The organism is Flavobacterium chungangense LMG 26729, assembly GCF_000735715.2.
Taxonomy (GTDB): Bacteria; Bacteroidota; Bacteroidia; order Flavobacteriales; family Flavobacteriaceae; genus Flavobacterium; species Flavobacterium chungangense.
The window spans coordinates 1-49,808 of record NZ_JASY01000025.1 but is presented as its reverse complement, the minus strand read 5'-3'; the positions used below and the strand labels follow the sequence as shown (position 1 = coordinate 49,808).

General features: G+C 34.2%; 45 protein-coding genes and 1 other RNA gene. 21 read left to right on the top strand and 25 right to left on the bottom strand.

Going from position 1 to position 49,808, the window contains the following annotated elements:
- From JE46_RS22345 to JE46_RS22330, 4 genes are all read left to right on the top strand, one after another.
- A partial coding sequence (locus JE46_RS22345) for an Ig-like domain-containing protein (protein WP_031457514.1) occupies positions 1-1,053 on the top strand: 1,053 nt, incomplete at its 5' end.
- A complete protein-coding gene (locus tag JE46_RS22340) occupies positions 999-2,819 on the top strand; it encodes a gliding motility-associated C-terminal domain-containing protein (RefSeq protein WP_031457513.1) in 1,821 nt (606 codons plus the stop codon). The genes JE46_RS22345 and JE46_RS22340, both read left to right, overlap by 55 nt.
- Positions 2,820-2,969: 150 nt before the next feature.
- The gene (locus JE46_RS22335; RefSeq protein WP_031457512.1) at positions 2,970-3,887 is read left to right on the top strand and encodes a PorP/SprF family type IX secretion system membrane protein; all 918 of its coding nucleotides are present in this window, start codon (positions 2,970-2,972) and stop codon (positions 3,885-3,887) included.
- 11 nt (positions 3,888-3,898) lie between these two features.
- Entirely contained in the window at positions 3,899-5,824 is a 1,926-nt protein-coding gene (locus JE46_RS22330) for an OmpA family protein (protein WP_031457511.1), read from the top strand.
- Positions 5,825-5,946: 122 nt separating this feature from the next.
- Here the strand turns inward: JE46_RS22330 and JE46_RS22325 are convergent, their stop codons facing one another.
- From JE46_RS22325 to pyrR, 8 genes are all read right to left on the bottom strand, one after another.
- Complete coding sequence (locus JE46_RS22325) at positions 5,947-6,438, bottom strand: CAP domain-containing protein (protein WP_031457510.1); 492 nt, start codon at positions 6,436-6,438, stop codon at positions 5,947-5,949.
- A 161-nt stretch (positions 6,439-6,599) separates the two neighbouring features.
- Positions 6,600-7,244: a pyridoxamine 5'-phosphate oxidase gene (gene pdxH / locus JE46_RS22320; RefSeq protein WP_031457509.1), complete on the bottom strand. Its 645-nt coding sequence runs from the start codon at positions 7,242-7,244 to the stop codon at positions 6,600-6,602.
- A 106-nt stretch (positions 7,245-7,350) separates the two neighbouring features.
- Positions 7,351-8,256, bottom strand: a complete 906-nt coding sequence (locus tag JE46_RS22315; protein ID WP_031457508.1) for a ribonuclease Z — start codon at positions 8,254-8,256, stop codon at positions 7,351-7,353.
- Positions 8,257-8,351: 95 nt separating this feature from the next.
- Positions 8,352-8,684, bottom strand: coding sequence for a hypothetical protein (locus tag JE46_RS22310; protein WP_031457507.1), 333 nt, complete (start codon positions 8,682-8,684; stop codon positions 8,352-8,354).
- Positions 8,685-8,810: 126 nt separating this feature from the next.
- Positions 8,811-9,281 (bottom strand): hypothetical protein, encoded by a 471-nt coding sequence (locus tag JE46_RS22305; protein ID WP_031457506.1) that lies wholly within the window; start codon positions 9,279-9,281, stop codon positions 8,811-8,813.
- Between the two features lie 21 nt (positions 9,282-9,302).
- On the bottom strand, positions 9,303-10,229 hold the full coding sequence (locus JE46_RS22300) for an aspartate carbamoyltransferase catalytic subunit (protein ID WP_029273654.1): 927 nt from the start codon (positions 10,227-10,229) through the stop codon (positions 9,303-9,305).
- Positions 10,230-10,309: 80 nt separating this feature from the next.
- Entirely contained in the window at positions 10,310-10,951 is a 642-nt protein-coding gene (locus tag JE46_RS22295; RefSeq protein ID WP_031457505.1) for a DUF6891 domain-containing protein, read from the bottom strand.
- A gap of 58 nt (positions 10,952-11,009) precedes the next feature.
- Positions 11,010-11,549 (bottom strand): bifunctional pyr operon transcriptional regulator/uracil phosphoribosyltransferase PyrR, encoded by a 540-nt coding sequence (gene pyrR / locus JE46_RS22290; protein ID WP_031457504.1) that lies wholly within the window; start codon positions 11,547-11,549, stop codon positions 11,010-11,012.
- Positions 11,550-11,805: 256 nt separating this feature from the next.
- Here pyrR and JE46_RS22285 point away from each other — a divergent pair, with 256 nt between their 5' ends.
- The 7 genes from JE46_RS22285 to JE46_RS24335 all read left to right on the top strand — a co-directional run bounded on the left by JE46_RS22285 (position 11,806) and on the right by JE46_RS24335 (position 15,047).
- Positions 11,806-12,357: a PH domain-containing protein gene (locus JE46_RS22285; RefSeq protein WP_035137033.1), complete on the top strand. Its 552-nt coding sequence runs from the start codon at positions 11,806-11,808 to the stop codon at positions 12,355-12,357.
- Between the two features lie 134 nt (positions 12,358-12,491).
- The gene (locus JE46_RS22280) at positions 12,492-13,085 is read left to right on the top strand and encodes a dihydrofolate reductase family protein (RefSeq protein WP_031457502.1); all 594 of its coding nucleotides are present in this window, start codon (positions 12,492-12,494) and stop codon (positions 13,083-13,085) included.
- A gap of 152 nt (positions 13,086-13,237) precedes the next feature.
- Positions 13,238-13,738 carry a hypothetical protein gene (locus JE46_RS22275; protein ID WP_031457501.1) on the top strand — a complete coding sequence of 167 codons (501 nt, stop codon included), beginning with the start codon at positions 13,238-13,240 and terminating at the stop codon, positions 13,736-13,738.
- Positions 13,716-14,096 carry a hypothetical protein gene (locus tag JE46_RS22270; protein ID WP_031457500.1) on the top strand — a complete coding sequence of 127 codons (381 nt, stop codon included), beginning with the start codon at positions 13,716-13,718 and terminating at the stop codon, positions 14,094-14,096. The genes JE46_RS22275 and JE46_RS22270 overlap by 23 nt, the downstream gene beginning before the upstream one ends.
- A 40-nt stretch (positions 14,097-14,136) precedes the next feature.
- The gene (locus JE46_RS24600; protein ID WP_236010765.1) at positions 14,137-14,334 is read left to right on the top strand and encodes a hypothetical protein; all 198 of its coding nucleotides are present in this window, start codon (positions 14,137-14,139) and stop codon (positions 14,332-14,334) included.
- On the top strand, positions 14,241-14,798 hold the full coding sequence (locus tag JE46_RS22265) for a class I SAM-dependent methyltransferase (RefSeq protein ID WP_236010764.1): 558 nt from the start codon (positions 14,241-14,243) through the stop codon (positions 14,796-14,798). Before JE46_RS24600 ends, JE46_RS22265 begins: the two co-directional genes overlap by 94 nt.
- 78 nt (positions 14,799-14,876) lie before the next feature.
- On the top strand, positions 14,877-15,047 hold the full coding sequence (locus JE46_RS24335; RefSeq protein ID WP_167343461.1) for a hypothetical protein: 171 nt from the start codon (positions 14,877-14,879) through the stop codon (positions 15,045-15,047).
- Between the two features lie 130 nt (positions 15,048-15,177).
- Here the strand turns inward: JE46_RS24335 and JE46_RS22255 are convergent, their stop codons facing one another.
- Positions 15,178-16,797 (bottom strand): ABC-F family ATP-binding cassette domain-containing protein, encoded by a 1,620-nt coding sequence (locus JE46_RS22255; RefSeq protein ID WP_031457498.1) that lies wholly within the window; start codon positions 16,795-16,797, stop codon positions 15,178-15,180.
- Positions 16,798-17,098: 301 nt separating this feature from the next.
- Positions 17,099-17,872, bottom strand: a complete 774-nt coding sequence (locus JE46_RS22250) for a TlpA family protein disulfide reductase (protein WP_031457497.1) — start codon at positions 17,870-17,872, stop codon at positions 17,099-17,101.
- Between the two features lie 118 nt (positions 17,873-17,990).
- Here JE46_RS22250 and JE46_RS22245 point away from each other — a divergent pair, with 118 nt between their 5' ends.
- Entirely contained in the window at positions 17,991-18,920 is a 930-nt protein-coding gene (locus JE46_RS22245) for a WG repeat-containing protein (RefSeq protein WP_051872986.1), read from the top strand.
- A 477-nt stretch (positions 18,921-19,397) separates the two neighbouring features.
- Here JE46_RS22245 and JE46_RS22240 read toward each other — a convergent pair whose 3' ends face one another.
- The 5 genes from JE46_RS22240 to JE46_RS22220 form a co-directional block, all read right to left on the bottom strand.
- Complete coding sequence (locus JE46_RS22240) at positions 19,398-21,461, bottom strand: beta-N-acetylhexosaminidase (RefSeq protein WP_031457495.1); 2,064 nt, start codon at positions 21,459-21,461, stop codon at positions 19,398-19,400.
- 151 nt (positions 21,462-21,612) lie between these two features.
- On the bottom strand, positions 21,613-23,550 hold the full coding sequence (nagB, locus tag JE46_RS22235; RefSeq protein WP_031457494.1) for a glucosamine-6-phosphate deaminase: 1,938 nt from the start codon (positions 23,548-23,550) through the stop codon (positions 21,613-21,615).
- A gap of 249 nt (positions 23,551-23,799) precedes the next feature.
- Positions 23,800-24,825: a glycosyl hydrolase family 18 protein gene (locus tag JE46_RS22230; protein ID WP_031457493.1), complete on the bottom strand. Its 1,026-nt coding sequence runs from the start codon at positions 24,823-24,825 to the stop codon at positions 23,800-23,802.
- Positions 24,826-24,910: 85 nt separating this feature from the next.
- On the bottom strand, positions 24,911-26,443 hold the full coding sequence (locus tag JE46_RS22225; RefSeq protein WP_031457492.1) for a SusD/RagB family nutrient-binding outer membrane lipoprotein: 1,533 nt from the start codon (positions 26,441-26,443) through the stop codon (positions 24,911-24,913).
- Positions 26,444-26,455: 12 nt separating this feature from the next.
- Entirely contained in the window at positions 26,456-29,647 is a 3,192-nt protein-coding gene (locus JE46_RS22220) for a SusC/RagA family TonB-linked outer membrane protein (protein ID WP_031457491.1), read from the bottom strand.
- Between the two features lie 262 nt (positions 29,648-29,909).
- On the opposite strand from JE46_RS22220, the gene JE46_RS22215 reads away from it, so the two are divergent.
- The 3 genes from JE46_RS22215 to JE46_RS22205 all read left to right on the top strand — a co-directional run bounded on the left by JE46_RS22215 (position 29,910) and on the right by JE46_RS22205 (position 33,291).
- Entirely contained in the window at positions 29,910-30,959 is a 1,050-nt protein-coding gene (locus JE46_RS22215; RefSeq protein WP_031457490.1) for a sensor histidine kinase, read from the top strand.
- Entirely contained in the window at positions 30,949-31,650 is a 702-nt protein-coding gene (locus JE46_RS22210; RefSeq protein WP_031457489.1) for a LytR/AlgR family response regulator transcription factor, read from the top strand. The genes JE46_RS22215 and JE46_RS22210 overlap by 11 nt, the downstream gene beginning before the upstream one ends.
- Positions 31,651-31,821: 171 nt before the next feature.
- Entirely contained in the window at positions 31,822-33,291 is a 1,470-nt protein-coding gene (locus JE46_RS22205; protein ID WP_031457488.1) for an MFS transporter, read from the top strand.
- Positions 33,292-33,368: 77 nt separating this feature from the next.
- Here JE46_RS22205 and fsa read toward each other — a convergent pair whose 3' ends face one another.
- The 4 genes from fsa to ffs form a co-directional block, all read right to left on the bottom strand.
- Positions 33,369-34,025 carry a fructose-6-phosphate aldolase gene (fsa, locus tag JE46_RS22200; protein ID WP_031457487.1) on the bottom strand — a complete coding sequence of 219 codons (657 nt, stop codon included), beginning with the start codon at positions 34,023-34,025 and terminating at the stop codon, positions 33,369-33,371.
- Between the two features lie 145 nt (positions 34,026-34,170).
- Positions 34,171-34,365, bottom strand: a complete 195-nt coding sequence (locus JE46_RS22195; RefSeq protein WP_031457486.1) for a hypothetical protein — start codon at positions 34,363-34,365, stop codon at positions 34,171-34,173.
- A 4-nt stretch (positions 34,366-34,369) separates the two neighbouring features.
- Positions 34,370-35,173: an SDR family oxidoreductase gene (locus JE46_RS22190; RefSeq protein WP_031457485.1), complete on the bottom strand. Its 804-nt coding sequence runs from the start codon at positions 35,171-35,173 to the stop codon at positions 34,370-34,372.
- A 168-nt stretch (positions 35,174-35,341) separates the two neighbouring features.
- Positions 35,342-35,439: signal recognition particle sRNA small type (ffs, locus tag JE46_RS23925), an RNA gene on the bottom strand.
- A gap of 88 nt (positions 35,440-35,527) precedes the next feature.
- Between ffs and JE46_RS22185 the strand changes: the two genes are divergently transcribed.
- Both JE46_RS22185 and hutI read left to right on the top strand, forming a co-directional pair.
- On the top strand, positions 35,528-36,580 hold the full coding sequence (locus JE46_RS22185) for a glutaminyl-peptide cyclotransferase (RefSeq protein ID WP_031457484.1): 1,053 nt from the start codon (positions 35,528-35,530) through the stop codon (positions 36,578-36,580).
- 110 nt (positions 36,581-36,690) lie between these two features.
- Positions 36,691-37,929, top strand: a complete 1,239-nt coding sequence (gene hutI / locus JE46_RS22180; RefSeq protein ID WP_031457483.1) for an imidazolonepropionase — start codon at positions 36,691-36,693, stop codon at positions 37,927-37,929.
- A gap of 51 nt (positions 37,930-37,980) precedes the next feature.
- Here the strand turns inward: hutI and JE46_RS22175 are convergent, their stop codons facing one another.
- On the bottom strand, positions 37,981-38,859 hold the full coding sequence (locus JE46_RS22175; RefSeq protein ID WP_031457482.1) for a hypothetical protein: 879 nt from the start codon (positions 38,857-38,859) through the stop codon (positions 37,981-37,983).
- A 97-nt stretch (positions 38,860-38,956) separates the two neighbouring features.
- Between JE46_RS22175 and JE46_RS22170 the strand changes: the two genes are divergently transcribed.
- Both JE46_RS22170 and JE46_RS22165 read left to right on the top strand, forming a co-directional pair.
- A complete protein-coding gene (locus tag JE46_RS22170) occupies positions 38,957-39,994 on the top strand; it encodes a formimidoylglutamase (protein WP_031457481.1) in 1,038 nt (345 codons plus the stop codon).
- A 112-nt stretch (positions 39,995-40,106) separates the two neighbouring features.
- Entirely contained in the window at positions 40,107-41,357 is a 1,251-nt protein-coding gene (locus JE46_RS22165) for a DEAD/DEAH box helicase (protein ID WP_031457480.1), read from the top strand.
- On the opposite strand, the gene JE46_RS22160 is transcribed toward JE46_RS22165, so the two are convergent.
- The 3 genes from JE46_RS22160 to aroC all read right to left on the bottom strand — a co-directional run bounded on the left by JE46_RS22160 (position 41,354) and on the right by aroC (position 46,060).
- On the bottom strand, positions 41,354-43,525 hold the full coding sequence (locus tag JE46_RS22160; RefSeq protein ID WP_236010761.1) for a tetratricopeptide repeat-containing hybrid sensor histidine kinase/response regulator: 2,172 nt from the start codon (positions 43,523-43,525) through the stop codon (positions 41,354-41,356). The genes JE46_RS22165 and JE46_RS22160 overlap by 4 nt on opposite strands.
- Before the next feature lie 166 nt (positions 43,526-43,691).
- Complete coding sequence (locus JE46_RS22155; protein ID WP_031457478.1) at positions 43,692-44,951, bottom strand: dicarboxylate/amino acid:cation symporter; 1,260 nt, start codon at positions 44,949-44,951, stop codon at positions 43,692-43,694.
- Positions 44,952-45,001: 50 nt separating this feature from the next.
- Positions 45,002-46,060, bottom strand: a complete 1,059-nt coding sequence (gene aroC, locus JE46_RS22150) for a chorismate synthase (protein WP_031457477.1) — start codon at positions 46,058-46,060, stop codon at positions 45,002-45,004.
- Between the two features lie 185 nt (positions 46,061-46,245).
- Here aroC and JE46_RS22145 point away from each other — a divergent pair, with 185 nt between their 5' ends.
- Together JE46_RS22145 and JE46_RS22140 are read left to right on the top strand one after the other, a co-directional pair.
- Positions 46,246-47,073, top strand: coding sequence for a UDP-2,3-diacylglucosamine diphosphatase (locus JE46_RS22145; RefSeq protein WP_031457476.1), 828 nt, complete (start codon positions 46,246-46,248; stop codon positions 47,071-47,073).
- Positions 47,074-47,225: 152 nt separating this feature from the next.
- Positions 47,226-47,723 carry a hypothetical protein gene (locus tag JE46_RS22140; RefSeq protein WP_031457475.1) on the top strand — a complete coding sequence of 166 codons (498 nt, stop codon included), beginning with the start codon at positions 47,226-47,228 and terminating at the stop codon, positions 47,721-47,723.
- Positions 47,724-47,785: 62 nt separating this feature from the next.
- Here the strand turns inward: JE46_RS22140 and JE46_RS22135 are convergent, their stop codons facing one another.
- Positions 47,786-48,211 (bottom strand): protease complex subunit PrcB family protein, encoded by a 426-nt coding sequence (locus tag JE46_RS22135; RefSeq protein ID WP_031457474.1) that lies wholly within the window; start codon positions 48,209-48,211, stop codon positions 47,786-47,788.
- Between the two features lie 24 nt (positions 48,212-48,235).
- A complete protein-coding gene (bshA, locus tag JE46_RS22130; protein ID WP_031457473.1) occupies positions 48,236-49,372 on the bottom strand; it encodes an N-acetyl-alpha-D-glucosaminyl L-malate synthase BshA in 1,137 nt (378 codons plus the stop codon).
- Between the last annotated feature and the right edge of the window lie 436 nt (positions 49,373-49,808).

Here is a 49,808-nt window from a genome sequence, read left to right as displayed (position 1 = left end):
CCAATAGCTACCGATAATTGTGGAGGAACTGTAACCTATACCAAAACAAGCGGAAGCTTTGTAGCAGGTTCCTGTATCAACTCCGGAACTTATACCAATACCTGGGAAGCAAAAGATATTTGTTTGAATACTTCAACCATATTTACACAAACAATTACTATTCAGGATACAACTGCGCCAATGTGGACAACAGCTGCAGCTTCCTTGAATGTTACTTTGCAATGTAGTGACACTGCAGGCTTAGCAACAGCTCAGGCTCAGGCTCCGGTAGCTACCGATAATTGCGGAGGAACTGTAACTTATATCAAAACAAGCGGAGAATTACAAAAAGGAAACTGTGGAAGTACAGGAACTTATACCAATACCTGGGAAGCAAAAGATATTTGCCAAAATACTTCTACTATTTTTACACAAGTAATCACCATTGAAGATAATGCAGCACCAACATGGATTACACAAGCAGGTACTTTAAATGTTACTTTACAATGCAGCGACACCTCTGGATTACTAGCCGCTCAAAATCAGGCTCCAACTGCCACTGCAAATTGTACTATAGTTACTTATATTAAAACCAGCGGCAAATTCACAGCTTCTCAAAACTGTGCCAATGCAGGAACTTATACCAATAGCTGGATTGCAAAAGATGATTGTGGAAATGTTACGGATAGTTTTATTCAAGTGATCACTATCGAAGACACCACTGCTCCAACATGGGCTACTGAAATGGCTTTCTTAAATGTGACTCTACAATGCAGCGACCTTTCAGGATTAGCAAATGCTCAGGCAATGTTCCCTGTCGCTTCTGATTTGTGTGATGCCGATGTATCCAATATCGTAAAAATAAGTGGTCAGTTTATGGCTTCTGAAGGTTGTGGAAATTCCGGAACTTATACCAACACATGGACTGTAAAAGACGATTGCGGAAACACTTCTGATACTTTCACTCAGGTGATAACAATCGAAGACACCACAGCGCCTACATGGGCTAAGGTCAGTTTATGGCTTCTGAAGGTTGTGGAAATGCCGGAACCTATACCAACACATGGACCGTAAAAGACGATTGTGGAAATACTTCCGAGACTTTCACGCAAGTAATCACCATCGAAGATACTACTGCTCCGACTTGGACTACTGAAACTGCTTCTTTGAATGTAACTTTGCAATGCAGCGACCTTTCAGGATTGGCAAATGCGCAGGCAATATTCCCTGTAGCTTCTGACCTTTGTGATGCCGATGTTTCTAATATTATAAAAGTAAGCGGGCAATTCATAGCTTCTGAAGGATGTGGAAACTCCGGAACTTATACCAATATCTGGACTGTAAAAGATGATTGTGGATGTGATGCCGATGTATCGAATATCGTAAAAGTAAGCGGTCAGTTTATGGCTTCTGAAGGTTGTGGAAATTCCGGAACTTATACCAATACCTGGACAATAAAAGACGATTGTGGTAATACTTCTGATACTTTCACACAAGTGATCACTATTGAAGATACTAGTGCACCAATATTTACAGGGACACTTCCAACAGATATTACAGTTTCTTGCGACGCAGTTCCTGAGCCCGCCGTTATGCAGGCTTCTGATAATTGTAACGGCAATTTACCAATCATATTCACAGAAATAAAAACTGGTATTGAAAATGAATGTGCAACCAACTACACCTTAACCCGCACATGGTCAACAAGTGATTGCAGTGGAAATTCAGCTACTCATTTTCAAATTATAACTGTAAGAGACACAACTCCACCAACAGGTACAGCACCTGCAGATGTAACAAATTTACAAAATGTAGCTGCTATTCCTGCCGGAAGCCCTCAAGACATAATAAATGCATCAGACAACTGCAGCGAAAGCGTAAACATCTCGATAAGTGATTCGAATAATGGAGGAAGCGGCTGCGAAGGGAATGCATTTATCTTAACCAGAACTTATACTTTGACAGATTGTGCCGGCAATAAAACTGTATTGGTACAGAAATTTACTGTCGAAAATAAAATTTCTGTCATGGGAACGGCTTCAAATGTTACCTGTTTTGATGGTAATAACGGCTCTATTCTGGTAACCAATAGTCCAGGCTCTGTAGTCGTTATCAGAAATGAAAACAATGAAGTTGTTGGAAACACAGGTTTACGTGCCGGAGTATATACTCTTACAGCAACATCGGCAGTAAACGATAACAATCAGGTTTGTTCTGCAACTGCTACTGTAACCATCACACAGCCTTCAAAAGTTATTATTAACCTTAACAGTGAGGCCTGTAATGCAGATTCAACGCTCCTTAACTTATCTGGTTTATTGCCGGAGAACATATCTGCAACCGGAATCTGGACGGATACAAATGGTACTAATGCGTTACAGGGAAATATCCTGAATGTTTTTGGTCTTGCATTGGGGAATTATACATTTGAATATCGAACAACTAATGAAGATTGTCCAAAAAGTGTTTCATTAAACTTACTTGTAAATGATGACTGCAGGGTATTAGCCTGTGAGAGTGTATTAGTTCATAATGCTTTCTCTCCTAATGGTGACGGTATCAATGATTTTTTCAAAATTGACAATATTGACCTAACAACCTGTTATCCAACAAATACTGTAGAAATCTATAACCGTTGGGGGATTTTGGTATTCGAAACTACAAATTACAATAATACCACCAACGCTTTTGACGGAACTTCCAGAGGCAGAACAACCATCAAACAATCCGAAGGACTGCCTACAGGAACATACTTTTACATCATCAATTACAAATCATTAGATGGTAATAACGCGCTTCAGTCTAATAAAAAAGATGGTTTTCTTTATTTATCGAAATAAATACAATTTGTAATTCGGTGCTTTCCCTGCACCGAATTACAACAAAATAATGAATACAAAATCCTTGTTTGGGTAAGTGAATATTAGGGCTTATTGTTAAGGATTTTATTGTAAAAATCGTTAGTAATAATTGCAAAAAAAATATCTACTATGAGAACAAAATTATTTTCCTTCGCTATTATGTTTGTATCCATGGTAAGTTTTGCACAGCAAGATGCTCAATTTACGCAATACATGTACAATACCATAAACATCAACCCAGCTTATGCAGGTTCCCGGGGAGCCTTAAGCGTATTCGGTTTGTACCGCACACAGTGGGTTGGACTGGATGGTGCTCCCGAAACAGGCTGTCTTTCTGTCAATACACCTATAAACAACAGCAATTTAGGCATTGGTGGTTCTTTGGTCAATGACAAAATTGGCCCTACAAATGAGACTAACTTCTCTGTTGACATTTCTTATACCGTACAGACATCTGCTGATTTTAAATTGTCTTTTGGTATTAAAGGAACAGCAAATATGTTCAATCTGGATGTCAATAAACTTAATCCGGATGTTGCAGGAGATCCACAATTTCAGGACTTTGATAATAAATTTTCTCCCAACGTAGGTGCCGGAATTTACTGGCATTCAGATAAAGCTTATATAGGTTTGTCTGTACCAAATTTTATCGAAACCAATCGTTATAATGACAATGACATTGTTATTTATAAAGATAAAATCAATTATTATTTTATGGCTGGTTATGTTTTCGATCTGGATAAATATGAATACATAAAATTCAAACCCGCTTTATTAACCAAAATGGTAGAAGGAGCCCCACTACAAGTAGATGCATCAGCCAATTTTATGTTTATCGACAAATTTGTAGTGGGTGTTGCTTACCGATGGAGTGCTTCATTAAGCGCTATGGTAGGATTTCAGATTAGTGACGGACTTTATCTGGGTTATGGCTATGATCGTGAAACTACGAACTTAAACAATTATAACTCAGGATCGCATGAAATATTCCTGCGCTATGAATTCGTCACTAAAAATGGTAAAATGACAACTCCTCGTTTCTTCTAAAAATAGTTATTATGAAAAAGTTTATACTCCTTTGCTTCACAATAGTAAGTGTTTTTTCATTCAGATGTTATTCCCAACAATCGAAAATAAACGCTGCTGATAAAAAATACGATGGCTATGCTTATATCGATGCCATAAAGACCTATGAGAGAGTAGCCCGGAAAGGATACAAGTCTGAAGATATGTTTAAAAAATTGGGAAATGCCTATTATTTTAATTCTGAGTTTGAAGGGGCTGCCAAATGGTATGGAGAATTATTTGCTATGAACCCAAGTCCGGAACCTGAGTTTTATTACCGATATGCACAGTCCTTAAAAGCAACAGGACAAACAGCCCAGGCTAATAAAATCCTTGACGAATTTAACTCCAAATATCAAAATGATAACCGTGGCAGACTTTATAAAGAAAATTTAAACTATCTGGATAAGATTAAAGCCAATTCAGGACGTTATAAAATTGAAGATGCCGGAATCAACTCTAAATATTCTGACTACAGCACTTTTGTGGCCAATAATAAAATCTATTTTGCTTCGGCAAGAGATACAGGCAATTTTTCAAACCGCAAACACAAATGGACAGGCGAATATTTTACTAATTTATATGTAACAGATGTAGATTCTGCCAAAGTAAAAAAATTCAGAACTGCATTAAACACTAAATTTCATGAATCATCTCCCGTACTTACCAAAGACGGAAAAACAATTTATTTTACACGTAATAATTATATCGATGGAAAAAAAGGAAAAAATGAAGACAAAATTACTTTTATCAAAATTTACAAAGCAACTCTCGAAAATGGTAAGTGGACTAATATTAGAGAGCTTCCCTTCAGCAGCAACAATTACAGTACTGCTCATCCTGCACTTAGTCCTGATGAAAAAACTTTATATTTTGCTTCTGATATGCCCGGAAGTATTGGGCAGTCTGATCTGTTTAAAGTCAGTATCAATGAAAAAGGTGAATATGGTACCCCTCAAAATTTAGGGAAATCGATTAATACTGAAGGCAAGGAAACGTTTCCGTATGTAAGCAATGAAAACGAAATATACTTTGCTTCTGATGGACATCCCGGACTTGGAGGACTGGATGTTTTTGTTGGCCAGATTGATACCGACGGAAATATTAGTGATATCCAAAACGTAGGAACCGATGTCAATTCTCCAAAAGATGATTTTGCTTATATAATAGACTCTGGCACAAGAGAAGGTTATTTTAGTTCCAACAAAGATGGAGGCCGTGGTTCAGACGACATTTATAAATTTCTGGAAACACGAAGATTAAAATGTATTCAGGAATTATATGGACTTATTACTGATGTCCAAACCGGGATGATTTTGCCCGAAGCAAAAGTAAGCCTGTATGACCGAAACTTAAATCTTAAAAATACGACTATTGCCGATGCAACAGGAAATTATACTTTTTCTGTTGAATGTGCAGAAAAATATTATGTAAGAGCTGAAAAACCGGATTATGCTACAAAAGAAGTAAGTATTGAAATTCCGGATGAGACTGGAAAAACCAATCTTCCAATTGCTTTGGAAAGCATTAAATGTAAAGTTACAATTGGAGATGATTTAGGAAAATGCTTTGGCATAAAAATGATTTATTTTGACCTTGACAAATCCAATATCCGAGAAGAAGCGGCCTTGGATTTAGAAAAAATATTGGATGTTTTAAATCAAAATCCGAAAATGAAACTCGACATCCGTTCTCATACAGACAGCAGAGCAAGCCATAAATACAATGAAGCTTTGTCAGACAGAAGAGCAAAATCTACCATCGAATGGCTTATTACAAATGGTGTTGACAAAAACCGTTTAACCGGCAAGGGCTACGGCGAAACACAACTTGTAAACGAATGTTCTGATAATGTAAAATGCAGCGAAGAAAAACATCAGGAAAACAGACGCAGCGAATTTATTATTACCGCATTATAAAAACAACCAAAAACCAACAACCACAGCTACCTTTCGGGGTAGCTTTTTTTACAAATAAATAAGTCGTTGCAAACATGACTTTACAACGACTTAATAACTAAACCTGAATACTAACTTTGTTTCTAAATTTTTGCAAAAATATTGGTATAGTATTTTTTACCGGTCTCTGCATCAATTTTAACGGCAATCCCAAAATGGGTATAATCACCTTCTATATTTTCTTTATGTGTTGGACTAGCTAACCATGCCTGTAGCACAGCTTCTGCAGAATTAAAATTGTAGGCAACATTCTCACCCACTTTCTTAGCACCTAAAACACTAATAATATTCTCTGATCGTACTACGAAATTATTATGGTTAACCACCTTATTGGCAATCATATAATAATCATGCTCTTCAGATTTAAAAGAAATATGATTTACCTTTTCCAAAGCATTTAAACCAATGCTCATTCGGTATTTGTTAACCAATTGCAGAACTTCTAATTCGGTATCATTATAAGTATAATCACTTACGAGCTCAGAATCATTAACTCCTTCAGCAGTATCTGATGAACAGGAATTTGAAATAAAAACAAGCGCAAGAAGCAACATTGTCCGAAGCCATTTTTTCATAAATTGGTTGAGTATGTGTAAATAAATTGTGGGGCAACTTATTTAAATCTTTAAACAAAATAATTAATCATCGTTTTAAAAATAATAAAATTTCCGTCTAAAAACCAAAATTAATCGATGAAAAGCGCTATAAAGGCATTTTAACAAATAAAAAACTTACATCATGGAGCTAATCTGTCAATTTTCCATGTAAAATCAGACTGGCTGAAATAACGAATTCTGTCATGAAGTCTGTTAGCTCTTCCCTGCCAAAACTCTACTTCTAAAGGAGTTACCAAAAACCCACCCCAATGTGCAGGTCTCAGAACAGGTTTCCCTTCAAACTTAAGTTCCAGCTCTTTTAAGTTCTCTTCCAGAAAAGATCTGGACGGAATCACTTCGCTCTGGTTTGAAACGACAGCTCCTAACTTGCTTCCGTCAGGTCGGGAATCAAAATAATTATCAGAAATAATTTCAGAAGTTTTTTGGGCAATTCCTTTTATGATAACCTGGCGCTCCATTTCGTGCCAGAAAAAAGAAAGACAAACATGAGGATTTTGAGCAATTGCCTTTCCTTTCTCAGAATTATAATTGGTATAAAAAATAAATCCTTCTTCAGAAAATTTCTTCAGCAAAACTACTCTTGATTTCGGAAAACCGTCTAAACCAATAGTAGAAACCGTCATGGCGTTTACTTCTCCACTACCTCCAAAATCTTCAACTTCATGAAACCATCTGTTAAAAAGATTAATAGGATCTTCCGGAATAGTACTTTCAAGCAGTTCGCTTTTCTCGTATGATCTTCTATAATTACTTAAATCATTCATTTTTTTTATTGTTACAAGTTAATTGTAAGATGTGAAATGTAAAATAATCCCCGTCAAACCATAACAAATATTAGATTTCACCTTTCACTTTTTACTTTTTACACCATCAAAATTCAAACGAAACTCCGTCATCCCCCAGAAGTACATTCGGAAAAATAGTTTCTGCCTCGTTTTTAAAAGGCTTAATTCCTTCGTATCGTGTCGAATAATGACCTAAAATCAATTGTTTAGCATTAGCTTTCAATGCAATTGCAGCAGCTTCTTTTGCTGTCGAATGCAGTGTTTTTTCAGCCAGAGCAGCTTCTGATTGCAAAAAAGTAGATTCGTGATACAAAACGTCAACGTTTTCAATAATCGGAATAATGGCTTCGTGATAAACCGTATCCGAACAAAAAGCATAACTCCTTGATGGAATCGGATCAAAAGATAATTTTTCGTTTTCTATAACTGTTCCATCGTCTAGTGTAACGTTTCCACCGTTTTTTATTTTTTGATAATAAGCGGTATGAATGTTATAGTTTTGAACAGCCTCTACATTTAGCTTTCTTTCTCCGGGTTTTTCCTGAAAAAGGAATCCGTTTGTGTAAACCCTGTGTTTTAGCGGAATTGTTTTCACTATAACTTTTTGATCTTCGAAGATAATTTCACTTTCCTTTGATTCCAGTTCGTGAAAAAACAGCTGATAAGTCGTCCAGGATTCTGTAAGCTTTAATTGAAGAAGAATAAGTTCCCTGATTCCTTTTGGTCCATAAACATGTAAATCTGTAGTTCTTCCCAACAATGAAAAAGTCGAAATCGTTCCAATCAATCCATAAAGATGATCTCCGTGAAGATGAGAAATAAAAATGTGGTTGATTTTAGAAAATTTTATCTTATTCTTTCGAAGCTGTACCTGAGTTCCTTCTCCACAATCAATCAAAAACAATCGGTTTTTAATTTCTAAAACCTGCGAAGTTGGATTAGTAAGCGTTCTGGGAGTTGCGGCATAACAGCCTAGTATTGTTAATTTCAATTTTATGTTTATTCGTTAATTTGGTAAATCGTTTAATTGTCTAAAATTAAATCAAATCGATTAAACAGTTAAACGAATAAACAATTAAATCAATTTTAGAATCCAAGATCTCTTTCAATTTCTTCCATTTCGATAATATCGTGCGCTTCCAAAAGAGAAGGTACAACAGTTAATTTATCAGAAATGGCATTAAAATCAAGATCTGAAACTACAATTACAAACGATTTTTTTGACTTTTTCTGCTGTTTTGAAATTGGTAAAAAAAGTTTCAAATCATTTTCTGTCAAAGCAGTATCGGCAGATAAATCGATAATAATATTGTGTTTTTCAAAGGTTTTAAACTGCTGCGTTACTTTTTCAAGGAAAGAATTAACGTCTCCCTGAGTATCCTTAATGGTAACGGTATGTCCTTTTTGATCTACTTTCATTTTATAATTTGTGGGGCTTATATAAAAATTGATATTTCTGAGAGCAAAGGTACGAAGTTTTTTTATTTATTGTTTCAGGTTTGTCAGGCTCCTATAAGTCAAAGCTTTTACTTACATCAACTTATATTATTTCAACAAGGAATTTGTCCTATTATTAAAAATTTTGATAAACTCATCTAATCTCCATCCATCAGTACAAGTAAAACAAAAATTCAAGATTGTTACCTTTTTTTCTTTTATAATTTCTGAATAAACATTATCATCTGGACAACCTTCATAACCACCAACTTTCCTAATCAAGATTGGATTTCCTTCTAAATAAAATGCTAAAGCTATTTGGTCAATTTGTTTATCTAACCAGTTAATTTCAGTTTCATTAAATTTTAATTCATTCTTAAACTGATAGACACTTTCTAACCCACCAATACTATTCAACTTTAATGTAAAAAATCTATTTTCTGGTTTCGAAGCTTCGTCTACTTTAAAATTTTTAGGTGTCCGATTCAATAAATTATTATAGACAGTATCTATTCTTATTTCACCCACATCCTGAGCTTTACATATAAAACCAATTAGCAGGAATACTATTTTAAGCATCTTTGTCAAAATACAGTATAACTATTGAATCTTAGAAGCCAGCAAATAAATAACCGCCATTCTAATCGCAACACCATTCTCCACCTGATTCAAAATCACCGAATGATCAGAATCGGCAACTTCAGAAGTGATTTCAACTCCCCTGTTGATGGGTCCCGGGTGCATGATTACGATTTCTTTTCCAAGCGAATCCAAAAGCGGTTTGTCAACTCCGTATTGCTGTGCGTATTCACGAGTTGACGGGAAGAAGTTTACATCCATACGTTCATTTTGTACACGAAGCATATTGGCTACGTCGCACCATTCTAAAGCTTTTCTCAAATTTGGTTCAACGGTAACACCTAGCGATTCAATATATCTCGGAATCAGCGTTTTTGGCCCACAGACTTTAACTTCTGCGCCCTGCATCTGCAAAGCGTATATATTGGATAAAGCAACTCTTGAATGCAGAATATCACCTACAATTACCACTTTTTTTCCGGCAACATCACCCAGTTTTTCTCTAATTGAATAACTGTCTAACAAAGCCTGAGTTGGATGTTCGTGTGCTCCGTCTCCGGCGTTTACGATACTGGCTTTGACATTTTTGGATAAAAAATAAGCCGCTCCGGGATTGGAGTGGCGCATGACAACCATATCCACTTTCATCGAAAGGATATTGTTTACAGTATCAATAAGTGTTTCCCCTTTTTTAACCGATGACTGAGCTGCAGAAAAACTGATTACATCAGCAGATAAACGTTTCTGCGCCAATTCAAAGGAAAGTTTGGTTCTGGTACTGTTTTCAAAGAAAATATTGGCAATGGTAATATCTCGTAATGAAGGAACTTTTTTAATTGGTCGGTTAATGACTTCTTTAAAATGATCTGCCGTTTCAAAAATCAGGTTTATATCATTTTCGTTGATATATTTAATTCCTAATAAATGATTTACGCTTAATTCTTTCATTTTTGTTTCTTTAATATTATTGGTCAATTTCTGAATGGCGAAATGTTCGGCATCCAATGCTTGTTTAAAGAGCAGCTACTCTATTGGATCATTCTGTCTACGACTTCACTGTAATCCTGTAAATCTCTGGCATCTTCATCAAAAATCTTCTGCCATCTGAAACCCGGAATTTCAATTTTCGTTTTGGCAGATTCATTCCAGTTTACTTCAAAGCCATTGTTCCTTAGTACTTCAACAACTTTTTTCCCAACACTAATTGTAGTTTCCTCATCTGAATTATCTACTTTTTGAAAAGCGATATACAAACAGGGATCTTCAATATCAATTGCTCTCGCTAAATCCTGTTCGTGGTAAAAGCAATATCCATCAGATTCCACTTCGTTTTCCTGAAGCTCTCTTTCAACCTCAACCACTTCATATTCGCCGTCGCTGGTTGTGTATCCTGCATTATGAAGTGCAATGATGTTTTCGTCTGCTAATTCATCAAACGCTTTTATAAGCTTTTCAGTATCTGTCGGAGTTTTCCATTGTTTACTTTCTGAAAGTAATTTTTGGTATTCCTGATCTATTTTTTCGAAAGCCCAATCTTCTGAAATTTCGTCTTCGAATTCGTTATCTTCAATTTCTTCTATGATGTTTTCTTTGATTTCATCAACAGAAAGAAATCCCATTCTTACCTGATTAAAAATTGACTCATAAATAAACGCTTCGTTTTCTGTCATGCTTTATTGTTTAATCGTTAATTTGCTTAATCGTTTAATTGTCGTTTTCCCGATTAAACTAATTTGTCACTAAATATACCACATCTTCGCCGTCATTTTCTTTCCAGCTCACTTTTACTTTTTCGCCATTAATCGCATCTACCTGACGGCCGCGATAATCGGGCTGAATAGGTAAATTACGGCTGAAACGTCTGTCGATTAACACCAGTAATTCGATTTCTGAAGGTCTCCCGAAAGACTGAATTGCGGTTAAGGCAGAACGAATGCTTCTTCCGGTAAACAATACATCATCGATAAAAATGACTTTTTTGTTTTCTACTATAAAATTAATCTGTGTTTTGTTGGCTTCAAGCGGTTTATCGGTTCTGCGGAAATCATCTCTAAAGAAGGTGATATCCAGATAACCCAGTGAAATTTCAGGTGTTTGGTATTCGCTCTCTAAAATTTGTTTTAAACGCTCCGCAAGAAAGACACCTCTCGGTTGAATCCCGATTAAAATAGTATCTGAAAAATCAAGGTGTTTTTCGATTAACTGACAAGCCAAACGATGGAGTATGATAGTAACTTCTTTTGAATTAAGTAATACTTTTTGGCTCATAATTAAGTGTGATGTTTGGTTGGGCAAATATACGGAATCTGATTTTATTTGTTAGTTAGTTTTAGGTGTAAATATTTTTTTGAATCGACATCAAATGTTGACTATAAAACACTTTCTATAATTAAAAATTTTATATTAGCAGAAAAACCCGATTCCCCGGATATATGCAACGAGTGTGAAAATTCTTTCCGTGCCCGCAAGTATATCACCAAAAATATTAGTAATAAATAAATAAGCTCCAAACATTAAAAAAAATATGGAATTTAAAACTTCAGATGAATTAAAGAGTCATTTAGATAATAACGAAAGTTTAATTTGGACAGGACATCCAAAAAAAGGAATTGTGTTTAGATCTTCAGATATTTTTTTAATTCCGTTTAGTCTTTTATGGTGCGGATTTGCTATTTTTTGGTTTACAACGGCACTAACTTCCGGAGCACCTTTTTTCTTTGCTTTATTTGGAATTCCATTTGTTTTAATAGGGCTTAATTTTGTCTTTGGAAGATTTATTATTGATGCGAAACAAAGAGCAAATACTATTTACGGTTTAACTGAACACAGAATTATTATAAAATCTGGAATTTTTACAAAATCAATCAAATCATTAAATATCAAGACAATTTCTGATATTGAATATGAAGAAAAAAGCGATGGAAGCGGAACAATTACTATTGGTCCTAAAAATCCAATTGCATCATGGGAAAGAGGATTCGATATGAACAACAGAAATAAAACATCACCATCAATTGACCTAATCCCAGAAGTTCGAAAAGTTTACAACAAAATAATAGAGATTCAAAAATCTTAATAAATAAAATAATCGATCACTCAGATATGCACAACAATAGTGCGGAAATTCTTTCCATGCCCGCAAAATATATCTTCTATTAGATCAATAAGTTTTTCCTTATATTTGAGTAAAACAAAAAAACACCAAACATCATGAGAAAACTAATCGTCCTATCCATGATCACAATCGATGGCGTTATGCAGGCACCAGGTGGCCCTGAAGAAGATACTTCAGGCGGTTTTGAATATGGAGGCTGGGTGGCACCTTTTGGAGATGAAGAGTACGGCAAAGTCATGCAGGAACAAATGAAACCGGCCGATATTCTTTTAGGCAGAAAAACATTTGATATTTTTGAAGACTATTGGCCCAAACATGCAGAGGGCTGGCCTGGAATTAATGAGGTTACTAAATACGTTTTGTCCTCCACCAGAAACAACTCAGACTGGGGAAATACCGAATTCCTTTCGACTCTGGAAGACATCAAAAAACTCAAAAATTCAGAAGGGGGAGACATTAAAGTATGGGGAAGCGCCACACTTGTTCAACTATTACTTCAGCAGGATTTAGTTGATGAGCTTGGTCTCTTGATTTATCCCATCATTCTGGGGAAAGGAAAAAAATTATTTGATGATGGTGCTGTTCCTTCTGCATTTACATTAATTGAGAGTACCATTACGCCAAGCGGTGTAATTGCTGTTAGCTATAAACGGGCCGGTGAAGTGACAACTGGAATTATTCATGATTAAAAATATTTACAAACTAATAAGTGAGTAAATAATCATACACAATGGCTATTTTGATAGTATCATTTGATACTATCAAAAATATAAAGTTTGACCCGATAGGCGGAAATTCTTTCCGTGTCCACAAAGTTTATCAACTTCATTTTTAAGCTTAAATGACCAACACAATTAAAGGATTAAAAAAACTAAAAATTACCGGAGGAATTATTTGGCTTTTAGAACTAATTTACGGAAAAAACTATCTGACATTTAAACTTGATCATTTAAGAACTTTACAACACGGAACTGTTGGACGTGAAGTTGTAAAAATGCTCGACAGTAAACAATATCGTTTAATACCAAAGTTTGAAAATCATGATTTAAAACACATCGTATTAGAATATGAAATGACAATGAAAGATGAGATAAGAATGCAGGCATATCTTATTGGAAATGGAAATTTCACATTTCCATGTTTGCTATTCTTCTCATTAGGTATTTTCTATCCAAGAATTTGGAAAGATTTATTTAAAGAATATCAAGAAGGCAAAACTACCAAATCAATTCATTATCTAACTTTGGACAACTGTATGGAATCACAATTAAAAGATATTAAAAGTGAATATGGAAGAATAAAAAATAATTCAAAACTTCATGAAATTTATAAAAAAACCTAAAAACATATTTCTATTGGATGGTTTTGGCGCTTTACTCACTACTTTATTGCTTTTTTTCGTTCTTCGGACTTTCAATGACTTCTTTGGTTTGTCAAAAAGCATTTTGGGATATCTTGCTGCATTGGCACTGGTATTTTCAATCTATTCTATTTTCTGTTATTTCTTAGTAAGCGATAATTGGAAGTCGTTTTTAAAAATAATCTGTGCTGCTAATATTTTTTATTGCTTTTTGACAATCGGAATCCTTGTTTTTAATTATCATAATATTTCGATATTTGGTATCGCTTACTTTTTAGGAGAAATAGCAGTAATAGTCGGAATTGTTTTTCTGGAAATAAAAATGATACGAGAAAAATAGAAAAAACTTTTAACCCCAAGCTCAAAATTTAGTCTAAAAAATGGACAGATACAAAGAAACTTTTGAAACCTGGAACAAAATTGCAAAACTCTACGAGGACAAATTTATGAATCTGAATATCTATGATGAAACTTATGATTTCTTTTGCAGCTTTTTAAACATAATCAAAAAGTATTTGAAATTGGCTGCGGACCGGGAAACATTACCAAATATTTGTTACAAAAAAGACCTGACTTAAAAGTCACAGGTATTGACATTGCGCCAAAAATGATCGAATTAGCGAAGATAAATAATCCTTCGGCAGATTTTAAAATAATGGACACCCGAAAACTGAATGAGTTAAATGAAAAGTTTGATGCCATCATGTGCGGGTTTTGTTTGCCCTATTTGTCCGAATCAGATTGTTCGAAACTAATAAAAGACTCTGCTCAAATACTTAATAATAATGGAGTTTTATACTTAAGCTTTGTACAAGGTGATGTTTCTAAATCAGGCTTTATTTCAGGAAGCTCTGGTGACCGTACTTATTTTTACTACCATACTTTGGAAGATTTGAAAAGCAGTCTTTTTGAAAATAATTTTGAAATTATAAAACTGTTCGAAATCCATTATCCAAAAGCAGAAGATGTCGAAATTCATACTATCTTAATTGCGAAGAGAAAAAACTTTGTAATATTTAAAAGTTCAAAATCAAAATCCTAAAACTTTTCGCAAAAATTGTATAACACATTTTCCTTATTGCTTAAGTAATTTTATTCCTGAACTTAAAAACTCAGAATCATGCAAAATAAAATTACACGATTGTTAATGGTATTGTTTATACTATTTTCATTTACAAGCTGCGAATTAGTTGGAGACATTTTTAAAGCCGGAATGGGAGTCGGGATCTTTATCGTGATTTTTATAATCGCAATCATTATCTGGATCTTTGCCAAGGTCTTCAAAAGGTAAAACATAAAAAATGCCCGTTATTTTCATAACGGGCACTTTATTTCTAAACACATTGAAACATAGTTTTTTTGAACTTAAAAAAGGCGTTTCACTTTTTACAAAAAAAACATAGTTGCTGTGTCTTTTAATATTAAAGATTATACATCCTTTTTCTTTGTTCCTGAATCTTTTCATCATCAAGATACTCATCAAATGTCATGTAGCGGTCTATTACTCCGTTTGGTGTAAGCTCTACTACTCTGTTACCTACAGTTTGTGCAAACTCGTGGTCATGTGTGGTAAAAATCACAGATCCTTTGAAGTTTTTCAGTGAGTTGTTGAAAGCCGTAATAGATTCCAAATCTAAGTGGTTTGTTGGCTCGTCAAGCATTAAGATATTCGCGCGTTCCATCATCATTCTGGATAACATACAACGAACTTTTTCTCCTCCAGATAATACACGGCTTGTTTTTAAAGCTTCTTCTCCGGAGAAAATCATTTTCCCCAGGAAACCTCTAATAAATACCTCATCACGCTCTTCTTCCGTTTTAGCGTATTGGCGTAACCAATCTACTAAGGTCAAATCATTTTCAAAGTATTTATGATTTTCAGCCGGTAAATACGCCTGATTTGTTGTAATTCCCCAATCGAAAGTTCCTGAATCAGCTTTTTGTTCGTTATTTAAGATTTCGTAGAAAGCAGTTGTTGCACGTGAATCTTTAGAGAACAGCACGATTTTATCGCCTTTTGCCATGTTCAAATTAATATCTTTAAATAGAAGTTCTCCATCTACAGAAGCAGATAAGTTTTCTACGTTTAAGATTTGATCTCCGGCTTCACGATCCTGATCGAAAATAATCGCAGGGTAACGACGGCTTGAAGGTTTGATTTCAGAAATATTCAGTTTCGAAATCATTTTTTTACGGGAAGTTGCTTGTTTAGATTTCGCCACGTTTGCACTAAAACGACGAATAAATTCTTCCAACTCTTGTTTCTTCTCTTCTGCTTTTTTGTTTTGCTGAGCACGTTGTTTTGCCGCTAATTGGCTGGACTCGTACCAGAACGTATAGTTTCCTGAGTAGTGATTGATTTTTCCGAAATCAATATCAGAAATATGTGTACAAACCGCATCTAAAAAGTGACGGTCGTGAGATACCACAATTACAGTATTTTCATAGTTTGCAAGGAAGTTTTCTAACCAGGCGATGGTCTCGAAATCCAAATCGTTGGTAGGCTCATCCATAATCAGTACATCAGGATTTCCGAAAAGTGCCTGCGCCAAAAGCACACGAACTTTCATTTTTCCTTCCATATCTGACATTAAAGTATAATGGTCTGCTTCTGTGATTCCTAAGTTAGACAACATCGCTGCAGCGTCAGAATCAGCGTTCCAGCCGTTCATTTCTTCGAACTGAACCTGAAGCTCCCCTATTCTGTCGGCATTTTTGTCGTTGTAGTCTAAATAAAGTTCATCCATTTCTTTTTTAACAGCGTACAAAACTTTATTCCCCATCAAAACAGTTTCTAAAACAGTATGCTCATCAAACAAATTGTGGTTTTGGGTTAAAACCGACATACGTTTTCCCGGTTCTAAATGAATATGACCCGAAGTTGGGTCCATATCACCTGAAATGATTTTAAGAAATGTAGATTTTCCAGCACCATTGGCTCCAATAACGCCGTAAATATTTCCGTGTGTGAATGTAGTATTTACTTCGTCAAACAAAATTCGTTTGCCAAATTGTACTGATAAATTATTGACTGTTAACATGAATGTCTTTTTTATTAATTTGGTGCAAAAGTACGGAAAAAGGTTCAGAGTTGCAAAGGGCATCAGTTACTAAGTTTTTTATATTGTAAAGAGTATTCTCTCGCAAAGGCGCAAGACGCAAAGGCTTAAACAAACTAGCCTCATTTTTGTCATTTCGACGAAGGAGAAATCTCCGCAAGTAGCTCCACAATCTACGTCGCCAATCTTTGTAGAGTTTCTTGCGGAGATTTCTCCTTCGTCGAAATGACAAGATTGGGTAATAATCTTCTTAATGAGACAAAACTTCGCGAGATTATTTCAACTATAATTTACTTTCTTTCTCCAACGCAACTTCCAAGCTTTCGAAATTAGAAACCCCTTTTTTGATTAATCCTGCTTTATCCAAAATAAAATGCGTTGGAAAAGCATTCAAATCAAGTTTTTCATTCATGTACACTTTCATGTTTGGAACAACGGAATACGAAAGTGGTTTTCTTGCTAAAAATGTTTTTAATTGTTCCGGTGTATCTTCGGCAAGACTTATAAAAACGATATCTTTTCTATCTTTGTATTTTGAAACTAATGCGTTGACTTGCGGAAATTCTTTGATACAGGCTGCACAATGAATGTACCAGCATTTGATTACGATGATTTTACCTTTCATGGATTCGTTTGAAACTACATTTCCGTTTAAATCTTCAAAGGTAAAATCAGGAAAAGGCTTTCCTTCCATCTCGTAATTTTTTAAAGCATCAAAAGCTTCCTGATTAATTGTTGCTTTTATACTGGTGTCTGATTTTGGGAGGATTTTAAACAGCTTGTAATAACAAACCGAATCCGCTAATTTTAATCGGATTGGTATAAAATTTTCGTTTGTCAGGGCATTAAAAAATGCTTTTTTTGAAATTTCTTTTGACTGAGAATCAAGAGCCGTAAAATCTCCGGATAACATTATCTTTTTGTTGTATGCTGACCAATCACTGAACGTTTTCTGAATTTGAATTGGATCAACTTCCGGATTTCCGAATTTATTATTTTGGGCGAAACTTAGAGAAAAAACAAAAAGAAGTGAAAGTAAGCTGATGAATTTCTTCATGGATTTAAAGACAAGAATTGAATTTCAAAAGTACTCAAAAATCTAAAGACTTTATTAGTATTTTTGATAACAATAATGCTAATCAAAATTCCGTTTTAACTTTCAAAAATCATTTAAAATGAGAAATCTATTTACTTTAATTGTATTTCAATTCTGTTTTATTAGTTTTTCTCAAAAAGAAAAACTTTATTATTTTGTTGAAAAAGATAGTTTACTGGGAGTTAAAAATCAAAATGGTAAAATCATTATTCCACCACAACCATCCATGAATGCGGATTCTTATAATAATGGACGTGAAATAAAAACCATGATTTTTATGATGGATTTTAATAAATATTATGACCGAAATGGAAATTTTTTGTTTGAACCTTTTCCAACCGGTGAAGGACCTGACGGTTTTCAAGAAGGTTTTATTCGCTACACCAAGAATAAAAAAGCTGGCTTATATAATGATTTTGGGGAAAAGGTTATTCCGGCAAAATACGACTGGCTTTCACCTATAAACTTTGGCTTCGCAGAATTTTGTAATGGTTGTTATTTTGATTACTCAAAAGATCCCGAACACGCTCCTTTAATTGGAGGAACCTGGGGTTTTGTTGGCAAAAACGGAATTGAAATACAGCCAACTAACAAACGAAATCATCCAAAAGATTTTGAAACAGAAAATCATCAGTTTATTCCGTATCAGTTTGAATACAATGATAAGGAAAAACAAATCTTAGCTTTTTTCGAAAAACGAAAAGAAGAAATCATTCAAATTAATGGTTTCGAATGTGATGCTAAAACAATCTATTTCGAGATTACAGAAAAACCGACTGATTTTGATCCTTTTTATAAAATAAAAGCATTCGAATTGTGCGACAATTACCTTAGAGGTTCCCATTATTATGGTGATTTCAAAAACTTCAAAGTATCAAAAGACGGCAAAAAATTCTATGTCACTTTCATAGATTTAGTTAATCACAAAGATTATTCAGAATATGTTGAATATAAAATTCTTGTCGATAAATGGATAAATAGAAAATTAAACATAAAAATTGACAATTGAATTTCTTTTATAATGTCTGGCAAATTGAAGAATTTTTAAAGTACACCTATGAAACCTAGCGCCCTAGCCCTGATCGAAGCGTTATCCTTTTGTGGTGGTCCCGATAGCTATCGGGAGCCATAAAAGATTAAGCGGAGAGCAGGACACGAGCGATAGCGAACTGACGAAGTAAACAGCTCCTAAAAACTTAAACACAAAAAAACCTGACAATTGCTTGCCAGGTTTAAAATGCTCTCCTCTAAGCAAAAACCAAATAACAAATTACCTAAAATCGATACATTGTGGAAATGCAAATCAGATTAAAAAATAAATAACCAAACTCAATTTTAACCTTCCCAATTTTTTATTTCCTTAATTTTAAAACACTCAACTTATTAATTGGGCTAAAAATATCTTTGCCGGATTTCTTGCCGACAGAGATCAAATACCAATTAACACAACTTCACTTAAACTACTAAACTTTATTAACTCAAACTTTTATATTAACTTTTTAAGGCTTCCATATACTGCCAGCTCAACATCGGCATGGTCTTTTGTATTGCATTGCTCAATTAAACTTTTTAAATCCTGTGATTTTAAAGTTGATTTATTATCTAAAACCAATAACAATTCTTGTGCTACATCGCTTAATTTTTTAGCCAAAGGCAGAATTGGCTGTACTAAAGGCGCGTTCGTACTTAAGTCATTTAATTCCTTATTTACAGCAATCCATTTGCTGAAAAATGAGGCAACTTTTGCTCTGTTTTCAGATGTTTTGTTTGCCAAATATTGTTTTACAGCAGCATCAAAAGCTAAAGCATCTTTTGCATCAGGTGTGCAGGCATCTGCAAAAAGTGTGAACGGAGAATAGGTTTGATATTCTGTTCCGTCTTTATTTCTTGTATATCCTTTTAATGGTTCGCAGACATTTGAGAATTCATTAAGGGAATTTACATTTTGGTTGTTTGCAATATTTCTTAAAATCATGTCTTTGTTACGAATGTGTGTCAGACCAAGTTCTTCTAATCTGAACGAAACGGTTTCAAGACGTCTGCGCATATCGGCAACATCAGTAATATTTTCGGCTGACCAGAGTCTTTCTGCAATTGCAGCCGTTCTTGGCCAAATTCTGGAATCAATTGTTTCCGGTGTTGCTAATTCTGTCCACATTGGAGCTTCTCCACCTAAAATTCTTGCTTTTTCTTCTGCTGTTAACTCAACTCCTTTCGGCATCGGATCAGTTAGATAATGGCTTTCAATTGGATACATCAAATCGATATAATAACCGTTTGACAATACTGTTTTGTATCCTTTTTTTACTGCTTCTGCTAAAGACTGGCCTGGCAGAACACCTTCATTTGGTCCTCGCCACGAATGAACGATTGCTTCTTTTGAAAGATTTTTAGTTAAAATTTCTTCCCATCCCATTAATTGTTTTCCGTGTTTTTTAAGCATCGGAGCCAACTGCATGGTGAAATAAGTCTGCAGTTCGTGGTTTGTGGCTAACTTATTTTTCTTTTTAAATTCCTGGATTTTAGGGTTTGCATCCCAGTCTTTCCCTTCGTTTTCATCTCCCCCGATATGAAAATAATCTCCGGGAAACAATGGGCAGACCTCATCAAAGATTTCACTTAATAATTGATATGTTTTTGGGTTTGTTGGATCTAATGTTGGCGTAAAAATACCTGCATTTCTTTCAACTGTATAGGTTGCAATTGCTGTTCCCTGAATATTTTTTTCTGCTCCGCCTTTTAATGCAATCGCTTTACTTCCTATTTCAGGATAAGCCGTCAATATCGCAGTTCCGTGACCCGGAACATCAATTTCCGGAACGATCAAAATACCACGTTCATCAGCATATTTTACGATATTTCTAATTTCTTCCTGTGTATAATACATACCATCCGAAGCCAATTCAATTAATTTTGGATGTTTTTTCATTTCGATTCTCCAGCCTTGGTCATCCACTAAATGCCAGTGAAAAACATTCATTTTCATAGCCGCTAATCCGTCAAGATTTCTTTTGATTACGTCTACCAGCTGAAAATGTCTTGCAGCATCAATCATCAAACCTCTCCAGGTAAATCTTGGAAAATCTGAAATTTGTACGTTCGGAAAATAAAATGATTTATTATTATTCTGCAGCAGCTGCAGTAACGTTTCAAGCCCATGCAAAGCACCTAAGTCAGTGGTTGCCTCTATTGTGATTTTGTTTTGTTTGATGTCTAAATGGTAACTTTCGTCTTCATACAAACCAATTTTACCGCTTTTGGCACAGTTAATCTGAAGTTCAGCTGTTGGAACTTCATTTAGTTTTTTAACAAAATCCTGCGAGAAAAAAAGACCTGTTCTGCCATCTAACCGACGTAAAAAACGAGTTACCCCTCCAAAAATTCTCGGATTTGGATTCCCGGTAATATTTACTTTAAAACTTTTAATCAAAGCAAAACTTCCGTCATTTAAAACAACATTTTGTGGCCAGGGCATAAGGTTTAGCTGCTCTTTTTTAATCTGAGCACTGGAAGTTAAACCTGCTAATAGTAGGACTAATATATATTTCATTTTATGGCGCTTGAAAAATGGTTATCCTGAGACAACATTAATAAATAGATAAAAAATCCAGAATGATCTCTCTATTGATCCTCACTATCAGTATGAAATCAATCTGAATTTGGTGATTTGATTCGCTATAAATCAAATCCTAAAAATAATCTTAGTAATCAAAACGTTTGAAAGCCTCAATAGCTTCGTATTCTGCCAAACCTAATTCGTCGTACAGAATGGCAGTGTTTTTATTTCGGTCTTCTGCCCTAACCCAAAACTCTCTTGAATCATTACCCTGAAACATTACCCTGTCTTTTTGAGACTGGTGGTACAAAATTGCGTGACGTTTCAATAATACTTCAGATGGAGAAAGCGGAACAGCCATGTCAATTTCGTGAATGTCCCATTCGTGCCAGGCACCTCTGTAGAGCCATAACCAGCAGTCATCCATGTATTTTTGTGGCTTCAATTCTTTCATAGCAGCAAATATCGCATTCAGACAAACTTCATGCGTTCCGTGCGGATCAGCAAGATCACCGGCTGCAAACACCTGATGTGGTTTTATTTGAGCAATAATATCTTTTACGATTGCAATATCTTCAGGACCTAACGGGTTTTTCTTTACCTGTCCGGTTTCATAAAACGGAAGGTCTAAGAAATGTGTGTTTTCATCTTTTAGTCCGATGTATCTTGTGGCTGCATACGATTCCCTTCTGCGAATCAGTCCTTTTAATTTTCGAACTTCTAAAGAATCTACCTGATCTTCTGATTTGTTGTTCAAAAATTCAATTACCGATTTAAAATTAATTTTAGCATCAGCGTCACCTACAAAATCATTGCATACCTCAGCAAATTTTAGCGCTTCATCATCTGTAACTGCAATATTTCCGGATGTTTGATATACTACGTGCACATCATGTCCCTGTTTGATTAGTTTTGAAAAAGTTCCTCCCATCGAAATCACATCATCATCAGGATGCGGACTGAAAAGGATTACTCGTTTTTTTGCAGGATTAGCCCTTTCCGGACGATGCGAATCATCTGTATTGGGCTTTCCGCCCGGCCATCCGGTAATGGTGTGCTGTAATACATTGAACATATTGATATTCAAATCGTAAGCAGAACCTTCTTGTGCCAGAAGATCAGACATACCGTTGTTGTTGTAATCACGATCTGTCAATTTTAAAATCGATTGTTTTGTTTTTTGACACAGCCAGACAATCGCCTTGCTTTTTAATTCCTGTGTCCAGATGCATTCTCCTACTAACCAGGGTGTTTTGAAACGTGTTAATTCAGAGGCTGCAGACTGGTCTAAAACGAAAGTAGCATTAGGATGATTTTGTAAAAATGTGGCAGGAACTTCAGAACTGATATCACCCTGAATGGTTCTCTTGATGATATCTGCTTTATTTTGTCCCCAGGCCATCAATACAATTCGCTTAGATCTCATAATGGTCGAAACTCCCATCGTAATCGCACGTTTAGGAACGTTGTCAATACCATTAAAATCAGACGAAGCATCTACTCTTGTAATATGATCCAGTGTAATGATTCTGGTTCCGGAGTTAATATGCGACCCCGGTTCGTTGAAGCCTACGTGACCTGTACGTCCGATACCTAATAGCTGAAAATCAAGACCTCCGGCTCTTTTAATATTCATTTCATAATCGATGCAATATTGATTCAACTCATCAATTGCAACGGTACCGTCGGGAATATTAATATTTTCAGGATCGATATCAATATGACTAAAAAGATGCTGATGCATGAAATAGTGATAGCTCTGATTGTTCTCTTTTGTCATTGGATAATATTCATCCAGATTGAAAGTGATTACATTGCTAAAACTTAGTCCTTCTTCCCTATGCATTCTCACCAGTTCCTCATATACTTTTATAGGAGAAGAACCTGTTGCCAAACCTAATACACATGTTTTATTTTTTTCTTGTTTAGATCTGATTAATTGTGCGATTTCCTGCGCTACAATTACTGAAGCTTCTGCTGAACTTTTGAAGATTTCATTATGAATCTTTTCGAATCTTGTTTCTTCAAATTTTCCTGCACTTTTATAACTGATATCAGGTTTTATTTCTAAAGCACTTTTCATTTTTTTTCTTTTTTTGATAATATTACTTATAAAAGTAAGATTTTACGTAACCTAATAAATAACTTATACTTACTGCGCTTACCAATCCAACTTTTATTCTTTCTGCAAATTTATTTTTAAAGGATGCCTCAAAAAAATTATTTATACAAACTGCTCAATGTTTTAAACGAACAGCACTATTTGGTCAATAATACGTTTTGTACAATAAAAAAACTTCTCTACATCAAAGATTTGTCTATTTTACAGGCTTTAGTTACCACATAAATCAGTCGTAATAAAACCTAGTTTTGTATATTTTTTATGAATCACATCCAATAAAGAATACTCATCAAAGGAGTCCTGAGCAATTTCCCAAATCATGATACCCCCTGTGGTTTCTGATGCTAGCTGCACTTTTTGCTCAATTGTTGGTCTTCCATTATAATAAATTTTACCCAATTCATCCTGCTCCGCAAACTGTTTTCCGGCTGCTACAATTTGTCCGTAAGTTGCACTGGTAACTGTTGCATCTGTGAAATTATATCCGTAAAACGGAACCCCGAGTGTTAGTTTTTCATTTGGAACATTTTGCAGTTTATTCCAAAAATCGATTCCCAGTTTTGCATCGCTAAAAGAACTGTGCTGTCCCGGTTTTTCAGGTGCCCATGGGCCTGTCATATCATAAGCCATAATATTGATGAAGTCAAAAGCATTTAATGCCTCATTACTTATATTCGTAAAACGTGTGTTATTTGGCAATGCTGCTGTAATAAGCTTGTTTTTACTTTTTATGGTATTTTTCAATTCAATCACAAAACCGCTGTAACCTGTCGTGACTGCATCCCATTCCAGATCTACATCTACACCATCCAGTTTATGAACTTCAACAAAATCTATTATTTTTTTGATAAAACCGGGTCTGTTTTCCGGTTTATCAATAAGCAATGACCAGTTGGCTGCCTGCTCTGCCGAGATAACTCCCCCGGCAATAGAAATAGATATTTTTATATTAGGATTCACATTTCTTACATATTTAATGACTGCATCAATGTCGCCATCGAAAATTAAATTTCCTTTATAATCCGGATTTGCGAATGACAGATTCAGATGTGTGAGTTTACAGAATTGTATGGAACTTATTTTACTATAATTATCCGAAGACAAATAGCCGACAACCCTGGCTGTTTTATTTTTTAAATGATCATTCTCTGTATCGTTCTCTTTTGAACAGCTATAAGATGAAAAAAGTGAACCAATAAAAAAAAGAATACCTAATAAGGCTTTATTTTTTATCATTATTTTTAATTTAAAATGTTTTTTAATTTATCAGAATAAAAATAACACCTCATTAGGTATAAATTTATATTTTGGGATTATTTTTTTAGTTTACATCCCACCAAACTTTATTCAGCCAGTCATTCGTTCCTCCCATTCTGGACAATGCATCTAAATAATTTACTTCATTTTTCTGCATCTCATCATTTGGATAATATAAACGTTTTGGAGTAACTCCACCAGTTTCAGAATCAGGATTTGTTATTGGCAATAAATGCGGGAATCCTGTTCTTCTCCAGTTTGAATAGGCTTCAATACTATTAAAGATATAGGTAATCCAAAGTTGCGTTGCAATTTGCTCTTTTTCTGTTCCTGCAACCAAAGGTTTACCATTTAAATAAGCATCAATATCTGTCTGATTTGCTGCAGGTACACCATAAATCAGCAATTGTTTGATACCGGCTTCAACTCCTTTTTTGTAATATTCAGCAGCAGTAATACCAGTTACCCAGCCTCTATACGCAGCTTCTGCCAATAATAATTGTGTTTCTGAATAACTTACGTGCAAATAAGGTGTTGTTTTTTGCTTGTAATAAGACTGGATTCCCGAAGCAGCGGTTGAACCTCCCGGAGCATCCCATCTGAAAGTCCCCGGACGTACTCCTTCGTATAATTTTTCTCCAGGCTGAACAGGCTGACCAGCTTTTCCGGCCATAGAAGATGTTGTTTTTGGAGTTGCCAGCATAGTTAATCTTGGATCTTCATTGTCTCTCAAATAATCTATGACTAATGAGCTAAAATGATCTCCGTTTTCATTCCCTACAAAAGCGTATGCCAAACCGTTTCCTCTAAAATCTATAGCCGCAGGATTATCACTAAAAGTTGCATCCAGATGACGCATGATACAGTTGTCCAGATTGCTTTCGAAAACACCATTTTGTAATGCTGCTTTCACTTGTTTTTCTGCTTCTTGCGGTTTTACTTCAGAAATCCTCATGGCTAAACGTAGTCTTAACGTATTAGCCAGTTTTTTCCATTTTGCAATATCACCATTGTAAAACAAATCTCCTTTAACCGTTCCACCTTCTGCATTTAACTGGTTATATGCTTCTTCCAATTGGTTAAAAAAGGCAGTATAAACTTCTTCTTGTGTATCATATTTTGGTGTTACAATTCCTTGTGAAAATCCTAATCCTGCCTGAGAATAAGGAATATCTCCGTAAAGGTCTGTTAAACGCTGTGCTACCATTACTTTCATGATTTTTGCGACTGCATTCATGTTAACCATTGCCGGATTATTACTGGTTTTTTCCAGAATATCAACAACGTTTTTCAATTCATTTGCATAACCATTTCTCCAGATTGCTGTTGCGTAATCATCATTTTTCTTGAATTTACTTCCAAATTCTGTTACATTCCACGCACCTGCATAATGCTGAACAAATCCTCCTGAATAAATCAGGTTTGCTCTCCACTGATAGTATCCGTCACCGGACATACACAATTGGGTAAATGTTAACTGTCCTGCCGGATTTGCTGATAGTGCAACCGGATCTTTTTCCAGTTCCTCAAAGTTTTCGGTACAGCCAACTGCAGTAAACAATATGACTATGGCTAGTATTATATTTTTAAATTTCATAATTTCTTTTTTTTAGAATGCTACTTTAATATTAAAACCATACGATTGTCTGAATGGCAGTGAGCCATATTCAAATCCCTGTCCATTTCCGGAGGTATACATCGATTCCGGGTCAACGTTTGGCAAATCTTTATTAAAAGTCAATAAATTTCTTGCGAATGCAGACACATAAATTGAGCTAATTTTTGCTCCGCTAAAAACACTCTTTGGTATAGTATAACCTAAACTTACTTCTCTTAATTTCACGTAAGAAGCATCATAAATAAAAGGCGCTGGTGTATTGTTGAAAACGGTATTCCAATAATCCTGAGGATTTACAGGTTTCGTATTTTCTACATACACAGGATTAGCAGCGGTTCCGGTATTTACAACACCTTGTGCTACATAACCCGCAGTAGGAATCCATGTGGCCTGACTAAAATTAGGATCATTTGCTACAGCCTCTGCTCTTGCTGCATTGTAAGCATCTCTGCCCTCAGTAGTCACATCTAAAAGCCCCTTTTGTGCTGCTAATGAATTTGTCATAGAATATACATCCATTCCAAACTTCATATCAATTAAAAACTGAAGTGTTATTCCTTTATAAGAAAATCTATTAGTTAAACCGGCAGCCCAGTCAGGAAGCCCTTTTCCTAAATTTACTTTCGAATCTGTGAACAAAGGCATTCCGTTTGCATCTACAATTTTTTCTCCCGAAGGCGTTCTTAAAAAATCTTTTCCGATGATGGTTCCGTATTGACCTCCAACCTGAGCTACAATAGCCGCTCCGGCCCAGCGAGCTTCAGAAATAGCATACGTATTAATATTTGGATGCAAAGAGATAATTGAGTTTTTGTTTTTTGAGAAGTTCAAATCAATCCCCCATTCGAAATTAGCTGTTTTAATTGGAGTTCCTGATAAGAAAACCTCAATACCTTCATTTCGTAATTGTCCTGCGTTTACCGAAAGAAATTCGTATCCTGATGTTGCAGATGAAGCTAAATCAAGCGTTTGGTCAGCTGTATCTTCACGGTAAAGTGTTATATCTGCTTTTAATCTGTTTTTAAAGAAGGCTGTTTCAACCCCAAACTCAACACCTGTCTTAGATTGATAAGTCAAATTAGCATTTGGCGCTGCAGAGTTTTTAATATTAACAACACTCTGTCCGTCATAAGATGAAAATGTTGTATAGTTTAATGCATTTTTATAAGCTCCCGGTGCATTTGAAACCTGCGCCCATGAAGCTCTGAATTTTCCATAACTAAATGTATCATTCTGAATACCAAAAGCATCAGAAAATATGAAACCTAATGAAGCCGCAGGATAAAAAGCATTATCATTGATTACACTAAACCAGTCGTTTCTTCCTGTAAACTCAGCATACAAGTAGCCTTTGTAGTCAAATTTTGCAGAACCGTAAACTGAGTTGGTTCTGGTTCTCGTTACAACAGGAGCATTTTCTGTCTGGTTTACAAAATTGCTGATATATTCTGTACCCGGCTCAATAATTTTAGTACCAAATCTTGAATTTTGTTCTCTTTTAAAATCTCTTCTTCCTGTACCTAAAATTCCTGAGAAAGTAAAATCTGTAGCTAATTTTATATCACTAAATGTGGCAATAATATCCGTATTCATCTCTGAAACATTGATATTATCCAATCCTAAATATCCTTCATCTCTTCCTGGCCATGTGCTTCCTGCCTCCATAAAATCTTTAGAACTGAAAGCGTAGCTGTCTAAACCAGTTCTAAAAGTTAATGCTACCCAGTTTTTTAATTGATATGTTCCGGTAACATTTCCTATAAAACGATTTTTTACAGATGAATTGTGATTTTCCTGTGTAGTAAAATAGGGATTCAATTGATACACATTATTATTCCAGGGGTAAATTTGACCTGTTTCCTCGTTTTTATAATTTTTCAGCCATGCCTGATCAATATTTGGTGCTAATCCGCTTAATGAATAACCAACATTATTTGGAGAATCTCCTAATCCAGGCCTGTTTTGTGTGTTTTCAACCATATAATTTACATTTGCTGCCAAAGTAAATTTATCAGATTTTATAGTTCCGTTTAAACTTGCATCATTTCTTTCTAAACCAGATTTGGGAATCACGTCATCATTTGTCAGGTTATTATAACCAAAACGAACAAAAGCATTGTCACTTCCTGCTGATAATGAGATTCCGTTTGTAAGTGTAACCCCGGTTTTAAAAAAATCCTGAATATTATTATCTACTCTGGCATAAGGCTTCATGGAACCGTCAAATATTTTTATCTCCTGCCCAACGCTCTGAGAGAACTTAGGTCCCCATGCATTTGTAGTATAACCATATAATTCAGAAGGTGCTTTTGTAGGATCGGGTAAAATACCATTTGATCCGGAACCATATTCCGTCTGATAATCATCATACTTAGCATCTACCCTGTCAAAACTTACACCACTCGTAAGTTCTACCTGCAATTTTCCTTTGCTGCCTTTTTTGGTTGTAATCAAAATAACACCATTTAAAGCTCGGGATCCATATAATGCAGCAGCTGCTGCTCCTTTTAGTACCGTTAAGCTTTCAATATTATTCGGATTAATACTCGAAATCCCATCTCCGTTATCTCTTCCGTCAAACCATTTACTTGTAGCGGCACTGTCGTTTGATAATCCCGTATTGTCGATAGGTACACCATCTACAATATAAAGCGGCTGATTATTTTCGCCAATACTTGAAATACCTCTAATAATAACTCTTGTTGATCCCCCAACACCAGTGGCCGGGATAGAAACATCAACTCCGGCAATCTTACCTGAAAGTGCTGTCGTAACATTTGTAGTTATCACTTTGTTTAATTGATCTCCTTTAAGGTCCTGAACTGCATAGCCCAGTTCTTTCTTTTGTCTTTTAATACCTAATGCAGTAACTACTACTTCATTTAAAGCATTTGAGGCAGCCAGTTTCATTTTTACATTAATTGTACCCTCATCTCCTACAACAATCTGTTGTGTTTCCAGACCTACGTAGCTAAAAACCAATGTTTGTCCACTTTGCACTTCAATTGAGTACAAGCCGTCAAAATCGGTAGTAGCTCCCTTTTGACCACCTTGTACAGCAACAGATGCCCCTGGTAATGGCATTCCATCAGAATCTGTAATCAAACCCTTGACATTTTTTACCTGAGCAAGAGAAACCTGCACTGTAAAAACAATCATAAAGATTAATAAATTTTTTTTCATGTTTATTTATTTTGTTAGTTATGAGGTAAAATTATTCTTAAGATATTGTTAAAAAAAATAATTTATACAAACTACACCAAACTTTAAACCAACGACACAAAACATTCAATAATACGTTTTACGAAAACGTTATATTTACAATAAAACACATATAAACTCAATCAGAATAATTTTTTATTCAAAAAAATTGCGTTTTACCAACTAATTGTTTAAAGTTGCATAACCAAAACAAACTACTTCTAAACCCTAACCATACCTAAAATTGAGCGAAATTCAAAAATTAAACTTCGAAATTAAACTTCGAAATCATATCTGGTTCTGGGGAAGTTACTTTACTTTGAATTTTTTAAGATGGGGTGCTTATTTCAATGATTACGAATATTCATTTAAATCGAATCTGATTGAATTTTCCTTACACATTCCTTTAGTTTATTTTAACCTTTTTATTTTAGTGCGCCGGTATGTCCTGAAACAGCAATACATCAAATATACTATTGCATTATTGATGAGTCTTTTTGCTGTCTATTTACTAAAAACTGCTCTGACCTATTATATCATTTCTGAAAATATCTGGCCCGAGGCAAATCGTGAATATCATCCTTTCGAAATAAACCATATCGTTGCAGTCTGCATTGGGGAGTTGTATGTTCTTGCAATGGCATCCTCTGTGTATCTTACTTTGACCTGGCTGCGCGAAAGGGAAAGAAACAGGTCGTTGAGAGAAAATCAGTTTAAAATCAAACTTAAATATCTCGAGAATCAGATTCAGCCACATTTTTTCTTCAATACATTAAATAATTTATATGCTTTATCATTAGAATCTTCAGACAAGGTTCCGGATGTTATTATTAAATTATCAAAGCTGATGGAATATGTTTTGTATGATGTAAAAGGAACCAAATTCGTTCCTTTGATAAAAGAAATCGACTATATCCAGAATTATATCGAAATAGAGAAACTTCGTTTTGAAAATGTTGAAGTAACCATTAACCTGGAGTCTGACATTGAAGATATCAAAGTTCCGCCTTTAATTTATATTTCATTGGTCGAAAATGCCTTTAAACACGGTGGACTGCAAAACAAAAACCTTAAAATTAAAATAAACTGCAAAGTCGTTGGCAATAAGCTGCACTTTGAAATCCTTAATAATTTTGTAATTTCACAAAAAAATGACCCTAAAAGCGGTATCGGATTAGTCAATACCAAGAAAAGGCTGAAATTAATTTACAGAAATAATTTTAGCCTTCAATACAAAACAAAATTCAATTACTATATAATAAGTTTGCAAATACCTATTCATAATGAAGATTAAATGCTTGTTAATCGATGATGAACCTTTAGCTATTAAAGTTTTACAAAATTACTTTACAAATTTTCCAGACTTTGAGGTTATTGGTGCATTCAATAATTCTTTAGAAGCACTCGATTTTATAAACAGTACTCCTGTCGATGCCGTTTTTCTCGACATCAACATGCCTATGATGACTGGTTTTGAATTAATCAGCCTGATCGAAAATAAAACAAAAGTTATTATTACAACCGCTTTTAGAGAATTTGCTGCAGAAAGTTATGATCTGGATGTTTTAGATTATCTGGTAAAACCTATTCCATTGCCACGATTCATTAAATGTATTAACAAAATCACTACCGAATATAATTTAAAAAATAATATTAGAACAGAAACAGTGAAAGGCGATTCGCATATTTTTATCAAAGTAGATAAAAAAATGATGAAGATTAATATTGAAGAAATTTTATTTGTTGAAGGAATGAAAGAATATATTAAAATTGTTACTCCTGATAAAACTTATATCACTCATAAATCGCTTACCTCCTTATCCGAAGAACTTCCGGGAGATAAATTCTTACGCATCCATAAATCATATGTAATTGCCCTGAACAAAGTTAAGTCTATTGAGGGAAACCGAATTCAGATAATGACTTATACGATCCCTATTGGCAGAAATTACAGTAAAGACGTGAAGAACAAAATTTTAGAATAATTTACTTAATCGATATCGTAAGTCTTAAAATAATAACACATTGTTGAATAAATTGTGTTGTTTGTATAATTTCTACCTTTTTTATGATTTTTTATTTTTTTTTGATAATTGTAACAAATATATTTACGTCTTTCAAAACCACTAAAAACATAAAAAAACTTTATTACAATTATGAATTCAGAAAATGTACAAACCAAGTGGGGACAATTTATCTCATTGATAATCGTCTTCTTTTTCTGGGGTTTTGTTGGTTCAGCCAACGATATTCTAATCCCAGTATTCAAAAAAGTATTTACTTTATCGCAAGTTCAGTCACAATTGGTAGCCTGGGCGTTTTATGCCGCTTATTTCGTGGGATCAATTATTTTCTTTTTGGTATCTCTTAAATTAGATGTTTTACAAAAATTCGGATACAAAAAAACACTTTCAGCCGGTTTAATCCTTTCCGCTGTTGGTTCATTTTTATTTGTCCCTGCAGCCACAATGCAAAGCTTCCCTTTCTTCTTAACAGCTTTATTTACTGTTGGTCTGGGATTTTCGATTCAACAAATTGTAGCCAATCCATTAGCTATTAAAATGGGAAGCCCTGCAACCGGAGCTCACCGTTTAACTCTGGCCGGAGGTATCAATTCTTTCGGAACAACAATAGGTGCAATTTTATTGGGTATCGCTTTATTTGGAATGGGAGATGACAAAAAAACAGCTCTTTCATTAGAAGATATTAAACTGCCTTTTATCATTCTGGGACTTGCTTTTATTATTGTTGCCGTTTTTATGAATTTTTCTAAAATTGAAGATCCTGTAAAAGAGGAAGAAGCAGTAATTAAACACGCACATGAAAAATTTAATATTTTAGACTATCCACAGTTGTATTTAGGAATGTTAGGTATTTTTATTTATGTTGGTACGGAGGTAACCATCATTAGTAACCTGCCTGCTTTATTACATACCGCAGAATTTGGTAATGTTTTAGAAGATGCAATTGCACCCTTTATTGCTCTTTATTGGGGAAGTTTAATGATTGGCCGTTGGAATGGCGGAGTAAACGTATTCAACACTTCAACTTTAGTCAATACAGCCTTAAAATTTATTGTACCGGCTTTAGCTTTTGGAGTAATTATTGGAGCTAATATTTTTGCAGCCCATGATGTTTCTTCTTTTTATATTTACCCAATATGGATTTTATTATTTATAGCAGTATGTTTTGTTGGAGGTAAAAATGCCGGAAAAACTTTAATGCTTTTTGGAATATCGGGCGTATTGATGATGTTCGCAGGATTAGTTTGGCCAGATCCGCAAATTGCTAAATTTTTCTTTATTTCCGGAGGTCTTTTCTTATCTATCATGTGGCCGTCAATTTTCGATTTAGCGATTGCAGGTTTAGGTAAAAACACCGGAAAAGCATCTTCATTCCTGATTATGATGATTCTCGGAGGAGGAGTTATCCCATTAATTCAGGGTAGTATCTGTGACTTTGACATTACAAATCCAAAAGGAATACTCGGAATCACATGGACACACTTCTCATACATCGTTCCGCTTATTGGTTTCGCATATTTAGGATTCTATGGTTACTACTGCCCTAAAATATTAAAAAGACAAGGAATTAATCATGTTGAAGGCGGTGGCGGAGGTCACTAACCCGAAAACATATTCATAAAAAAACTCCCGTTCTACATATTGTAAAACGGGAGTTTTAATTTATAAAATATCTAAAACTATTTATTTCCTTTTTCAAAATCAGCTACAAACTGAGCCAATCCGATATCTGTTAATGGGTGTTTCAACAAACCATAAATCGCAGAAAGAGGTCCTGTCATAACATCTGCACCAATTTTAGCACAGTTTACAATATGCATCGTATGACGTACAGAAGCCGCTAAGATTTGTGTCTCATATCCATAGTTATCATAGATTTCTCTGATTTCCTGAATCAAATTCAGACCGTCTGTAGAAACGTCATCTAAACGGCCAATAAAAGGTGAAACATAAGTTGCTCCTGCTTTAGCAGCCAATAAAGCCTGACCTGCAGAAAACACAAGAGTTACATTTGTTTTAATTCCTTTATCAGAGAAATATTTTGCAGCCATAACTCCTTCTTTTGTCATTGGCAATTTCACTACAATTTGCTCATGTAAATCAGCTAATTCTTCACCTTCTTTCACCATTCCTTCAAAATCCAGCGCATTTACTTCAGCACTTACATCTCCATCAACAAGATTACAGATATCAACATAATGTTTCAAAATGTTGTTTTTTCCTGTAATCCCTTCTTTTGCCATCAAAGACGGGTTTGTTGTTACACCATCTAAAACACCTAATGCCTGTGCTTCTTTAATCTGAGCTAAATTAGCTGTATCAATAAAAAATTTCATAATTATATTTATTTAATTGTGTTCATAATTTGGGCGTGCCCCAAGGATCGGGTGTTCCGCTGTATCTTTTCATTTTTAAAGAAAAAATAAAAAGGATGCCGCTTCACCCCCTCACGCAAAACCGGTGCAAAATTACAACTAATAATTATTTTGAAGGATCCTTTTGATTTAATTGTTTTAATTCATCTCTGATTTCTTCCAAAACTCTTAAAGTATCTTCTTTATAAACTTCCGAATTATTAATTTTATCACTTATTGTACTTAGTATTCTGCGAATTACAAACCAAATAACAACAAAAATAGCTATGATAATAATAGGCTGAATGATTTCTTTATCCATAATATTACAATTTATAATGATTCATTAACATTTTTTCATACATCTTATCCGGAAGCGCACGTTTTAAAACAATTGAAAACTTCTGCATAAAAACACCTACTTTATAATGCACTTTTGGACTTTTTTGCTGCATGATTTTATAAACAGCCTCAGCCATTTCATTCGGATTACTTCCGGCATCAACATGTTCATTCATAGTTGCAAGCGTATCACCATATACTTTTTCATAAGCTGATCCCTTAATAACCGGAGCATGAAAACGCCCTGAAGCGATATTGGTAGCAAAATCGCCCGGAGCAACATTTGTAATCTGTATTCCGAATTGCTTTACCTCCATTCGCAAAGCTTCGGTAATTAGCTCCAAAGCTCCTTTTGATGCCGAGTAAACACTGCGATACGGCAATCCCATATAAGCCGCAATCGAAGTAATATTGATAATCAAACCCGATTTTTGTTCACGCATCTGAGGTAAGACTGCTTTCATCACTTCAATTGGTCCAAAAAAATTGGTTTCAAAGTTATTCTTGATTTCCTCCATCGGAATTTCTTCCAAAGGCCCCGTAATTCCAACACCGGCATTATTTATCACGACATCTAACCGTCCTGAAGTTTCTATGATTTTAGCTATAGCACTTTTAATTGATTCTGCATTTCGAACATCCAGAGCTACAAGCGGAAAAACAGAATTTAAAACTTTTTCAGGATTTCTGCTCGTTCCGTAGACAACAAAACCTTTTTGATGTAAAAATTCTCCAATTGATTTTCCAATTCCTGAAGATCCTCCGGTAATTAAAACGACTTTGCTCATTTTTAAGTTAGATGTTAAATGTTATAAGTTAAATGTGCTTTTGTGTTAGAAGCTATTCTTACGGTTAAAACTTCTCACTTTTAACCTCTAACTTTTAACTCCCAAAAGGGTAAAAATAAAAAAATCCTCCCGAAGGAAGACTACTTTTGTTAAAATTCTAAAAATAAAAAATGGCAAGCGACCTACATCGCACCGCTCAACCACGTACCCTTGCTATGTTCCCATCCTGGGGGAGTCTGCAGGAGCTGGTCGTGTAGGACTTGCCGGTGCAAATATACAATCTTTTTATATTTTTGCAAGAGCTTTGTTGCTATAAAAATATCGTTGTATATTGGACTATTCAAATTTTAAACCATGAAAAAACATAACTTTCTAACTGCCATATTATTAGGAATCACATTAATTGGCTGTGGAGATAAAAATAAAGGTGAAAATTCTTTATTTACTATAGACGATTCTGCATTTCCGGCACATTTTACGCCTCAGGAAGCCATTTCAATTACTGTTTTAAATCCAAAATTGAAAGAAATCGACAGTATTGCCTACTTTGTAAACGACAAAAAAGTGGGAAGCATAAAAGGTTCCGAAAAATTCAAGTTTGAATTAAAAGATCAAAAATTAGGATACCAATACTTAAAAGCAACTGTTTATTTTGGCACCGATTCATCTGATGCTACAAAAAGAGTTGAACTTGTTTCGAATATTCAGCCTAAATTATTAAAATACAAAGTTGTCAATACTTATCCTCACGATAAAAAAGCTTTTACAGAAGGTTTCGAGTTTTACAATGATACTTTATACGAAAGTACTGGTCAGGAAGGGGCTTCTTTCATAAAAAAATACGATTATAAGTCTGGAAAAGTTTTTAAACAAATTGATCTTGACAAACAATATTTTGGAGAAGGAATTACTTTTATAAATGGCAAATTATTTCAATTGACTTATAAGAACAAAAAAGGTTTTATTTATGATGCTAAAACATTAAAACTGGAAAAAACTTTTGATTATGAAAAAGATATTCAGGGCTGGGGGATGACAAATGACGGAAAATATATCTATCAAACGGACGGAACTGAAAAAATCTGGAAAGTAGATCCCGCAACTCAAAAAATGGTAGATTATATTAATGTATACTCTGGAGATTCTAAAATTAAAGAGGTTAATGAATTGGAATGGATTGATGGAAAAATTTATGCTAATGTATGGTTTAAAGACGCCATTGCAGTTGTAAACCCAAACTCTGGTGCTGTTGAAGAAATTTTAGATTTGTCCGCATTAAGAAAAACTATGACAGACGTTAAGAAAGATGATGCTTTAAACGGAATTGCTTATAACCCTAAAACGAAAACCATTTTTGTTACCGGCAAAAACTGGAGCAAAATGTTCGAAATTACCGTTTCTGAATAAATCTAAGAAAATAATTTACAAACAAATTTCACAGATTTCACGGCTTAGTTCGTGATAATTTGTGAAGTTTGTGTTTTTATAACATTCCAAATAAAACTAAATCTAAGGCAATGATCACTTTAATTAAAAACATAAAAGAACTGCTTCAGGTTCGTGAAACTTCTGTGTCGAAGGTTTCAGGAACTGAAATGGCAGTACTTCCTACCATAAAAAATGCCTTTTTAATTCTAAAAGACAATCTCATTGCAGATTTTGGTGCTATGGAAAATCTTCCGGAAGTCAAAGCTGATAAAGTTATTGACGCAACCGGAAGAATTGTCCTTCCATCCTGGTGCGACAGTCATACACACATCGTGTATGCAGGCAATCGCGAGCAGGAGTTTGTTGACAGAATTAATGGATTTACTTATGAGGAAATTGCAAATCGTGGCGGCGGGATCCTAAACTCTGCAAAAAAGTTAAACGAAACATCCGAAGAAGAAATTTACGAGCAGTCAAAAGTCCGTCTTGAGGAAGTAATGCATTTAGGAACCGGAGCTGTAGAAATAAAATCGGGTTACGGCCTGACAATTGAAGGCGAATTAAAAATGCTTCGTGTGATTAAAAGACTGGCAGAAAATTATCCAATTTCGATTAAAGCTACTTTTTTAGGCGCTCACGCATTTCCAAGACATTATAAAGAAAACAAAGCGGGTTATATTGATGAAATCATTACGAAAATGATTCCTGAAATTGTTCAGGATAAGCTTGCAGATTATGTTGATGTTTTTTGCGAAAACGGCTATTTCTCTGTAGAAGAAACGGAAAAAATCATGCAGGCGGGAATCGATTTTGGCTTAAAGCCGAAAATTCACGTAAACCAATTTAATTCTATTGGAGGAATTCAAGCTGGAGTTAAATTTAACGCTCTTTCTGTAGACCATCTGGAAATTATGAATCCAGAAGACATTGAAGCTTTAAAAGGAACAGAAACAATGCCGGTTGCATTGCCATCGTGCTCTTATTTTTTAAGCATTCCTTACACCCCTGCAAGAGAAATGATTACTGCAGGATTACCAATTGCTTTAGCAACCGATTTTAATCCTGGATCTACACCATCAGGAAACATGAATTTTGTAGTTGCCACAGCATGCATCAAAATGAAAATGACTCCCGAAGAAGCCATAAACGCAGCTACCATAAACGGAGCCTATGCCATGGGAATTTCAGAAACCCACGGAAGTATTACAAAAGGCAAAAAAGCCAATCTGATTATCACAAAACCTATTTCGTCCTATTATCAGATTCCATATGCTTTTGGAAGCAACTTAATAGAAAGTGTATTTATTGAAGGTGAAATTTTCTCATAAAAAAAGAGGAGTTTTAGCTCCTCTTTTTTTATACAATACTGATTTTTTTTCTTATCTTAAAGAAAAGCTTGTTTTAGAAACCAACTCGTCATTATCAAAAATATTAATAAAATAAGTTCCTTTTTCGAAATCCTTACCCGGCAAGTCCTCAGAAACATTCACTGATTTGTTTTCATACTGCACTGTTGTTTTAAAACTGTATGTCAATGAATTATCACCAAAACTTTCTGTCTTTTTATCACCTAAAACATTATTTTTGCTGTCAATAACCTGCACATAATAGCTTTTGTCTCCAGACTTGGCAATTTGGTTTTCAGCAATAGTAAAACTTATTTTTAAAACATCAGCACGGCTTGCTTTATCAGTTTCAATTTGCTTTCCTGAACTTCTCAGTTTGTAAGCAGCAGTTTTTGTATTTAAAACAGACAATTTAGAACCTTTTTCAACAGTTTTAGCTAAAGCCTCATTTTGCCCTACTAAAACTTCATTAAACTTTTTAGATTCTCCCAGGACAACAATTGTACTGTCTCTTTGAACTGTTAAAACACCATTTTGTTTTTTTAATTCATCATTTTCAGCAACCAAAGTCTTCATTTTAGTCTGCAATCCCTGAACCTGTGATTTGAATTTAGAAACATCCCCTTTTGATTTATTTAAGTCATCCATCAAAGCCACAACTTTGTCTCTTTCCTGAATTAACTCATCTGACATCGAAGTGTTTTCAGCAATAGCGGCATCATATGTTGCTTTCAATTCCTGAAGATCTTTCATTACAGATTCTTTTTCTGTCAGAGTGTGTGTAAGTTCTGTTTTTACACCATCAGAATCAGAAGAAAGTTTAAAAATGTATACTAAACTACCAATTAGTAGGACTGCTAAAACAGCGATTACCGCTTTTAGACTTGAGTTGTTTTTGTTTGGGTTTTCCATATTTAATAATTTTCTTTAATAACAAATTTAAATAATTAATGTAAGGTAATAACGTTAGTTAACACAATTATATTATTTTTGGATAATATTTTTTTTTATGGATAAATTAATCCCTTTTACTATTAATGATTTAGCAAAAGTCACGAATCACCGAAGTGGTGAAATAAAATTTGGAGAAAAAATGATTACTATTCCAAAAGGAGTAGATATAATTGATTTTTTAAAAGAAAGTGAGGCTAAATATGTGCTTTTGGGCATTCCTGAAGATATTGGCGTACGTGCTAATTACGGAAGACCCGGTGCAGCATCTGCATGGGAAAGCGCTTTAAAAGGTATAGCAAACATTCAGCACAATCGTTTTTGTAAAGGAAGTCAGATTATCATTTTAGGGCATATCGATGTAGCTCAAGAAATGCGTGATGTTGAAAATCTGGATTTCAACGATATTGATGACCGGTCAAAACTGAGCCAGCTGGTTGAAAAAATTGACAAAGAAGTTTCCCATATTATTTTTACTGTAATCAAGGCTGGAAAAACACCTATTATTATTGGCGGAGGACATAATAATGCTTACGGCAATATAAAAGGCTCTGCACTTGCAAAAGGAAAACCTATAAACGCTATTAATTTTGATGCTCATTCAGATTTTAGGATTCTCGAAGGACGTCATAGCGGAAACGGTTTTTCATATGCCTATGAAGAAGGTTTCCTCAAAAAATACTTCATTTTTGGTTTACATGAAAATTATACCTCAAAAAGCGTACTGGATATTATAAAAAAACTGGAAGACCGCGTGCGTTACAATACTTATGACAGTATCAACATACGTGAGGAAAAGGATTTTAATAATGAAATGATAGCTGCACTTGAATTTATAAAAACTGATTCATTTGGGATAGAAATTGATTTGGACGCTATTCCAAACATTGCCAGCAGTGCCATGACAATAAGTGGTTTTTCAATCGAACAATTACGGCAGTTTATCTCCTATTTCGGACAGCATAAAAATGCTGCTTATTTGCATATTTGTGAAGGAGCACCTGATCTGGACAGCTCACCAAACAATCATTTAATTGGCAAATTAATTGGCTATCTGATAACCGATTTTATCAAAGCTAATCACGAAAAAGTGTAATTATAATTGTCCCTTTTCCAAATAAACCCCGAATCAATTAAACGATTGACCGAATAAAACTATCTTTGCACAGAATTTAGCACTTAAAACTAAATTCTTAACACACAAGAATATGTTATTCGAAGATTTATCACTTTCAAAAAGTATACAAAAAGCCGTATTTGAAGAAGGCTACCTAAACCCTACACCTATCCAGGAACAGGCGATTCCGATTGTTTTGGCCGGGAGAGATTTAATTGGCTGTGCACAAACCGGTACAGGAAAAACAGCCGCATTTGCGATTCCGATTATTCACCAATTACACCGAATTGTAGGCTCATCAAAAAAAGCTAAACAAATTCGTGCCCTTATAGTTACTCCAACACGTGAACTGGCCGTACAAATTGGACAAAGTTTTGATACGTATGCCAAATACACCAACCTGACTCAGTTGACAATTTTTGGCGGAGTTTCTCAAAATCCACAAGTAGATACACTAAAAAAAGGAGTTGATATTTTGGTAGCAACACCAGGAAGACTTTTAGACTTACAAAAACAAGGATTTCTTGATTTAGATCATTTACATGTCTTAGTATTGGATGAGGCTGATCAAATGCTGGATATGGGATTTGTAAACGATGTAAAAAAAATCGTAAAACTAACCCCTAAAAACAGACAAACACTATTTTTCTCAGCTACTATGCCAATAGCTATAAGAGAATTGGCAGAAATGTTTTTAACAGACCCTGAAACAGTTACCGTATCTCCTGTATCTTCAACTGCAGAAAATGTGGAGCAACGCGTTTATTTTGTTGACAAAACAGAAAAAAGAAACTTACTTTATCATTTAATAAAAACAGAAGGTCTCTCAAATGTACTGGTTTTTGCAAGAACCAAACATGGGGCAGATAATGTGGTTAAAGCGCTTCGTAAAAAAGACATCCCCGCAGAAGCTATTCACGGAGACAAATCTCAAAATGCAAGGCAACGTGTTTTAGATGCTTTTAAAAACAAAGAAGTTGGCGTATTAGTTGCTACAGACATTGCTGCAAGAGGAATTGATATTGATCAGTTACCATTTGTAATTAATTTTGATTTACCAAATATTCCGGAAACCTATGTGCATAGAATTGGCCGAACCGGACGTGCTGGTAATGGGGGAATTGCAATTTCATTTTGCGGTAAAGACGAACATCCATATTGGAAAGACATACAAAAATTAATAAAAGTTGATGTAAAAACTATTAATGATCATCCGTACCAATGGCATGCCGGAAGTCCTGAAGCGACTTCAGAAAAACCTAAAAATTCAAACAGAAGCGGTGGTGCTCATAAATCAAGAAAATCAAATTCATCTAAGCAAAATAAAAAGCGTTGGTACTAATAACCAACGCTTTTTTCTTCTAAAATAAGATTATTTATTATTCTGAATAATTTATCCGGTTCAAAAGGCTTCACTATAATATCATTCATTCCTGAAGAAATAGCTTCATCCGCAATCTCATCCTTATCAAAAGCAGTAAGAGCCACAATAGGCGTTACATTCCCACTGGAACGAAGTCGCCTGGTTGTTTCAAATCCATTCATTAATGGCATATTAATATCCATTAAAACAACATCAAACTCTTCTTTTTTAAGCAAATCAATTGCTGCAAAACCATCATCTGCAACACTACATTTATAATTATTTCTTTCAATTATTTTTTTAGTAACCAACTGATTCACAAAATTATCATCTACTATTAAAACTTTAAACTGAGAATTGAATTCAAAATCAAATTTACCAACAGCAGCCTTATTTTTTTCAGGATTTTTCTTAAATGGAATTGTAAAAGTAAATGTTGTACCTTTCCCTAGTGCACTTTTTAAGGAAATAGTACTCCCAAACAAATTAAGCAACTTCTTTACAATGCTTAGTCCTAATCCTGTGCCCTGATAATCCTCTTCTTTCCTTCCCACTTGTACAAACTTCTCAAAAATCTTGCTTTGATCAACTAATGCAATACCAATACCATTATCTTTTACCTTGAACTCAATAAAATGATTATCCTCTTCAATCTTCAATAATTTTGCTTTTATTGTAACTTTTCCGTTTTTGGTAAATTTAAGTGCATTTCCAACCAAATTCATTAAAATCTGACCAAATCTAAGCTTATCACCGATTAAATACCGAGGAATTTCCGAATCAATATTAACCAAAATTTGATTATTATTTTTTTTAGATAAAAATGATAAAGAATTTTTAATCATATCGATTTCTTCTGATAAATCAAAAGTCGAATTTTCCAAAACCACTCTATTTTCTTCTATTTTATTAATTTGAAGAATATCATTTACCAGTGCCAACAAATATCGGGCAGAAAACTTTAATGAACTGAGATAAGGACTTCCCGACAATTCTTTGTGTTCTTCTAATAACATATTCGTAACCCCCACCACACCATACAAAGGAGTTCGTAATTCATGACTTATGGTAGAAATAAACTGTGTCTTCAGCAACGAAGCTTCTTCAGCAATCTCCTTTGCTTTTAAAAGCTCTTCATTTGCTTTTTTCTTGATAACAATATTTTTATATAAAGTAAAAATCAATATTAAAAAAACAAACGATATTATAATAAATAAAACAACAATAATTCTGGACTTTTTAAGACTTTGGGATTGTGTAATCTTTTCGTTTTCAATTTTATCTATTTCTCTTTTGTATTCATCAAGCTCTAAATTAAATCCTGCAACAGAGGCTTTTTTTAACTTTTCCTGACCATACAACTTATCAGTGATTCTATTATAATTAGACAGATTTTCGTAAGCTTCTTTATACTTTCTGATTTTAATCAAAAAATGAGAGTATTCTAAATATGCATAGGACAAGTCAGATTGTTTCTCTCCTTGTTCCTCGGTATTTTTTCCTGAATCAATTGATTTTTTAAAATAGGCATCTGCTTTTTTATAATCCATTTTATGACTGTAAAACATACCATTAAGCATGTTTACAACAATTGCGACTGATTCATCCCCATCCCTCTTTTGATATAAATTTATAAATTTCAAAAAAGGAGCACCTTCATCAAAACGCCCTATATCAAAATAAACCCAGGCAATATTTACGTTTATAAAATAAACCTGCTTAAAATCATTGATTTTTAAACCATAAGCAATTGATTTTTTGTAATAACGAATACCTTCATCTAACTGTTTTTTTTCAAAACAATAGATGTTTCCCAAATTATTATAAATACTATACTTTATTGAATCTGCAGTTGTTCTATTTGCATAGAACAAACTCTTGTTGTAGAAAAAAATAGCCTTATCAAATTCTGACAATTCATTATAATTATCAGCAATAATTCTATAACAATCAGCAATTAAAAAATCATCTTTTTTTAAAAAAGCATAATTTAAAGCTACCCTGGAATTAATTAATGATTTTTCAAAATTTGATTTATTTAAATATAAACATGCCTGTTTAATTAATTCATCAATTTTAGCATCTGAAATTTCTTTAGAATGTGCAATTACTGGATTACAAAAGCAATTCAGAAATAACAAGTACAAAAAAATCCTCATTTGGGGCATAATTGGGGGAATTTCGCCAAATATACACTTTAAAACAAAAAGAGCTGTATTTGATCAACAAATTACAACTCTTTTATATAAAATATCTGTAAAAACTTATATTTAAAGCTCTTAAGTATTAATTCTTATTGAATCCTTTTGTTTTTTATTCTTTATCTGCTTCCCATTGCCCCACTACTGAAGTTGCCAGAGCATTTCCTAAAACATTTGTTGCACTTCTGAACATATCGCAAAAATGATCAATCGGTAAAATCAAGGCAATTCCTTCAACCGGAATATCAAACATACCACAAGTTGCCGCCACTACAACCAAACTTGCTCTTGGTACACCTGCAATTCCTTTACTGGTCAACATTAAAACTAAAAGCATAACCATTTGGGTACCTAAATCTAAATGCACATTGTAAAACTGTGCAATGAAGATACTTGCAAAAGTCATATACATCATACTTCCGTCAAGATTGAAAGAATATCCAAGCGGCAACATAAAAGAAACAATTCTGTCTTTTACTCCAAAACTTTCTAATTCTTCTGTCAATTTTGGAAAAACAGCTTCACTGCTCGTTGTTCCAAATGCAATTGCTAAGGGCCCGGTTATACGTTTTAATAATTCGATCATTCTTCCTTTTAAGAAAATAAAACCAACCGCAATCAAAACAACCCACAATGTGCCTATTCCTAATAAAAACGAACCGAAGAACTTAAAGTAAGTTATTAATAATTCTTCAGCATCTCTAACAGCAAATACTCCTGCAATAGCTCCAAAAACTCCAATTGGAGCGAAGTTCATTACATAATTCACCATTTTTAATACAATATGTGACATTTTATCTAAAGCACCTATAACTGGTTTTACTGTAGCTCCTAAAGATGCCGCAGCTAATCCGAAAAAGATTGAAAAGATTACAATCTGCAGAATTTCGTTAGTTGCCATAGCTTCAATAATACTCTTAGGAACAATATGCTCAACAAAATTCTCAAAAGATAAATTTTGCGTTTTAGCCGTTACCTCTGAAGCAGCTCCCATATCAACATTCCCTAATTTAATACCAACACCCGGCTCTAAAATATTTACATAAAAAAGCCCGATCAATAAGGATATAAAAGAAGCAGTAAAAAACCATCCAAGTGCCTTACCTCCAATTCTTCCAACAGTTTTAATATCTCCCAATTTTGCAATTCCGACTACCAGAGTAGTGAAAACCAACGGAGAAATAATCATTTGAACCAATCGAATAAAAATAGTTGCCAGCATTTTTATTTTATTGCTGAACGATTGTGCTGCTTCAGTTGAAATCGAATTATGCAATATGATTCCTAAAATAGCACCCAAAATCATAGCTATTAAAATTTGACCTGTCAGTCCGGAAAAAAAAGATTTTTTTTGCTTTTGGATTGTATCCATTATTGTTTGAATTTATAATTAAAAAAAGACCCTCACTGCCTGCTTTTAAATTAATATGTCTTGTTGATTAAATAAAAATCAGCCAAAACAATAGCTGCCATAGCCTCTACGATAGGCACAGCTCTTGGCACTACACACGGATCATGACGCCCTTTTCCGGTCATTGGTGTAATATTTCCTTTATTATCTAATGAATCCTGAGTTTGCATGATAGTCGCAACAGGTTTAAAAGCTACTCTGAAATAAATATCCATCCCATTACTGATTCCTCCCTGTATTCCTCCTGAAAGATTTGTTTTTGTAGTTCCGTCAGGATTGTATAAGTCGTTATGCTCGCTTCCTTTCATTTCTGAACCAGAAAAACCGCTTCCGTATTCAAAACCTTTTACTGCATTAATAGACAGCATTGCTTTTCCTAATTCTGCGTGAAGTTTATCAAAAACCGGTTCCCCTAAACCAACAGGTACATTCTGAATTACACATGAAACCACTCCACCAACTGTATCTCCCTGCTTGCGGATATCACGAATATACTCTTCCATAATTGCTGCTGATTTTTCATCAGGACAACGTACAGGATTACTTTCTATCTTTGAAAAATCCAATTCCTGATAAGGTGTATCTAAATGAATTGGACCTACTGATGAAACGTAGGCATTAATTTTAATTTCCGGTAACATTTGCTTTGCAATTGCTCCTGCCACTACCCTGCTCGCAGTTTCACGCGCCGAACTTCTTCCGCCTCCGCGATAATCCCTGAAACCATATTTCTGATCGTATACATAATCAGCATGGCTTGGTCTGTAATTATCTTTTATATGTGAATAATCATCTGATTTTTGATTGGTATTCGGAATAATAAATCCAATTGGAGTTCCGGTCGTTTTTCCTTCAAAAATACCTGATAAAAACTGAACTGCATCCGGTTCTTTTCGTTGAGTTACAATTGCGGACTGTCCGGGTTTTCTTCGGGCCATATCCAATTCAATCGCTTCAAAATCAAGTTTAATTCCTGATGGACAACCGTCTATGATTCCGCCTAAAGCTTCCCCATGAGATTCTCCAAATGTGGTAACTTTATATAGTGTGCCGTAGCTATTTCCTGCCATTATAATTAGTTTTGAGCAAATGTAAGTTTTATGAATTAAATTAAAAAATTTAAAATTAGTATTGCCCCTATAACTCTCTTTTGAAAAATCATAATTTATTAAAACTAAAGCTAAATTGATAACCTTTTGATAAAACAAAACTCATCTCAGTTTCTTTAATTTGTTAAACTTCAAATTAAGAAAAATTGAAAAAAAGAAATGTCGAATTAGTCATCATTTCCGATGTACATTTAGGAACTTACGGCAGCCATGCAAAAGAGCTAAACAACTACCTTTCAAGTATTAAACCAAAAACATTAGTTTTAAATGGAGACATCATTGATGCCTGGCAATTTAGAAAATCTTACTTCCCAAAATCACATTTAAAAGTTATTCAGCGTATAATTGGAATGGCTTCAAAAGGCACAAAAGTGTATTATATTACTGGAAACCATGATGAAATCCTGAGAAAATTTAGTGATATGAATATGGGGAATTTTTCTTTGCTAGATAAATTAGTTTTAGAATTAGACGATAAAAAAGCATGGATTTTTCACGGAGACGTTTTTGATGCATCTGTACAACATTCTAAATGGATTGCAAAATTAGGCGGTTTAGGTTATGATTACTTAATTCTATGCAATCGATTTGTAAATTGGTTTTTGGCTAAATTAGGAAGAGAACCTTATTCATTTTCAAAAAAAATAAAGGCCAGTGTAAAAAAAGCCGTTAAATTTATTTCAGATTTTGAAACTACCGCTACTGATCTCGCCATAGAAAAAAAATACGATTATGTTATCTGTGGGCACATTCATGAACCCAAAATTATTGAAAAAGAAAACAAATATGGTTCAACTTTATATTTAAACTCGGGAGACTGGATTGAAAATTTAACTGCCTTGGAATATCACAAAAAACGCTGGAAATTATTCTCGTATTCTAATGCAGACTTTACTGAAACAGACGAAAATCTTTTTGAAATGGAAGATATTTTAACTTCGCAATTAATTACTTCGATTACAAAACAAAAGTAACTTTTTCACAACTAACAACTTACCTGAAATTAGCTTAACAGCAGATGTTTTTTTTGACAAAACATGGGAATTACATAACAATTTTAAATAATTTTATACGTTTGAGTTGAACAATAATTATAATTTTGAACAAAAATTAATAACCATTTTTTATGAAAAAAATCATTTTATCTGCTATTACGCTATTAGGTATAGCGTTTACTGCGCAATCACAACAAATTTCTAAACATGCATTAGGATTACGTCTGGGAGACAATAACGGATTTGGAGGAGAAGTATCATACCAATTAGGGCTGAACCAAAAAAACAGACTTGAATTTGACTTAGGATGGAGAGACGACAGATATGTTGACGCAATAAAAGGAGTTGCTCTTTATCAATGGGTATGGAATATTGATGGAGGTTTCAACTGGTATGCCGGTGTTGGTGGTGGTGTTGCAGCCTGGGATTACGATTATAACGGACCTGGAAACGATTTTGATGACAGCGGAACATATGTTTTTGCAGCAGGTGATATTGGTATAGAATACAGATTTAAAGAGTTCCCTCTTACTTTATCATTAGATGCCAGACCTGAAATTGGATCAGGATATTACGATGACGATAACTTTGGCTTCGATGTAGGTCTAGGAGCAAGATTTAGATTCTAAATTTCTAAATGAAATCATCTACTTTATAAAAAAATCCTGTCGTTTATGCGACAGGATTTTTTTTACTTAACAATTATTTCTTTTTTAGAATGTACTTTCACAACTGTGTAAGGATAGCTAATTACCTGGATCACCATAGCATCTTTAGCAGGAGCATTTTCTTTAACTGTAATAATAATATTTTTTTCTGTTTCTTCTACTTTTTCAACTCCTATTGAGTAGCCTCCACTACTCTTTTCACCCATATTCAGAATCACATAATTAGAATTATTAATATCATCCTGTTTCATCTTACTCTTTAAAAGCGGGTCATTCTGAAGCATTAAAATTTCATTTGGCTCACTCAAAATCTCAAAAAATTTGATATTCCCACCACCGTCAGATTGTTGTGTTAAAACTTCATACAATGGAACATTTGACTCTGATGCTTTTTTTGCTCCACAGGAAATCAAAACAAAAACTGCTAAAACCGAAATTACTTTTTTCATTTACCGTTTGTTTATGGGTTAAATCTATTCTTTATAATCGTCTATTGCTTTTTGATATAACGCTTCATATATAGGTAATATGTTTTTAATATCGAATTTTTTTGCAACTTCTAAAGCATTATTTTTAAACTCTTTCAAAACTGCATCATCTTTAAGAATTTTAATCGCATTGGAAGCCATTTGCTCAATATCTCCTACATCGCTCAGATATCCTGAAATACCATCAAAATTTACTTCCGGCAAACCACCTGAATTACTCGAAATCACAGGTACTCCGCATGCCATCGCTTCCAAAGCGGCCAAACCAAAACTTTCTGTTTCCGAAGGAAGTAAAAATAAGTCTGTCAAAAGTAAAATTTTATCAATCTCATTACTGTTTCCAAAGAAAATTACCTTATCATAAATTCCCAACTTCTGACATAAAATTTCTGCCTTTTCTTTTTCAGGACCATCACCAACCATCATCAATTTAGCCGGCATTTCTTTCTGGATCTGATAAAAAATCTTAATAATATCCGGAATTCGTTTTACCTTTCTAAAGTTACTGATATGCGTAATAATACGCTCATTTTCCTTTGCCATAACATTACGATGGCAAGGAGCAAGCGGGTCTTTTTTAACTTTATCTAATTCAATAAAATTAGGAATCACCTTGATTTTATTTTTAATTTTAAACAATTTCAGCGTATCATCTTTCAAACTCTGCGAAACAGAAGTCACATAATCCGATTTATTGATACTGAAGGTCACTGCCGGTTTGTAAAAAGGATGATTTCCAACCAGCGTAATATCCGTTCCGTGAAGCGTCGTAATCATAGGAAGATTAATCCCTTCGTTTTTTAGCATTTGCTTTGCCATATAACCCGCATAAGCATGTGGAATTGCATAATGAACATGAAGCAACTCTATTTTATAAAGTTTCACCATATCAACCAATTTGCTTGACAAAGCCAATTCATACGGCTGATAATGAAAAAGAGGATACTCTGGAACGTTTACTTCGTGATAATGAACATTCGGATTTAAAAGTGCTAATCGTACCGGCTGGCTATAAGTAATAAAATGTATTTCGTGTCCTCTTCGGGCTAATTCCAGACCTAACTCTGTGGCTACTACCCCACTACCACCAAATGTAGGATAACAAACTATTGCTATTTTCATGTATTAAATTTAATACTACGAAAATACTCAAAAATCACGTTTAAATAAGTATTTACAATGTTAGATTTTTTAGAAAACTTCAAATCCTTACTTCTTTTATCCTTATTAAAGTTAAAGGATAATAATCTATAAATTCAACTTAAAACCAAGAGTTTCTTATTTAGCTTGAGGAGCAAAAAATCAATTTTCAAAAAACCATTTGTCCCGCTGTCCGTTAAATCTTTTATGGTCTCGTTAAAAAACGAAACCATAAAAGGATAACACTCCCATCCTTTAGATTTGTTAGGAAGATTTAAAGTAATTTTAATCAACAACCAAACTGACAAAGTGAACCTTCTCTTCTATCAAAGTTTGCTACTTATGCCCTGATTAGGACTTTGTCAGTTTTATTGAATAAGCTTCAGAATAGTAATTAAGGATTTAATGCCTATTATCA

What these genes read in the sequence shown, in the direction of transcription:
- hutI (WP_031457483.1), top strand. Translation starts at nt 36,691, where the DNA reads ATGATCACTTTAATTAAAAACATAAAAGAACTGCTTCAGGTTCGTGAA.
- bshA (WP_031457473.1), bottom strand. Translation starts at nt 49,372, where the DNA reads ATGAAAATAGCAATAGTTTGTTATCCTACATTTGGTGGTAGTGGGGTA.
- JE46_RS22205 (WP_031457488.1), top strand. Translation starts at nt 31,822, where the DNA reads ATGAATTCAGAAAATGTACAAACCAAGTGGGGACAATTTATCTCATTG.
- JE46_RS22310 (WP_031457507.1), bottom strand. Translation starts at nt 8,684, where the DNA reads ATGAAAGTAGATCAAAAAGGACATACCGTTACCATTAAGGATACTCAG.
- JE46_RS22285 (WP_035137033.1), top strand. Translation starts at nt 11,806, where the DNA reads ATGGAATTTAAAACTTCAGATGAATTAAAGAGTCATTTAGATAATAAC.
- JE46_RS22295 (WP_031457505.1), bottom strand. Translation starts at nt 10,951, where the DNA reads ATGACAGAAAACGAAGCGTTTATTTATGAGTCAATTTTTAATCAGGTA.
- JE46_RS22305 (WP_031457506.1), bottom strand. Translation starts at nt 9,281, where the DNA reads ATGCTTAAAATAGTATTCCTGCTAATTGGTTTTATATGTAAAGCTCAG.
- JE46_RS22210 (WP_031457489.1), top strand. Translation starts at nt 30,949, where the DNA reads ATGAAGATTAAATGCTTGTTAATCGATGATGAACCTTTAGCTATTAAA.
- JE46_RS24600 (WP_236010765.1), top strand. Translation starts at nt 14,137, where the DNA reads ATGGACAGATACAAAGAAACTTTTGAAACCTGGAACAAAATTGCAAAA.
- JE46_RS22270 (WP_031457500.1), top strand. Translation starts at nt 13,716, where the DNA reads ATGAAATTTATAAAAAAACCTAAAAACATATTTCTATTGGATGGTTTT.
- aroC (WP_031457477.1), bottom strand. Translation starts at nt 46,060, where the DNA reads ATGGCAGGAAATAGCTACGGCACACTATATAAAGTTACCACATTTGGA.
- pyrR (WP_031457504.1), bottom strand. Translation starts at nt 11,549, where the DNA reads ATGAGCCAAAAAGTATTACTTAATTCAAAAGAAGTTACTATCATACTC.
- JE46_RS22340 (WP_031457513.1), top strand. Translation starts at nt 999, where the DNA reads ATGGCTTCTGAAGGTTGTGGAAATGCCGGAACCTATACCAACACATGG.
- JE46_RS22165 (WP_031457480.1), top strand. Translation starts at nt 40,107, where the DNA reads ATGTTATTCGAAGATTTATCACTTTCAAAAAGTATACAAAAAGCCGTA.
- JE46_RS22155 (WP_031457478.1), bottom strand. Translation starts at nt 44,951, where the DNA reads ATGGATACAATCCAAAAGCAAAAAAAATCTTTTTTTTCCGGACTGACA.
- JE46_RS24335 (WP_167343461.1), top strand. Translation starts at nt 14,877, where the DNA reads ATGCAAAATAAAATTACACGATTGTTAATGGTATTGTTTATACTATTT.
- JE46_RS22170 (WP_031457481.1), top strand. Translation starts at nt 38,957, where the DNA reads ATGGATAAATTAATCCCTTTTACTATTAATGATTTAGCAAAAGTCACG.
- JE46_RS22250 (WP_031457497.1), bottom strand. Translation starts at nt 17,872, where the DNA reads ATGAAGAAATTCATCAGCTTACTTTCACTTCTTTTTGTTTTTTCTCTA.
- JE46_RS22185 (WP_031457484.1), top strand. Translation starts at nt 35,528, where the DNA reads ATGAAAAAACATAACTTTCTAACTGCCATATTATTAGGAATCACATTA.
- JE46_RS22135 (WP_031457474.1), bottom strand. Translation starts at nt 48,211, where the DNA reads ATGAAAAAAGTAATTTCGGTTTTAGCAGTTTTTGTTTTGATTTCCTGT.
- nagB (WP_031457494.1), bottom strand. Translation starts at nt 23,550, where the DNA reads ATGAAAAGTGCTTTAGAAATAAAACCTGATATCAGTTATAAAAGTGCA.
- JE46_RS22325 (WP_031457510.1), bottom strand. Translation starts at nt 6,438, where the DNA reads ATGAAAAAATGGCTTCGGACAATGTTGCTTCTTGCGCTTGTTTTTATT.
- JE46_RS22245 (WP_051872986.1), top strand. Translation starts at nt 17,991, where the DNA reads ATGAGAAATCTATTTACTTTAATTGTATTTCAATTCTGTTTTATTAGT.
- JE46_RS22240 (WP_031457495.1), bottom strand. Translation starts at nt 21,461, where the DNA reads ATGAAATATATATTAGTCCTACTATTAGCAGGTTTAACTTCCAGTGCT.
- JE46_RS22225 (WP_031457492.1), bottom strand. Translation starts at nt 26,443, where the DNA reads ATGAAATTTAAAAATATAATACTAGCCATAGTCATATTGTTTACTGCA.
- JE46_RS22175 (WP_031457482.1), bottom strand. Translation starts at nt 38,859, where the DNA reads ATGGAAAACCCAAACAAAAACAACTCAAGTCTAAAAGCGGTAATCGCT.
- JE46_RS22195 (WP_031457486.1), bottom strand. Translation starts at nt 34,365, where the DNA reads ATGGATAAAGAAATCATTCAGCCTATTATTATCATAGCTATTTTTGTT.
- JE46_RS22330 (WP_031457511.1), top strand. Translation starts at nt 3,899, where the DNA reads ATGAAAAAGTTTATACTCCTTTGCTTCACAATAGTAAGTGTTTTTTCA.
- JE46_RS22280 (WP_031457502.1), top strand. Translation starts at nt 12,492, where the DNA reads ATGAGAAAACTAATCGTCCTATCCATGATCACAATCGATGGCGTTATG.
- fsa (WP_031457487.1), bottom strand. Translation starts at nt 34,025, where the DNA reads ATGAAATTTTTTATTGATACAGCTAATTTAGCTCAGATTAAAGAAGCA.
- JE46_RS22220 (WP_031457491.1), bottom strand. Translation starts at nt 29,647, where the DNA reads ATGAAAAAAAATTTATTAATCTTTATGATTGTTTTTACAGTGCAGGTT.
- JE46_RS22230 (WP_031457493.1), bottom strand. Translation starts at nt 24,825, where the DNA reads ATGATAAAAAATAAAGCCTTATTAGGTATTCTTTTTTTTATTGGTTCA.
- JE46_RS22255 (WP_031457498.1), bottom strand. Translation starts at nt 16,797, where the DNA reads ATGTTAACAGTCAATAATTTATCAGTACAATTTGGCAAACGAATTTTG.
- JE46_RS22300 (WP_029273654.1), bottom strand. Translation starts at nt 10,229, where the DNA reads ATGAAAGAATTAAGCGTAAATCATTTATTAGGAATTAAATATATCAAC.
- JE46_RS22140 (WP_031457475.1), top strand. Translation starts at nt 47,226, where the DNA reads ATGAAAAAAATCATTTTATCTGCTATTACGCTATTAGGTATAGCGTTT.
- pdxH (WP_031457509.1), bottom strand. Translation starts at nt 7,244, where the DNA reads ATGAATGATTTAAGTAATTATAGAAGATCATACGAGAAAAGCGAACTG.
- JE46_RS22335 (WP_031457512.1), top strand. Translation starts at nt 2,970, where the DNA reads ATGAGAACAAAATTATTTTCCTTCGCTATTATGTTTGTATCCATGGTA.
- JE46_RS22190 (WP_031457485.1), bottom strand. Translation starts at nt 35,173, where the DNA reads ATGAGCAAAGTCGTTTTAATTACCGGAGGATCTTCAGGAATTGGAAAA.
- JE46_RS22275 (WP_031457501.1), top strand. Translation starts at nt 13,238, where the DNA reads ATGACCAACACAATTAAAGGATTAAAAAAACTAAAAATTACCGGAGGA.